39 protein-coding genes, 1 tRNA gene and 1 pseudogene are annotated in these 41336 nt (G+C 50.2%); 28 read left to right on the forward strand and 13 right to left on the reverse strand.

Going from position 1 to position 41336, the window contains the following annotated elements; translation table 11 throughout:
* Positions 1-287 (reverse strand): annotated as a pseudogene (locus tag HMPREF2952_RS03020) (IS1595 family transposase); the annotation flags it as partial.
* A gap of 254 nt (positions 288-541) precedes the next feature.
* Here HMPREF2952_RS03020 and acpP point away from each other — a divergent pair.
* The 5 genes from acpP (at position 542) to HMPREF2952_RS03045 (ending at position 5620) form a co-directional block, all read left to right on the forward strand.
* On the forward strand, positions 542-778 hold the full coding sequence (gene acpP / locus HMPREF2952_RS03025; protein WP_003679644.1) for an acyl carrier protein: 237 nt from the start codon (positions 542-544) through the stop codon (positions 776-778).
* A 162-nt stretch (positions 779-940) separates the two neighbouring features.
* Complete coding sequence (gene fabF, locus HMPREF2952_RS03030; protein ID WP_049336023.1) at positions 941-2188, forward strand: beta-ketoacyl-ACP synthase II; 1248 nt, start codon at positions 941-943, stop codon at positions 2186-2188.
* Between the two features lie 181 nt (positions 2189-2369).
* Positions 2370-3062 carry a hypothetical protein gene (locus tag HMPREF2952_RS03035; RefSeq protein WP_039861873.1) on the forward strand — a complete coding sequence of 231 codons (693 nt, stop codon included), beginning with the start codon at positions 2370-2372 and terminating at the stop codon, positions 3060-3062.
* A gap of 141 nt (positions 3063-3203) precedes the next feature.
* Positions 3204-4091, forward strand: a complete 888-nt coding sequence (locus HMPREF2952_RS03040) for a homocysteine S-methyltransferase family protein (protein WP_039861922.1) — start codon at positions 3204-3206, stop codon at positions 4089-4091.
* Between the two features lie 98 nt (positions 4092-4189).
* The gene (locus HMPREF2952_RS03045; protein WP_049336020.1) at positions 4190-5620 is read left to right on the forward strand and encodes a basic amino acid/polyamine antiporter; all 1431 of its coding nucleotides are present in this window, start codon (positions 4190-4192) and stop codon (positions 5618-5620) included.
* 66 nt (positions 5621-5686) lie between these two features.
* On the opposite strand, the gene HMPREF2952_RS03050 is transcribed toward HMPREF2952_RS03045, so the two are convergent.
* A complete protein-coding gene (locus HMPREF2952_RS03050) occupies positions 5687-6016 on the reverse strand; it encodes a rhodanese-like domain-containing protein (RefSeq protein ID WP_003679997.1) in 330 nt (109 codons plus the stop codon).
* 50 nt (positions 6017-6066) lie between these two features.
* On the reverse strand, positions 6067-6723 hold the full coding sequence (locus HMPREF2952_RS03055) for a protein-L-isoaspartate O-methyltransferase family protein (protein ID WP_039861872.1): 657 nt from the start codon (positions 6721-6723) through the stop codon (positions 6067-6069).
* A 183-nt stretch (positions 6724-6906) separates the two neighbouring features.
* Here HMPREF2952_RS03055 and tpiA point away from each other — a divergent pair, with 183 nt between their 5' ends.
* The 5 genes from tpiA to HMPREF2952_RS03080 all read left to right on the forward strand — a co-directional run bounded on the left by tpiA (position 6907) and on the right by HMPREF2952_RS03080 (position 9284).
* The gene (gene tpiA, locus HMPREF2952_RS03060) at positions 6907-7680 is read left to right on the forward strand and encodes a triose-phosphate isomerase (protein ID WP_004519014.1); all 774 of its coding nucleotides are present in this window, start codon (positions 6907-6909) and stop codon (positions 7678-7680) included.
* Positions 7681-7687: 7 nt separating this feature from the next.
* A complete protein-coding gene (gene secG / locus HMPREF2952_RS03065) occupies positions 7688-8047 on the forward strand; it encodes a preprotein translocase subunit SecG (protein WP_004519013.1) in 360 nt (119 codons plus the stop codon).
* A gap of 15 nt (positions 8048-8062) precedes the next feature.
* Positions 8063-8148: transfer RNA gene (locus tag HMPREF2952_RS03070), tRNA-Leu, on the forward strand.
* 90 nt (positions 8149-8238) lie between these two features.
* Positions 8239-8796, forward strand: coding sequence for a UbiX family flavin prenyltransferase (locus tag HMPREF2952_RS03075; RefSeq protein ID WP_004519012.1), 558 nt, complete (start codon positions 8239-8241; stop codon positions 8794-8796).
* Between the two features lie 53 nt (positions 8797-8849).
* Complete coding sequence (locus tag HMPREF2952_RS03080) at positions 8850-9284, forward strand: PNPOx family protein (protein WP_004519011.1); 435 nt, start codon at positions 8850-8852, stop codon at positions 9282-9284.
* Between the two features lie 53 nt (positions 9285-9337).
* Here the strand turns inward: HMPREF2952_RS03080 and ppk2 are convergent, their stop codons facing one another.
* Complete coding sequence (ppk2, locus tag HMPREF2952_RS03085) at positions 9338-10267, reverse strand: polyphosphate kinase 2 (RefSeq protein ID WP_004519010.1); 930 nt, start codon at positions 10265-10267, stop codon at positions 9338-9340.
* A gap of 166 nt (positions 10268-10433) precedes the next feature.
* On the opposite strand from ppk2, the gene HMPREF2952_RS03090 reads away from it, so the two are divergent.
* From HMPREF2952_RS03090 to HMPREF2952_RS03135, 11 genes are all read left to right on the forward strand, one after another.
* Entirely contained in the window at positions 10434-12218 is a 1785-nt protein-coding gene (locus tag HMPREF2952_RS03090) for a bifunctional chorismate-binding protein/class IV aminotransferase (RefSeq protein ID WP_070695263.1), read from the forward strand.
* A gap of 101 nt (positions 12219-12319) precedes the next feature.
* The gene (locus HMPREF2952_RS03095) at positions 12320-13180 is read left to right on the forward strand and encodes a ParB/RepB/Spo0J family partition protein (protein ID WP_039861871.1); all 861 of its coding nucleotides are present in this window, start codon (positions 12320-12322) and stop codon (positions 13178-13180) included.
* 280 nt (positions 13181-13460) lie between these two features.
* On the forward strand, positions 13461-13814 hold the full coding sequence (locus HMPREF2952_RS10875; RefSeq protein WP_049336018.1) for an ATP synthase subunit I: 354 nt from the start codon (positions 13461-13463) through the stop codon (positions 13812-13814).
* The gene (gene atpB, locus HMPREF2952_RS03100) at positions 13804-14670 is read left to right on the forward strand and encodes a F0F1 ATP synthase subunit A (RefSeq protein WP_003748099.1); all 867 of its coding nucleotides are present in this window, start codon (positions 13804-13806) and stop codon (positions 14668-14670) included. Before HMPREF2952_RS10875 ends, atpB begins: the two co-directional genes overlap by 11 nt.
* A gap of 64 nt (positions 14671-14734) precedes the next feature.
* Complete coding sequence (gene atpE, locus HMPREF2952_RS03105) at positions 14735-14971, forward strand: F0F1 ATP synthase subunit C (RefSeq protein ID WP_004519005.1); 237 nt, start codon at positions 14735-14737, stop codon at positions 14969-14971.
* Between the two features lie 73 nt (positions 14972-15044).
* On the forward strand, positions 15045-15515 hold the full coding sequence (locus HMPREF2952_RS03110) for a F0F1 ATP synthase subunit B (protein ID WP_003708446.1): 471 nt from the start codon (positions 15045-15047) through the stop codon (positions 15513-15515).
* Between the two features lie 4 nt (positions 15516-15519).
* Positions 15520-16053, forward strand: coding sequence for a F0F1 ATP synthase subunit delta (locus tag HMPREF2952_RS03115; protein WP_004519004.1), 534 nt, complete (start codon positions 15520-15522; stop codon positions 16051-16053).
* A 10-nt stretch (positions 16054-16063) separates the two neighbouring features.
* On the forward strand, positions 16064-17611 hold the full coding sequence (gene atpA / locus HMPREF2952_RS03120; protein WP_003676111.1) for a F0F1 ATP synthase subunit alpha: 1548 nt from the start codon (positions 16064-16066) through the stop codon (positions 17609-17611).
* Between the two features lie 24 nt (positions 17612-17635).
* Complete coding sequence (gene atpG / locus HMPREF2952_RS03125; RefSeq protein ID WP_004519003.1) at positions 17636-18511, forward strand: F0F1 ATP synthase subunit gamma; 876 nt, start codon at positions 17636-17638, stop codon at positions 18509-18511.
* Between the two features lie 38 nt (positions 18512-18549).
* Positions 18550-19947, forward strand: a complete 1398-nt coding sequence (gene atpD, locus HMPREF2952_RS03130) for a F0F1 ATP synthase subunit beta (RefSeq protein ID WP_003748111.1) — start codon at positions 18550-18552, stop codon at positions 19945-19947.
* Positions 19948-19957: 10 nt separating this feature from the next.
* Positions 19958-20383 carry a F0F1 ATP synthase subunit epsilon gene (locus HMPREF2952_RS03135; protein ID WP_004519002.1) on the forward strand — a complete coding sequence of 142 codons (426 nt, stop codon included), beginning with the start codon at positions 19958-19960 and terminating at the stop codon, positions 20381-20383.
* 372 nt (positions 20384-20755) lie between these two features.
* Here the strand turns inward: HMPREF2952_RS03135 and HMPREF2952_RS03140 are convergent, their stop codons facing one another.
* From HMPREF2952_RS03140 to HMPREF2952_RS03155, 4 genes are all read right to left on the reverse strand, one after another.
* Complete coding sequence (locus HMPREF2952_RS03140; RefSeq protein WP_070695264.1) at positions 20756-22468, reverse strand: flotillin family protein; 1713 nt, start codon at positions 22466-22468, stop codon at positions 20756-20758.
* A 210-nt stretch (positions 22469-22678) separates the two neighbouring features.
* On the reverse strand, positions 22679-23344 hold the full coding sequence (locus HMPREF2952_RS03145) for a YqiJ family protein (protein ID WP_070695265.1): 666 nt from the start codon (positions 23342-23344) through the stop codon (positions 22679-22681).
* Positions 23345-23557: 213 nt separating this feature from the next.
* A complete protein-coding gene (locus HMPREF2952_RS03150) occupies positions 23558-24226 on the reverse strand; it encodes a PspA/IM30 family protein (protein WP_070695266.1) in 669 nt (222 codons plus the stop codon).
* A 53-nt stretch (positions 24227-24279) separates the two neighbouring features.
* Entirely contained in the window at positions 24280-24780 is a 501-nt protein-coding gene (locus HMPREF2952_RS03155) for a hypothetical protein (protein ID WP_070695267.1), read from the reverse strand.
* Positions 24781-24961: 181 nt separating this feature from the next.
* Here HMPREF2952_RS03155 and polA point away from each other — a divergent pair, with 181 nt between their 5' ends.
* The 4 genes from polA to HMPREF2952_RS03170 all read left to right on the forward strand — a co-directional run bounded on the left by polA (position 24962) and on the right by HMPREF2952_RS03170 (position 32927).
* Positions 24962-27757, forward strand: a complete 2796-nt coding sequence (gene polA, locus HMPREF2952_RS03160; RefSeq protein WP_070695268.1) for a DNA polymerase I — start codon at positions 24962-24964, stop codon at positions 27755-27757.
* Between the two features lie 185 nt (positions 27758-27942).
* On the forward strand, positions 27943-28629 hold the full coding sequence (locus HMPREF2952_RS10880; protein ID WP_083314045.1) for an Abi family protein: 687 nt from the start codon (positions 27943-27945) through the stop codon (positions 28627-28629).
* Between the two features lie 268 nt (positions 28630-28897).
* Positions 28898-29392 (forward strand): GlcG/HbpS family heme-binding protein, encoded by a 495-nt coding sequence (locus tag HMPREF2952_RS03165; protein ID WP_070695269.1) that lies wholly within the window; start codon positions 28898-28900, stop codon positions 29390-29392.
* Positions 29393-29639: 247 nt separating this feature from the next.
* A complete protein-coding gene (locus HMPREF2952_RS03170; protein WP_141754804.1) occupies positions 29640-32927 on the forward strand; it encodes a DUF2339 domain-containing protein in 3288 nt (1095 codons plus the stop codon).
* 86 nt (positions 32928-33013) lie between these two features.
* Here the strand turns inward: HMPREF2952_RS03170 and HMPREF2952_RS03175 are convergent, their stop codons facing one another.
* The 4 genes from HMPREF2952_RS03175 to dndC are packed head-to-tail and all read right to left on the reverse strand — an operon-like array spanning position 33014 to position 37996.
* On the reverse strand, positions 33014-34600 hold the full coding sequence (locus HMPREF2952_RS03175; RefSeq protein ID WP_070695271.1) for an FtsK/SpoIIIE domain-containing protein: 1587 nt from the start codon (positions 34598-34600) through the stop codon (positions 33014-33016).
* Positions 34601-34615: 15 nt separating this feature from the next.
* Positions 34616-36661, reverse strand: coding sequence for a DNA sulfur modification protein DndD (gene dndD, locus HMPREF2952_RS03180; RefSeq protein WP_049258440.1), 2046 nt, complete (start codon positions 36659-36661; stop codon positions 34616-34618).
* A 2-nt stretch (positions 36662-36663) separates the two neighbouring features.
* Positions 36664-36882 (reverse strand): DNA modification system-associated small protein, encoded by a 219-nt coding sequence (locus tag HMPREF2952_RS03185; RefSeq protein ID WP_070695272.1) that lies wholly within the window; start codon positions 36880-36882, stop codon positions 36664-36666.
* Positions 36851-37996 (reverse strand): DNA phosphorothioation system sulfurtransferase DndC, encoded by a 1146-nt coding sequence (gene dndC, locus HMPREF2952_RS03190; RefSeq protein ID WP_063076790.1) that lies wholly within the window; start codon positions 37994-37996, stop codon positions 36851-36853. Before dndC ends, HMPREF2952_RS03185 begins: the two co-directional genes overlap by 32 nt.
* 67 nt (positions 37997-38063) lie before the next feature.
* Between dndC and HMPREF2952_RS03195 the strand changes: the two genes are divergently transcribed.
* The 3 genes from HMPREF2952_RS03195 to HMPREF2952_RS11470 are packed head-to-tail and all read left to right on the forward strand — an operon-like array spanning position 38064 to position 38788.
* Positions 38064-38315 (forward strand): helix-turn-helix domain-containing protein, encoded by a 252-nt coding sequence (locus tag HMPREF2952_RS03195; protein ID WP_049331660.1) that lies wholly within the window; start codon positions 38064-38066, stop codon positions 38313-38315.
* A complete protein-coding gene (locus HMPREF2952_RS11465; RefSeq protein WP_004518983.1) occupies positions 38312-38518 on the forward strand; it encodes a hypothetical protein in 207 nt (68 codons plus the stop codon). The genes HMPREF2952_RS03195 and HMPREF2952_RS11465 overlap by 4 nt, the downstream gene beginning before the upstream one ends.
* 12 nt (positions 38519-38530) lie before the next feature.
* Positions 38531-38788 carry a hypothetical protein gene (locus HMPREF2952_RS11470; RefSeq protein ID WP_004518982.1) on the forward strand — a complete coding sequence of 86 codons (258 nt, stop codon included), beginning with the start codon at positions 38531-38533 and terminating at the stop codon, positions 38786-38788.
* Between the two features lie 255 nt (positions 38789-39043).
* On the opposite strand, the gene uvrD is transcribed toward HMPREF2952_RS11470, so the two are convergent.
* Positions 39044-41251 (reverse strand): DNA helicase II, encoded by a 2208-nt coding sequence (gene uvrD / locus HMPREF2952_RS03210; protein WP_070695273.1) that lies wholly within the window; start codon positions 41249-41251, stop codon positions 39044-39046.
* Positions 41252-41336: the final 85 nt, after the last annotated feature.

Genomic DNA, 41336 nt, shown 5'->3' on the forward strand with positions numbered 1-41336 from the left:
GAATGCCGAAGACAACCACTTTTCCTGCCGCACCGCGACCACGTCTGCCTTTACGCCGTCCGCCGAAATAGCTTTCGTCCAGTTCGACAGAGCCCTCAAAAACCTCATCGGCAGCCAAGGCCAAATGATAGTTGATAACCATGCGGATTTTACGGTAGAACAGTGCTGCCGAATTGGGATGGATACCCAAAATATCGGCGGCAGAACGGGCGGTAACTTCGAGTACAAAAAAACGAAGCAGTTCTTTCTGTACTTTTTTTCTTTAATTTGCAGTGAGTTATCTTCATATTTCGAGGGTAACATATCTGCTAATCTAGTACAGCCCCTTGTTTTTAATAATGTTAATGTTAATACGTAACAAAAACAAATTCCTGCTTGTAGGTTAAAATCAGCATATGCTAATATGCGCAACAACAGGTTTTTCCAGAATAATCTGTGCTAAAATGCAGGATTAGATGGAAAACTCTATCCAAATTCGGTACAATACCGACGAATTATTTCCCTTAAACAACCTGCCGCAAGGCGAAAAGGAACGACTGACATGTCAAACATCGAACAACAAGTTAAAAAAATTGTTGCTGAACAACTGGGCGTAAACGAAGCCGAAGTGAAAAACGAATCTTCTTTCCAAGACGATTTGGGTGCTGACTCTCTGGACACCGTAGAACTGGTGATGGCTTTGGAAGAAGCTTTCGGCTGCGAAATCCCTGACGAAGACGCTGAAAAAATCACTACCGTACAATTGGCTATCGACTACATCAACGCCCACCAAGGCTAATCGGTCGCACCAAACATCCAGCCTCTGCTGCGCCATCGCAATAGAGGCTTTTACCTTATTATTAAACCCCTGAAATTTCAGACGGCATGAGTTTTGCCCGTTTTCACGAAGAAAAAGAGCAAGGCTGCCGCGAAAATCCCGACAACCAACAGCGAGATTATCATGAGTCAGAGAAGAGTAGTCATCACAGGTCTTGGCCAAGTATCACCGGTCGGCAACGACGTCGCCACCGCATGGAGCAATCTGCTCGCAGGCAAAAGCGGCATCGGACGGATTACCCGCTTTGACGCATCCGACATCAACAGCCAAATCGCCGGCGAAGTGCGCGATTTCGACATCGGCCAATACATCAGCGCGAAAGAAGCGCGCCGTATGGACGTGTTCATCCACTACGGTATTGCCGCCGCCCTGCAGGCCATTAATGATTCAGGCTTGGACGATTTGGAAACCCTCGACAAAGACCGCGTCGGTGTCAATATCGGCTCCGGTATCGGCGGCCTACCGAGCATTGAAGCGACCGGTAAAGCCGTCATCGAAGGCGGCGCGCGCAAAATCAATCCTTTCTTTATCCCAGGCTCGCTGATTAACCTGATTTCCGGCCATGTCACCATTCTCAAAGGCTACCGCGGCCCGAGTTACGGCATGGTTTCTGCCTGTACAACCGGCGCACACTCCATCGGCGACTCTGCACGATTGATTAAATACGGCGACGCAGACGTTATGATTGCCGGTGGCGCAGAAGGCGCGATCAGCACTTTGGGCGTCGGCGGTTTTGCCGCCATGAAGGCACTTTCCACCCGCAACGACGACCCTGCTACCGCTTCCCGTCCGTGGGACAAAGGCCGTGACGGTTTCGTTATTGGCGAAGGCGCTGGCGTGCTGGTGTTGGAAGAATTGGAACACGCGAAAAAACGCGGTGCGAAAATTTACGCCGAAATCGTCGGCTTCGGTATGAGCTCCGATGCTTACCACATTACCGCGCCTAACGAAGAAGGCCCTGCATTGGCCGTTACCCGCGCCCTGAAAGATGCCGGCCTGAATCCTGAAGACGTTGATTACGTCAACGCACACGGTACATCGACTCCTTTGGGCGATGCCAACGAAACCAAAGCCATTAAACGCGCTTTGGGCGATCATGCGCGCAAAGTCATCGTTAACTCCACCAAATCCATGACCGGCCACTTGCTCGGCGCGGCCGGCGGCGTGGAAGCGTTGTATAGCGTGTTGGCGGTACACGAGCAGAAATCTCCACCGACCATCAACATCTTTGAACAAGACGTTGAAGCCGGTTGCGATTTGGACTACTGCGCCAACGAAGCACGCGATGCGAAAATCGACGTTGCCATCTCCAATTCCTTCGGCTTTGGCGGTACCAACGGCACATTGGTATTCAAACGCTTTACAGGCTGATAGAAGGTTTAAGTAGATTGAAAAGGCCGTCTGAAACTGGATTTCAGACGGCCTTTTTTTATTTTGAAAACTAAATACTCTTGATAATCTGTATCATTTGTATAAAAATACTGATTCCTATCAATATCGCCCGGATTTTATCGGGTAATCAACCCAATTACATTTTTATCAGGAGTCTGCAATGAAAACCATCCGTATTCTGGCATTGGCCGCCGCGCTAGCCGCCGTGCCTGCATTTGCATCTGATTTTGGCCATGAACAGGCATTGACTATAGACGGTAAGCCTGCCCATTTGGCAGAAACTTCAGCCCGTATTTTGGCAAACGAAACCCTGACTGCGCCGCAACTGGTCGAAGATATCACTGATGGATTCGGTTCGAAAAAAATTCCAGGTTATAAATTGATGATTATGGGCCGCACTTATTCGGTGGCGGCAGAAACCAAACCGCCGAAAGAGGGCCAAACTCAGTGGCGGGACAATACGTTCATTCATCGCGGCGTAAAACTGTTTGTCGGTATTCCGGTCAAAAACGGCAAGATGGATTTGGCGTCTGCCAGATTGATTAATATCGGCGTGGTTGACGACAACGGTGGTGCCGCGCCTCATGATGAGGGTGAAAAAATCCGTCCGGTCGGTAAGCAGCTGATGTCCCCCGATACCAAAGTGGGAAATGTGAAACTCAATATTGCCAAACTGACGTTGCCAAATATGAAATTAGGCGAAACCAGTGGCGGTGGTGTGAAATTGGAAGCATCGGCAACATTGGACGGTAAGCCGATACAGACCAAAATCGACAGCACGTTCTCCCGCTTCTATTCCGCTAAACCAGCCGCTACACGGCCGTTTATGGCAGATGCACGGTTTGTGAAATAATCGTAAAGGCCGTCTGAAATCCTGCTTCAGACGGCCTTTTATATAACGAAACTGCATAAGTTTAGTTTTTCATAGATTAAAGGTAAGGAGTTAAAAAAGCGTAGAATGGCGATTTTAAAAATTCATCATTGGAGGTCGATCATGACGGTAACGATTTTAGACGGCGGAATGGGGCGTGAACTGCATCGGCGTGGCGCACCGTTTCGTCAGCCGGAATGGTCTGCTTTGGCTTTGATGGAAACACCGGAGATTGTACGCGAAACGCATTTGGACTTTCTTCGCGCAGGCGCACAGGTGATTACGACCAACAGTTATGCGCTTGTTCCGTTTCATATCGGGCAGGAGCGCTTTGATGCTCAAGCTGCCGAATGGGCAAGGCTTTCCGGCCGTTTAGCGCGTGAAGCGGTGGAACAAAGCGGGACTACTGCAAAAGTAGCCGCAAGCCTGCCGCCGTTATTCGGTTCTTACCGCCCTGACTTGTTTGACAAACAAGTCGCACCTGCTTTGGCGCGCCCTTTAATATCGGGTTTGATGCCGTTTGCTGATATTTGGTTGGCAGAAACCGTATCCAGCTTGGAAGAAGCGCGTTTCTGGCGCAGCAGTCTGCCTGATGACGGTAAGCCGTTTTGGGTATCGTTTACTTTGGAAGATACGATGCCGCATGATGTACCGGTGTTGCGTTCGGGAGAAACCGTGCACGAGGCGGCGGATTTCGCGGTAGAAATAGGTGCGGCGGCAATGTTGTTCAATTGCAGTCAGCCTGAAGTAATGGCAGAAGCTTTGAAAGTGGCACATGAAGCCCAAGGCCGTCTGAAACTGGGTGTGTACGCCAATGCATTTGAACCGGTACAAGGTCAGATGAACGAGGCCAACGACGGTTTGGATCCGATTCGCTCCGATGCCACGCCGAAAAATTATTTGGCATGGGCGAGACAATGGGCGGATTTGGGTGCTGAAATCATCGGCGGGTGCTGCGGTATCGCACCTGAACATATCCGTGCGTTGGCGCAAGGATTTAAGGCCGTCTGAAAGCAGCTGCATAATATTTTGATACGGTTAGAACAGGCTAAAAAAGCCGGTAATGCCGTCGCTTCACAAACACATAATGATAAAAATCAGGAATAAACATGTCGCAAAAATCTCAAATCGGCTTGGCCGCGCTGACGGCCTTGGTTATCAGTTCCATGATTGGTTCGGGTATTTTCAGCCTGCCGCAGAATATGGCTGCCGTTGCAGGTTCGCAGGCTTTGCTGTTGGGTTGGCTGATTACCGGTGTGGGCATTATCTTCCTCGGCCTGTCATTTTCGGCCTTGTCCAAACTTAAGCCCGAATTGGATGGCGGTATTTATACGTACGCCCGCGACGGCTTCGGCGATTTGATGGGTTTTTTCTCGGCGTGGGGCTATTGGCTTTGCACCACGGTCGGTATTGTCGGCTATTTGGTGGTTGCGTTTGAAGCAGTAGGCGGATTTGTCGATACGCCGGACAACGTGATTTTCGGCAAAGGCAACACATTTGCTGCTTTTGTTGGAGAATCAGTAATTGTGTGGCTGATTTACTGGTTGGTGGTGCGCGGTATTAAAGAAGCGGCAGGAGTGAACCTGATTGCGATGGCAGTCAAAGTATTTCCGCTGATTTTATTTATTGGTATGGCAGCCTATTTCTTTCAAACCGAAGTGTTTATGTCCGATTGGACAGGGGCGAGCCTTGCTACGCCTGAAAATCCTGATGTCAGCCTGATGACGCAGGTGAAAAACACAATGCTGATTACGCTGTGGGTGTTTACCGGTATTGAGGGTGCGGCGGTTTTGTCCAAGCATGCGCGAAGTCGTGCTGATGTCGGTCGAGCAACCATTATCGGCGTCAGCTTGACGCTGGCCATGTATGTGGCAATTACCGTCTTGGCTCAAGGCATTTTGCCTCGTGCGGATATTGCAGCAATGGCTAATCCGTCTATGGCGGGCGTGTTGGCGCACATGGTCGGCTCTTGGGGTAAAGTGTTGATTTCTTCCTGCCTGATTGTGTCTGTGCTGTCGTCTTATTTAAGCTGGACGCTGTATGCGACCGAGATTCCGCACATGGGTGCGAGAAACGGCGCATTTCCAAAATCGTTTATCCCGTTGAATAAAAACGAAGTGCCGCAGGGTTCATTGATGTTTACCACCTTGACCGTGCAGTTTTGCCTATTGCTGGTGTGGTTAAAAGGCGAGGATTATTCTGCCTTGCTGATGGTATCGACTTCCATGATTTTGATACCATATTTGTTAATTGGTGCATATCTGCTCAAATTATCGCTGACACAAAAGGCCGCGGCGAAATACCGTCTTATCGGCGCGGCAGCAACGCTTTATGCGGCTTGGATTGTCTATGCGGCAGGCACGGAATATTTGCTGCTTTCAGTCTTGCTCTATTTGCCCGGCGTATTACTGTTTTTCTATTCGCAAAAGAAACACTACGGAAATTGTCAGTTCAACCGTATGGAAAAAGCCGTATTGGTATTGCTGTTGATTTTGGCTGTGCCGGCCGTACAGCAGTTTGTCGCTAGCTTACAAGTGTAAGCAGAAAGGTTTGAAAAAGGCCGTCTGAAATCCAGTTTCAGACGGCCTTTTATTGATAAAACCGATTCAATATCGCATCATTTTGCTGTCTACCTGCATTGCCCAAGCATCAATACCGCCTTGCAGGTTGTAGAGGTTTTCAAATCCGGCGTCTTCCAAATACATTGCCGTGTGCAGGCTGCGGATGCCGTGGTGGCAATAGACAACAATGGGTAAATCATCGTCGGGCAGCTCGTTTTGGCGCAGGGGGATGAGGTTCATCGGGATATGAATGGCGGCGGGCAGGGTGCAGATGGCGCGTTCTTCATCGGTGCGGACGTCGAGCAGATGAAATGCGCGGCCTTCGTCCTGCCATTGTTTCAATTCGGTGGGCGAGAGTTGGATGATGTCGGTCATAGGGTTGGGTAAAAGCATGAGGCCGTCTGAATTTTCAGACGGCCTGTTGTTTAAAAATCGAAATCGCCAAACGGATTGGCCGATTTGTCTTCCAAGTGTGCCACGACGGTGTCAAATAATACTTTTTCGGAAAACTCATTGCCGTTACGCGTCAGCAAAAGCACGCGTTGTACCGGTTTGCGACCGACAATGACCACCATGCGGCCGCCATCTTTCAATTGCTCTTTTAAGATTTCAGGTACGCTGTCTACTGCGCCGCCCACATAAATCGCATCAAAAGGAGCGCCTTGCGATGCTTCGGTCAGGCCGTTGTTTTGCACATAATCGACGTTGGTAAAGCCCAATTCGTCCAAAACTTTTTTGGCGCGTTGCTGCTGCTCGGCGTCGATGTCGTCGGTCACGACTTTGCCGGCCAGTTTGGACAGCAGGGCGGTTGCATAGCCTGAGCCTGTACCGATTTCTAAGACAGTTTCGTCTTTTTTCAGTTTCAAGCCTTGAGCCAGGCGGGCAACGACTTTGGGTTCCAACATCTTATGGCCGTTGGTCAGCGGCAGCTCCATATCTGCATAGGCCAAACCTTGAAAAGCCTCGCCGACAAAATGTTCGCGCTCGATCTCCTCTAAAGCATCCAAAATGTCGAAGTCCAAGACATCCCACGGACGAATCTGCTGTTCAACCATATTGAAACGCGCTTTTTCAAAGTCCATATTTGTGCTCCGTTCAATTCTTAATTTTATCGAAGCATACATTATAAATCCTTGTCGGAGAGTGTGCCATCTTTCAGACGGCCCCGGAGGCCCGTTAATAATTGCCAAGCGCACATATATCCACTAAACTTTCACATTACACGACGCTACAGCAAGCAACAACCAACATACGGAGCAATAAAGATGTATCACCAAATCGGAATGTGGGACCAAAAATGGGTTATCGGCAACTGGAAAATGAACGGCCGACTCCAAAACAACAATGCACTTATGCACCGCTTCCGTGTCATGCCAACCGCAGAACGCGTGTTAATCGGCCTGGCTGCTCCGACCGTTTATCTGTTGCAACTGCACAACGCCATGCAGATTGTTTTGAACAACCGCATCTTGACCTGTGCGCAAGACGTGAGCCGTTTCCCAAATAATGGCGCGTACACTGGCGAAGTGTCCGCTGAAATGCTTGCCGACATCGGTACAGATATCGTCCTCATCGGCCACTCCGAGCGCAGCCTTTATTTTGGCGAGAAAAACGAAATCCAACGCCGCAAAATGGAAAACGTCCTCAACGTCGGCCTGATTCCATTGTTGTGCGTCGGCGAAAGTTTGGAAGAACGCGAAGCCGGTAAAGAACACGAAGTCATTGCCCACCAGCTTTCCATCCTGCAAGGTTTGAACACCAAAAACATCGCCGTTGCCTACGAGCCGGTTTGGGCGATCGGTACAGGCAAAGTCGCCACCGTCGAACAAATCGCCGACATGCACGCATTTATCTACAAAGAAATCTTGTCTTTGTGCGGAAGCGATGTTAAAATCCGCGTTCTTTACGGCGGAAGTGTGAAAGCGGATAACGCGGCCGACATCTTCGCAGTACCTCATGTAGACGGCGCATTGGTTGGTGGCGCGTCATTATCATATGACTCCTTTACCGCCATCATCAACGCAGCACAAGCCTCGTAGAAAACATATGGAAGCCTTTAAAACCCTTATCTGGATTATTAATATTATTTCCGCTCTATTCGTAATCGTGTTAGTATTGCTGCAACACGGTAAAGGCGCGGATGCCGGCGCAACATTCGGTTCCGGCAGCGGTAGCGCGCAAGGCGTATTCGGTTCTGCCGGTAATGCCAACTTCCTCAGCCGCTCGACTGCCGTTGCTGCAACATTTTTCTTTGCGACTTGCATGGCGATGGTGTATATTCACACTCACTCCAGTAAGCATGGTTTAGACTTCAGCGATGTGAAGCAGACCCAGCAAGCTCCTAAGCCTGCAACGCCTGCACAAAACAATACAACTCCTGTTGCTCCGAATCCTCAGCAGCAGTAAGACAATTTAATTTATGCCGACATGGTGGAATTGGTAGACACGCTATCTTGAGGGGGTAGTGGCCATAGGCTGTGCGAGTTCAAATCTCGCTGTCGGCACCACATTAGGAAATCTAACCGCTTTTTAGCGGTTATTTTTTCGTCTTGAGAATCTGCCTTTCATTTATCTTTAGGCCAAGACAGGGAAATACAATGAAGCGTTTGGTTGTCGGCATCAGCGGTGCCAGCGGTTTTCAGTATGGCGTGAAGGCTTTGCAGCTTTTGCGTGAGCATCAGGTAGAAACGCATTTGGTGGTTTCGCAAGGGGCGGAGATGACCCGTGCTTTGGAAACGGATTACACTAAAGAAGACGTTTATGCTTTGGCGGATGTCGTGCATTCCGTCCGTAATGTCGGGGCAAGTATTGCCAGCGGATCGTTTTTGACGGATGGAATGTTGATTGCGCCGTGTTCAATGAAAACCTTGGCTTCGGTTGCTCACGGGTTTGCCGATAATTTGCTCAGCCGTGCGGCGGATGTAACATTGAAAGAGCGGCGCAGGCTGGTGTTGATGGTGCGTGAAGCGCCGTTAAACTTGGCACACATCGACAATATGCGCCGTGTAACAGAGATGGGCGGCATTGTGTTTCCTCCCGTTCCGGCTCTGTATCAGAAGCCAGAATCCATCGAAGATATGATTACACACAGTGTCTCTCATGCTTTGGACTTGTTCGGTATTTTTCAAACCGATGCGCCGCGCTGGCAGGGCTGATGTTTCAGACGGCCTGAAAATAAATTGAATACACTGAGAAAGAGGATAAAATCATGCAAGCGATTCCTACCAATATCGTTAAATTTTTGAGCAATCATCATGTCGTCAGTATTGCCGCTGCGGCAGACGGCGAAGTTTGGGCGGCTTGTTGTTTTTATGTGTTTGATGAGGCGAATGCCCGATTGATTGTGTTGACTTCTTTGAAAACGAAACATGGCGGAATGATGAGCCGTTCTGCCAAAGTAGCCGGTACCATTGCCGGTCAGCCTGACAGTATCACAAAAATCAGCGGCATTCAGTTTGCGGCGACTGCCGCTTTGATTGAGAATGAAGCGGATTTGAAAGCGGCGCAGTCTTTATTTTACAAAGCGCATCCTGCTGCTCGAGTGATGAAAAGTGATGTCTGGGCGTTGAATTTGGATAATGTAAAATTCACTGACAATAAATTGGTATTCGCACAAAAAACGTACTGGAATCGCGAGGATTAAGAAAAGGCCGTCTGAAAGATGAAATTTCAGACGGCCTTTGGTAAGGTTACAAATTAATCGTGTCCGAGCTCGACAGTTTTGTCTTTGTAACGTGTATCAGGAACCAAAACGATTTTCTCGTCCACTTTGCCGATGGCTTTCACGTCTTTGCCCGGATAGTCCAGCTGGTGCAGGAAGTAGCGGATACAGTTCAAACGTGCACGTTTTTTGTCGTCGGAGCGGATGATGACCCAAGGCGCGTCGCCGGTATGGGTGTGGAAGAACATGGCGTTTTTGGCTTCGGTGTAGTCGTCCCAGCGGTCGAGCGACTGGATATCCACAGGGGACAGTTTCCAGTGTTTCAGTGGGTCGTCACGACGGGAGATGAAGCGGCGGAGTTGTTCTTCACGGGATACGGAGAACCAGAATTTGAACAGATGGATACCGCTGGCAACAAGCATACGTTCCAATTCAGGAGTTTGACGCATGAAGAGCAGGTATTCGTTAGGTTCGCAGAAGCCCATTACGCGTTCTACGCCTGCACGGTTGTACCATGAGCGGTCGAAGAATACCATTTCGCCTGCGGTCGGCAGGTTTTGGATGTAGCGTTGGAAATACCATTGGCCGCGTTCGGTAGTGGTTGGTTTTTCCAAAGCAACCACGCGCGCGCCACGCGGATTCAGGTGTTCCATGAAGCGTTTGATGGTACCGCCTTTACCGGCTGCGTCGCGGCCTTCAAACAGGCTGACAATACGCTGACCGGAATCTTTAACCCAGCTTTGTACTTTCAACAATTCGATTTGCAGCTTCTGTTTTTCTTTTTCGTAAACAGAGCGGCGCATACGTTGTTTGTATGGGTAGTTGGCAGGAAGCGGTGCGCTGCTGGAATCTTCGTCAGTGCCGCGTCCTTCGTGTTCCAAAACAGCCTTTTCGAATACTTGCAGCTGGTCTTGTTTCTCGCCCAGTTCAACATTCTCGAACGGTTCTAATTGGTGGTCTGCCATAAAGTCTCCTTATCGATTAAGTTTTAAATGATATGGTGTGGTATGGTTTGATTCTACCCTTTTATACTTCGTTCGACTACATAAAATTACATTCGAGTGCTTTTTTTGAATTTGTCTGCTAACTTATGTAAAAGCAGCGTATAATCAGCCTATTTGTACAGCAATCATGCCTTATTTCGCCCTGTTTGACGATGCCGTGAGCGGCCGAGCAAAACTCTATCAAAATCATGTAGAAAGCCATCGGTTTTATCATAACGAACTGGATTCGTTAACAAGTATTTTGCAAGCCGGCTGGAAAAAGGGTTTGCATGCAGTGTTGTTTGCAGACTACGAATTCGGATTGCCACTGATGGATATTTCATCCGCGCACAGTGGCAATTTGCGTTTGCACTGGTTTGCCGATTGTTCCGAAATCGATGCCGAAAGCTGGCTGGCCAATCATTTAGACGGCCTGGCGGCAGGCATCTCCACTCCCCGATTCTCCATATCCGAAGCCGATTATCTCGAGCATATCCGCCAAATCCACGAGGCCATCCGCCGTGGCGATACCTATCAAATCAATTACACCGCACGCCTGCACCTGCAAACTTACGGCAATCCGATTCAGCTTTACCGCCGTTTGCGCCAGCCTGTGCCGTATGCTGTTTTGTCTTGTCTGCCCGACGGGGCAGGGCAGGAAGCGTGGACTTTGTGTTTTTCTCCCGAACTTTTCCTCAAAATCGATTCAAACGGCCTGATTACAACCGAGCCGATGAAGGGCACTGCGCCGATTCTTCACGATGGGCAAGATGAACGCCGCGCCGTTGAATTGCAAAACGACCCGAAAAACCGCGCCGAAAATGTGATGATTGTCGATTTGTTGCGCAATGACCTCGGCAAAATCGCGCAAACAGGCAAAGTACGCGTGCCTGAACCGTTTAAAGTTTCCCGTTTCGGCAGTGTTTGGCAGATGACCAGTGCCATCGAAGCGCAGGCGCTGCCTGATGTTTCGGTTGCCGATATTCTCCGCGCAGCCTTCCCGTGCGGCATTATTACTGGTGCGCCCAAACGCATGAGTATGCACATTATTGAGTCTCTTGAGTCCGAACCGCGTGGTTTGTACACAGGCAGCATTGGCTTTTTGCATCCGTGCGATACAGGTTTGGGGTTTGAAGGTGTGTTTAATGTTGTGATCCGCACCTTATCCCTGAAGCCCGTTTCAGACGGCCTTTATCAAGGTGTTTATGGCGTGGGTTCGGGGATTGTGATTGATAGCGACCCTGAAGCCGAATATCGCGAGTGCGGTTGGAAGGCGCGTTTTCTGAATGACTTGCGGCCTGATTTCGGTATTTTTGAAACCATGCGCGTGGAATACAAACAATGCCGTTTGCTCGATTTGCACTTAGGCCGTCTGAACAGATCGGCACAAGCGCTCAACCTGTCTTGGCCTCAAAATGCAATAGAGCAAATTCAACATTATATAGATGAGTTGCCAAGTGGGTTATTTAGAGTCAAAGCAGCTTTGTTTTCAGACGGCCTTTCATTGAGCCATGGGGCTGTTTCTGAATTGGATGGGCAGCAATACGTCATCCTGAGTGAACACACATTAAACCAACGCGATTATCTACGCCGTTTCAAAACCACACGCCGTGAAATTTTTGACCAAGCATGGAAAACGGCAGAAGGGCAGGGTGCATTTGACAGTCTGTTTTTCAATTCAGACGGCCTTTTGTTAGAGGGTGGAAGAAGCAATGTGTTCGTCAAATATCAAGGACAATGGCTCACGCCGTCTTTGGATTTGGATATTTTGAACGGGGTAATGCGCCAAGCGGTATTGAAGCAGTCTCAGCTATATTTAGGTGCAGATACAATCAAGGAAGCCCACATCACGCGCGCTATATTGGAAAATGCGGAAGAAATCCGTTTGAGTAACGCTTTAAGGGGCGTGTTTGCGGTTTCGCTCCGTAAATAAATGGCAATAGTCAAATCATCGTGATTCAAATTGTCGTAAAGCGGCAATATCCGATAGAATACGTCATTTCAACAATGAGGTCGTCTGAAAGGGAAAACAATATGGCAAAAGCAAAAGGTGGATTGGGACGCGGTTTGGATTCGCTGATTTCCAATGCAGTGGACAGCAGCAGTAGCGACCGCCTGACAACGGTTGCCATCGCCGATATTCAGCCCGGCCGTTATCAGGCGCGTGTGCAAATTGATGACGAAGCTTTGCAGGAATTGGCCGATTCCATTAAAGCGCAAGGCATTATCCAGCCGGTTATCGTACGCGAACGTGGTTTGTCTCAATATGAATTGATTGCCGGAGAACGCCGTTGGCGCGCTTCCCAGTTGGCCGGTTTGACCGAAATTCCCGTCGTCATTAAAACCATCAGCGACGAAACTGCGTTGGCCATGGGTTTGATTGAAAACTTACAACGTGAAAACCTGAATCCGATTGAAGAAGCGCAAGGTTTGAAACGCCTTGCCGATGAATTCGGCCTGACTCATGAAACCATCGCAAAAGCCGTCGGTAAAAGCCGTAGTGCCATCTCCAACAGCCTGCGTCTGTTGAGCCTGCCTGAGCCGGTTCAGGAAATGCTTTACCAACGCCGTCTGGAAATGGGTCATGCCCGCGCGTTGCTGACCTTGCATGTGGTTGACCAATTGGAGTTGGCACAAAAAGCCGTCAAAAACGGTTGGTCGGTACGCGAGGTAGAGCGCCGCAGCCAGTTGGCACATCAAAAAGCCAAACCGGAAGCAACCAAAACCATTAACCCGGATATCCGCCGCATCAATGATGCATTGACCGAGCATTTGGGCGTTAATGCCGAAGTCAAAACCAGTAATCAGAAAAAAGGCAAAATCGTGCTGCATTTTGATACGCCGGAAACATTCGAATATTTGCTGAAGCAGTTAGGCATCAATCAAGCGTTCTAACGGCTTTATAAACAGAACGGGCCGTCTGAAAAAAGCTTTTCAGACGGCCTCAATTTTTGAAAAAGCGTAGAGCGTATAAATGTTTACAATACAAATCAAAATCTTCTGTAAAATCTGTGTAGCAACATGTAATTTGTGTTAAACTCCGTTCCTGCAAAGATTTGTTTTATATGTGTTAATCATTTATCTGTGAAAGGTTCACAAAGATTAACATATTGCTTGACGTTAATAAACTTCTTGATTATATTAATTTACCTTGCGTTTTGGGGTGTGAAGTACAATGAATCAGATAGTCCCATTGCAAGTGATTGTATTGTTAATAATTTCAGTTGTTTGTGCGTTATTTTCCGGATTGCCCGGCTTCCTCTCTGCTTTTGCGGGAGGATTTTCGTACATTTTGCCTACCCTAGTTGCAGTTTTACTTTTAAAGTTTTCCCGACGAAATCCTGATCTGCAAAGTTCGATGTTTATCGGCGGAGAGGTTTTAAAAGTAGTGCTGTCGCTGGTATCTATGTTGGTCGTTTTTGCGATATGGCATCGATCACTGGTATTTTACCCATTTTTATTGGCGTTTCTTGGCGTCAGTCATTTGGTTTTTTTAGTATTGTTGAGAGTGAAACACTATGGCAGGTGAAACTATGACCGCTGCCGACTACATCAAGCACCACTTGCAAAGCTTGACCAGTATGTCGGATGTTACTCAGGGTCAAGGACTGAAAAACATTGCTGATTTTTCGTTCATTAACCTTGATGCAATCTTTTTTGCCGTTCTGTTGGGCGTAATCGGCAGCTTCCTTTTGTGGCGCGGTGCCAAAAAAGCGACGGCCGGTGTTCCCGGTCGTTTCCAAGCGGCTGTTGAAATTCTGTTCGAATTCGTGGATGACATGTGTAAAAGCATTATCCATAACGAACAATCGCGTAAAGCCGTTGCCCCGTTGGGTCTGACCTTATTTGTCTGGATTCTCTTGATGAACGCCATGGATATGCTGCCGGTTGATTTGCTGCCGATGGCATGGCAAGGCATTACCGGTAATCATCATGCCCTGTTGCGCGTCGTGCCGACAGCTGACTTGAATACGACTTTGGCTCTGGCGATTGGCGTATTGCTGATCTGTATTTACTACAATGTCAAAATCAAAGGCCTTGGCGGTTGGATTCACGAGTTGTTCTGCGCACCTTTCGGTCCGTGGCTTGCTCCGGCCAACTTCCTGCTGAACTTGGTAGAGTTCTTGTCCAAAACCGTATCCCACGGTATGCGGTTGTTTGGTAATATGTATGCTGGCGAGCTGGTGTTCCTGTTGATCGCTCTGTTGGGCGGTGCATGGGCGTCAACCGGCAGTGTCGAAACTTTGGATCCGATTTTATTTGTGTTCCACCTGATTGCCGGTTTGGCTTGGGCGATTTTCCACATTTTGGTCATCACCTTGCAGGCATTTATTTTCATGGCGTTGGCGTTCGTATATATCGGACAGGCGCATGATGCACACTAATCAAGTAGTTTTTTTGTAGTTTGTTTTTTGTAGTTTAACCTTTACTATTTTAAGGAGTTTAAAAATGGGTTTGATTGCTATCGCATGTGGTTTGATCGTTGCCTTGGGCGCATTGGGTGCCTCTATCGGTATTGCAATGGTTGGTTCTAAATACTTGGAATCTTCTGCTCGCCAACCTGAGCTGATCGGTCCTCTGCAAACCAAACTGTTCTTGATCGCTGGTCTGATCGACGCGGCTTTCTTGATCGGTGTGGCTATTGCCCTGTTGTTCGCCTTCGTTAACCCGTTTAGTGGTGCGTAATCAAGACGGAGCGATCCGTTCAGATACAGGCTTGCCGTCTGTTTGATTAACCCAGATACGAAGGTTAAGTAACGTGAATATTAATGCAACCTTATTTGCGCAAATCCTAGTTTTCTTTGGCTTGGTATGGTTTACGATGAAATTCGTATGGCCTCCGATCGCCAAAGCATTGGATGAGCGTGCCGCAAAAATCGCCGAAGGCTTGGCTGCTGCCGAGCGCGGTAAGAGCGATTTTGAGCAGGCAGAGAAAAAAGTTGCAGAACTTATGGCCGAAGGGCGTAATCAGGTAACCGAAATGGTTGCCAACGCCGAAAAACGTGCTGCAAAAATTGTAGAAGAAGCCAAAGAGCAAGCTTCTCATGAAGCAGCACGCATTGCAGCCCAAGCAAAAGCTGATGTAGAGCAAGAAGTTAACCGTGCACGCGAAGTGTTGCGCGAACAGGTCGCTTCATTGGCTGTTAAAGGTGCGGAATCTATCCTGCGTAAAGAAGTCGATGCTTCCAAACATGCAGATCTGCTCAGTGCCTTAAAACAGGAGCTGTAATCTTATGGCAGAGTTCGCAACGATTGCCAGACCTTATGCGAAAGCATTGTTTAGTCTGGCTCAGGAAAAAAACCAAATCGAGTCTTGGTTGGGCGAACTGAAAGAACTCGCAGCGGTTGTTCAGGATGAGAAAGTCATTGCTTTCATCGAGCAGCCGGAAACGGGAGCTTCCGAAAAGGCAGAAACGCTCAAAGGTCTTGTCGGTATCAAAAATGTCGAATTGGCAAATTTTATTACCGTTTTGGCCGAGCAAAAGCGTTTGCTGGTATTGCCGGAAATTTATGCCCAATATCAAGATTTGACCTTGATACACAACAATACGAAATCGGCAGTAATTTACAGCGCGTATGAGCTCAGTTCTCAGCAGCTGGCCGATGTTACCGATATCCTGACAAAACGCTTCAACAGCAAATTGGATGTGGTAGCTAAAGTTGCCCCTGAATTAATCGGCGGCATCAAAGTAGAAGTGGGTGATCAGGTCTTGGATTTGTCCGTACAAGGCAAACTGAATGCTTTGTATGCGACTATGACAAATTAGGAGAGTTTTCATGCAGCTTAATCCTGCTGAAATTAGCGATTTGATTAAAGCTAAAATCGAAAATCTGTCCGTCAATGCAGAAGTGCGTACCCGTGGTACCGTTGTTTCTGTTACAGACGGCATTGTGCGCATTCATGGCTTGTCAGACGCGATGCAAGGTGAGATGCTCGAATTCCCCGGTAACACTTTCGGTCTGGCCATGAACTTGGAGCGTGACTCCGTCGGTGCCGTAGTGTTGGGTGAGTACGAACACATTAAAGAAGGCGATACAGTTACCTGTACCGGCCGTATTTTGGAAGTGCCGATCGGTCGCGAACTGGTTGGCCGTGTGGTTGATGCATTGGGTCGTCCTATCGATGGTAAAGGTCCAATCAACACAACATTGACTGCTCCAATCGAGAAAATTGCACCGGGTGTGATTGCGCGTAAATCGGTTGACCAACCAATGCAAACCGGCCTGAAAGCCATTGACTCTATGGTTCCGGTTGGTCGTGGTCAACGTGAGTTGATCATTGGTGACCGTCAAACCGGTAAAACTGCCGTGGCACTGGATGCCATCGTTAACCAAAAAGGTACAGGCGTTATCTGTATTTATGTGGCTATCGGTCAAAAAGCATCTTCTATTGCCAACGTAGTACGCAAATTGGAAGAGCATGGCGCGATGGAGCATACCATCGTGGTTGCTGCAACTGCTTCTGAAGCCGCTGCACTGCAATACATCGCTCCTTACTCCGGTTGTACCATGGGTGAATTCTTCCGTGACCGTGGTGAAGATGCGTTGATCGTATACGATGACTTGTCTAAACAAGCCGTTGCATACCGTCAAATTTCTCTGCTGTTACGCCGTCCTCCTGGCCGTGAAGCATATCCTGGCGACGTATTCTATCTGCACTCCCGTCTGTTGGAACGTGCAGCCCGTGTCAGCGAAAACGAAGTTGAAAAACTGACCAATGGCGAAGTAAAAGGCAAAACCGGTTCTCTGACTGCGTTGCCAATTATTGAAACCCAAGCCGGTGACGTATCAGCATTCGTACCAACCAACGTAATCTCGATTACAGACGGCCAAATCTTCTTGGAGACCGACTTGTTCAACGCCGGTATCCGTCCTGCAATCAATGCCGGTATTTCCGTATCGCGCGTAGGTGGTGCAGCACAAACCAAAGTCATCAAAAAACTGGGTGGCGGTATCCGTTTGGCGTTGGCACAGTACCGTGAATTGGCAGCGTTCTCGCAATTTGCTTCCGATTTGGACGAAGCAACGCGCAAACAGCTGCAACACGGTGAAGTAGTTACTGAATTGATGAAACAAAAACAATTCAGCACATTGAACACTGCCGAAATGGCATTGACTTTGTGGGCGATCAACAACGGTTCTTACGCAGATGTTCCGGTATCCAAAGCCTTGGCTTTCGAAGCAGAATTCTTGAGTTTCGTACGTACGCAACATCCTGAGGTTCTGGAAGCGATTAATGCATCAGGCGCAATGTCTGACGAAAGCGAAAAAGCATTGACCGAAGCCATGAAATCTTTCAAATCTTCTTACGCTTACCAAGCATAAGTATTGAGATGAAAGGAGTCTGAAATGGCAGTCGGAAAAGAGATTCTCACCAAAATCCGTAGTGTTCAAAATACCCAAAAGATCACTAAAGCGATGCAAATGGTGTCGACCTCTAAAATGCGGAAGACTCAAGACCGGATGCGCTTAGCGCGTCCGTACGCCGAAAAAGTGCGTACAGTGATGAGCCATCTTGCACAAACTAATGCCGATCATGGTATCAAATTGTTGGAGCCGCACCGCGAAGTGCGTCGTGCCGGTTTCATTTTGATTACCTCGGACAAAGGTTTGTGCGGTGGCTTGAACGCAAACGTACTGAAAAAGTTTTTGGCGCAAGTTCAAGAGTATCAGGAACAAGGCATCGAAGTCGAAGTCGTGTGCCTGGGTAGTAAAGGTTTGGCTGCATGCCAAAGCATCGGTTTGAATGTTATTGCCAGCGCAACCAATTTGGGTGATACCCCAAAAATGGAATTGCTGCTCGGCCCTCTGACCGAAATCTTCCAACGTTATGAGAAGCATGAATTAGACCGTATCCATATGGTTTACTCACGTTTCGTCAATACAATGCGCCAAGAGCCGCGTATGGAAGTTTTGCTGCCTATCGGTGAAAACGTTATTGACGACGGAACAGGTCATTCTTCATTTACTTGGGAATACCTCTACGAGCCGAGTCCTATCGCCGTATTGGAATATTTGGTTCGCCGCTATTTAGAGTCTGTGGTTTATCAGGCATTGAGCGACAACATGGCATCTGAACAAGCCGCGCGTATGGTAGCGATGAAAGCCGCAACCGATAACGCAGGTAATGCCATTAAAGAATTGCGCTTGGTGTACAACAAATCGCGTCAAGCCGCGATTACCACAGAATTGTCAGAAATTGTAGCAGGTGCAGCGGCAGTTTAATGCCGTCTGAAGCCTGAACAGGAAATTAGGATACGATAATGAGCCAAGGCAAAATCGTACAAGTTATTGGTGCGGTGGTTGACGTGGAATTTCCACGCGACGCTATCCCGCATGTTTACGATGCCCTGAAATTGGACGAGAACGGTCTGACTCTGGAAGTTCAACAGCTTCTGGGTGACGGCGTTGTCCGTACTATTGCAATGGGTAGTTCAGACGGCCTGAAACGCGGTATGTCTGTAAGCAATACTGGTGCGCCAATCACTGTACCGGTAGGTAAAGGTACATTGGGTCGTATTGTCGACGTATTGGGTACGCCTGTTGATGAAGCAGGTCCGATCGATACCGACAAGAGCCGTGCTATTCACCAAACTGCTCCGAAATTCGACGAGTTGTCTTCAACTACCGAATTGTTGGAAACCGGTATTAAAGTGATCGATTTGCTGTGTCCGTTTGCTAAGGGCGGTAAAGTAGGTCTGTTCGGTGGTGCCGGTGTGGGCAAAACCGTGAACATGATGGAATTGATCAACAACATCGCCAAAGCGCACAGCGGTCTGTCCGTGTTCGCAGGTGTGGGTGAACGTACCCGTGAAGGTAACGACTTCTACCACGAGATGAAAGATTCCAACGTATTGGATAAAGTAGCCATGGTGTATGGCCAAATGAACGAACCTCCAGGCAACCGTCTGCGCGTTGCTTTGACCGGTTTGACTATGGCCGAATACTTCCGTGACGAAAAAGACGAAAACGGTAAAGGTCGCGACGTATTGTTCTTCGTCGACAACATCTACCGTTACACTCTGGCCGGTACCGAAGTATCTGCACTGTTGGGCCGTATGCCTTCTGCAGTGGGTTACCAACCGACATTGGCTGAAGAAATGGGTCGTTTGCAAGAGCGTATTACCTCTACCCAAACAGGTTCCATCACTTCCATCCAAGCCGTATATGTACCTGCGGATGACTTGACTGACCCGTCTCCAGCGACAACTTTCGCCCACTTGGACGCGACCGTCGTATTGAGCCGTGACATTGCATCTTTGGGTATTTACCCGGCAGTTGACCCGCTTGACTCTACTTCGCGCCAATTGGATCCGATGGTATTGGGTCAAGAGCATTACGACGTAGCGCGCGGTGTACAGTCTACTCTGCAAAAATACAAAGAATTGCGCGACATTATTGCCATTCTGGGTATGGACGAATTGTCTGACGAAGACAAACTGACTGTGATGCGTGCCCGTAAAATTCAACGCTTCCTGTCTCAACCGTTCCACGTTGCAGAAGTGTTTACAGGTTCTCCAGGCAAATATGTCGCCCTGCGCGATACCATTGCCGGCTTTAAAGCCATCTTGAACGGCGAATACGACCATCTGCCTGAACAAGCGTTCTACATGGTAGGCGGCATCGAAGAAGCAGTTGAGAAAGCGAAAACCTTAAACTAAGGAGGTCGGCATGAGCGTCATGCAAGTTGAAGTGGTCAGTAGCGAGCAAAACATCTATTCGGGCGAAGCCAGCTTTGTGGTGGTTCCGACCGTTCAAGGTGAGCTTGGTATTTATCCACGACACGAGCCGATTATGAGTTTGGTACGCCCCGGCGCATTGCGTTTGACTGTTCCGGGTGAAGCTGAAGAAGTGCTGGTTGCCGTTTCCGGTGGCGTTTTAGAAGTACAGCCTGATAAGATTACCGTATTGGCAGACGTTGCCGTCCGCAGTACCGAAATGGATCAGGCGCGTGCTGAAGCAGCTAAAAAAGCAGCCGAGGCAGGTGTTTCTGCAGCCAAAGATGATAAATCTCTGGCCGAAGCGCACAAAGCATTGGCAGCAGCCATTGCCCAGCTGAAAACTTTGGATTACCTTCGTTCGCAAAAAAACAAGTAATGTGGGTTCATCAAGAAAAAGCACAACGAAATGTTGTGCTTTTTTATTTGCCTGAAGATAAGCAGCTTGGTATTGAAATGTCGATAGATGAGTAGATGGCAAACTTGAAATCGGAACGGTAGAACCGGTTTTTATGACTCAATTGTTGGCGGATCATTTTCAAAGCAGTTAGTCTTGTTATTTGGCTAAGAATAGCCTACTCAATCTTTTTTAACCACAAAAAGCAGGGTGGATAATTCCTAATTTATTGCAACCGCAACAGATCTGAATTGATCAGTATTGAAAATATTAGAATTTGCGGAAGCCCTTGTATAAACAAAAGGCCGTCTGAAACTTTTCAGACGGCCTTTAAACCATTATTACGGTATTCATTTATGATTGGTCGATGGTTTTATCCAGTCCTTGGGTCAGACCGTTGATGTCGCCACCATTCAGTCCCAACTCTTTCAATAGACCGTCAACCAACGGAGCTTGGCTGCGGTAGCGCAGGGCGCTGTTGACCATTTGATCGGCAAGGCTGGTTTGTGTGGTTTGGCCGTCTGAAACACCTTCCGCACTGTTTGCACCACCGGCAAAGCCACCCAGACCATTGACCTGCAAAATCTTGATGTCTTCGATTTTTTCCATTGGGCGGACGGATTCGCGGATGATGTCCGGCAGGTGTTTTAAGAGGGCAAGGCGGACTTGCATTTCAACCTGTTCAACGCTCAGGACGTTGGCAGCTTCGTTCACAGCGCGGGTACCTTCGGCGTCAACCTTGTATTGTTGCTCTTGCGCTTGCGCCAACAGAATCTTGGCATCGGCTTCACCTTTGGCTTGAAGGCGTTGTTTCTCGGCTTCGGCTTCGGCGGCGATACGCACGGCTTCAGCGCGGTCTTGTGCAGCTTGTTTTTCAGCTTCAGCGGCAACAGTGAGCGAAATCGCATCTTTTTGCGCAGCTTCTTCGGCGGCAATCAATTCAACCGCTTTGGCACGCTCGGCGCGTTCGGTTTCGCGTACGGTAATCACGCTCTCTTCTTCGCGAACGGCGGCGGCGCGGGCTTTGTCTGCTTCGGCTTTGGCTTCGGATTCGGCACGCGATTTTTCGGCAACGGCGATGGCGCGGTCTTGCTCGGCCAATTCGATGGCTTTGCGGCGTTCAACCTCTGCCTGCTCAACGGCTTGTGCTTTTCTAATGTCTTCGTTTTTAATGTCGCGTTCGGCGGCGATGCGTTTCAAATCCACTTCGCGTTCAGCGGCAATTTTGGCTTCTTCCGCTTCACGTTTTTTCTGGGCTTCTTGTTCGGCGATGCTGGCTTCTTGTTCAGCACGGCGTACCGAGATTTCACGTTCTTGTTCGAGTTTGGCGTATTCTTCTTCGCGTGAGATTTTCAGGCGTTGTTGTTCGGCTTCCAGATTTTTAGTTTTAATTGCCAAGTCGGTGTCTTGTTCGATTTCGTTACGTTTTTTGCGGCGGCCTTCGATGGTTTCGGTCAGTTTGGTCAAACCTTCCGCGTCAAAGGCGTTTTGCGGGTTGAAGAACTCAAAGCTGGTTTGGTCGAGGCCGGTCAGGGAAACGGTTTCGAGTTCGAGACCGTTTTTAAACAAGTCTTCGCTCACGACTTGTTGCACTTTCTGAACGAAATCAACACGTTTCTCATGCAGCTCTTCCATCGCCATTTCGGCAGCAACGGCGCGCAGGGCGTCAACGAATTTACCTTCGACGAGGTCTTTCAACTCATCGGGAGACATGGTTTTCATACCCAGCGTTTGTGCGGCGGTCGCAATGCTCTCGGCGCTGGGTTTAACGCGGACGTAAAATTCAGCCATCACGTCAACGCGCATACGGTCGCGGGTAATCAGCGCTTGTTGGGCAGCGCGGCGCACTTCAAGGCGCAATGTATTCATGTTGACGGGGATGATTTCGTGCAATACAGGCAGCACCATCGCGCCGCCGTTCATGATGACTTTTTCGCCACCAAAACCGGTGCGGACAAATGAAACTTCTTTGCTGGCACGGCGATACAGACGGGTCAGGATGAGGCCGAGTACAAACAGCGCGACGAGTATGACGCCGGCGATAGTGCCGATGGAGACCAAATTCATGGTTTTTCCTTTCTTCTTGTTAATATGCCTTTGGGGCGGTGGATTCAGAAGGCTTTGAGGGAGAGAGGCCGTCTGAAAGGGTTAAAAATATGGGTTGAAATAATAGGGTGGTTGTTTTTCTAATTGTTATTTCAAATTTCTAGATGGTGAGGATAGGGCGGTAAAGTATCTATTTTTACCGTATCGATAAATCAGCAGTTTCAGACGGTCTTAATCAACCAAGCTGCCGCTCGGATTCAAAATCGCTTTAAATGTATTTCCGTCCAACGACACCAGCAATACTGCATCTCCTTGTTTTAATACATCTTCAGAGTCAGGCTCTACCATCACATAATGCTGTTGGCCGTAAGCATCTTTTACGCGCACCTGCGCCGCATTGCCTACCCGAGCTTCGCCCAACACCACCATGCCGACGCGCCCGATCAAACTTTCCTGAGAAACGGCCGTGGTTTCATCTTTCGGCATAATTTTGTACAAACCGCTAGCCGTCACCCGCACTAAGGGCAGGGAAAGAAACCAAACGATGACTGCTGCCAGCGTGCCATTCAGATAACTGCCGAATACAGTGGCAAAGGCCGTCTGAAACAGATAACCCGTCAGTCCGTATACGGCAAGAAACACCACCATCAACATCAACACCGGAATACGTCCGACATACAGCCAGCTCAGGAAACGCACAAATATGCCTGCGTCTGCCACATCCAATCCGACCTCGGCGTGCGCGGTTTCGGTCAGACTGTCGGGCAACAGGTTGTCCAACCAATCGCTGATACCGCCTGCCAGCATGGAAATGACTTCCAACACACCGAGCAAAACCATCAGCGCAATGGCGATACCGAAGATTTCAGTTTCGGGGGCGTTGATTAAATTCCACATATTGCATTTCCTTATTCTTTTTAATTTTCAGACGGCATATATTTTATTTTAAAGTTAAGCAGATTGGATATGGGTTTTTTATTAATTTGTCGTAACTGACAGGATTTTTCCCAATCCGTCATCTTTTTGTTATTTAGGTGTGTATGGTTTTCTTTTTTCAGACGGCCCCGTGAAGATAAAGGCCGTCTGAAACCGCGATTTTCTCAATATAGCTTATGATTTCGCTTTCAATGCCGCCAATCTTTCGGCAATGCGGTTGTTGCGGCTTAAGTCTTCCAGTTCTTTCAGCTTGGCCAACTGCGCCGCATCGGTGCTGCTGTGTACTGAGTTTTGGCGACCCATCACACGGTCGAAAGCGTTGCCGCTTTTTTCGGCATCACGGGCGATACGGTTGAGGTCGCTGCCGTTGCCTCCTGCCGCTTTGCCTGCGCCCACGCTTTGCTGTGCGGCACGCCAATCTTGCAACTGCTGCTGCATCTCGCGTTTTTTCGCCTGCAGGGCGGCGATAAAGCCTTCGAGCTCTTTTTCTTGTGCGGCACAATCGGCAATGGTGTTTTCCAAAACAGGCAGACGCGCTTCGATGTCCATCTGCTCGGCGATACCTGCTTCGGCAATATCATCGCGACCGGCATCTACGGCGGCTTGCAGATTGGCATCGATTGCTTCGTGGCGGTTGCTTTCGTCGGCCATTTTCTTGGCGGCAAGATGTTTCTGCGCCAACACTTTGCCTAACTCAGCACGCACTTCATCTACTGCGCGCTCAATTTCGCGGATGCTTTCGTTCATTACCGCTTCAGGTGCAAGGTTTTCCGCCGCATCAATCAGGGCATGAAAACCGCCGCTTACTAGACGGCCCACTCTGCGGGATAGGGTTTCGCTCATTTGGATTTTCCTTTCACTAAAATGTGTTTGTTTCATTTGGTATGGCGGCAGTCTTAAACTTCATTTGCCTGCTGCACAATCTTCGCCAGCCTCAATGTGTTTTCAAGCTGTTGTAATACGCTGTCGTCGTATGCCGCGCCTTTGCCGGTTACGGCGAGTTGCAGGATGCTGTCGGTGAGACGGACAATGCGCCACATCAGTTCGCGCTCGTATTTTTTCAAATCGTCGAGGTCAGCTTCTTCGGGCAGGTCGGCGGCGAGTGTTGCGCCTAAGTCGGGCAATTGTTCAAACAACCTCGCCACGATATGCGAATGCACTCCAGCCTGTTTTTCCGCGTGCAAGATGTCGTGTTTTGCCGCTTGGAAAAATTGCTCCTGCGCCGTCAGTGCAGAGCCGTAATCGCGTGTCTGCGTATGCGCCAAGCGCGCCAGCTTGAGCAGTTCGCGGATTTTTTCAGATGGCGTATTCGCTCCTTCGATTTTGAGTTCGGCAATAAAATCAGCATCTTCCTGGGTGATGCGCACACTAATTGGGATACGGTTCGTTGCATTCATATTCGTTTGCTTTGGTTTGTATTCATTTGAATACAAATATACAATATGGGATTCTGAGGCGCAATACCTGAAACCGTATATTTATGTAAACATCAGGCCGTCTGAAACTTGATTTTCGGTTTTCAGACGGCCTTTTCCTTTATAATCCGTACATTATTTTCATACATACAGCAGGTTCCCCATGTCCAACAAACCCACACTCCTTCTCGTTGACGGCTCTTCCTATCTTTACCGCGCCTATCATGCTATGGGGCAGAATTTGTCCGCGCCTGACGGTGCGCCGACGGGGGCGATGTATGGCGTGTTGAACATGCTGCGCCGGTTGAGGGCGGATTATGTACACGACTATTGCGCGGTGGTGTTTGATGCGAAGGGCAAAAATTTTCGCCATGAGATGTTCCCCGACTATAAGGCGACGCGCCCGCCAATGCCGGATGATTTGCGCCCGCAGGCGGAAGCCTTGCCGGATTTGGTGCGCCTGATGGGCTGGCCGGTATTGGTGATTCCGCAGGTAGAAGCGGACGACGTTATCGGCACTTTGGCTAAGATGGCTGGCGAAGCAGGGTGGAATGTGGTGGTATCTACCGGTGATAAGGACATGGCGCAGTTGGTGAACGATCGCGTGACGCTGGTGAACACGATGAGCGGCGAAACGCTGGATATTGAAGGCGTGAAGGAAAAATTCGGCGTGCGCCCCGACCAAATCCGCGATTATCTCGCGCTGATGGGCGACAAGGTGGACAACGTGCCGGGCGTGGGAAAATGCGGCCCGAAAACGGCGGTGAAGTGGCTGGAAGCCTACGGCTCGCTGGCCGGAGTGATGGAACATGCTGCTGAAATCAAAGGCAAGGTGGGTGAAAACCTGCAAGCCGCTTTGGAACAACTGCCGCTGTCGTATGATTTGGTAACGATTAAAACCGATGTGGATTTGCACACCGAGCTTTCAGACGGCCTCGAAAGCCTGCGCCGCACTACGCCTAAATGGGCGCAGCTGGTTGTCGATTTCAAACGCTGGGGCTTCCGCACTTGGTTGAAAGAAGCGGAAAGCCGTATGCACGAAGCGCAAAACACTGATTTGTTCGGCAGTGAGCATATCGGCGAACAAGCCGCATTGGCGATGGAAACACAGCCTGAAAAACAACCCGAACTTGCCCCAGCCCCTGAGAAACTGGATTATCAAGCTGTTACCACCGAAGCGCAGTTTGCCGCTTTGTTGGACAAACTGTCGCAGGCGGACAAAATCGGCATCGATACAGAAACCACGTCATTAGACGCGATGAACGCCGCGCTGGTCGGCATCAGCATCGCGTTCCAAGCAGGCGAAGCGGTTTACATCCCAGTAGGACACAGCCTGACTGCTGCACCCGAACAACTTGATTTGCAAGACGTATTAGGCCATCTGAAACCGCATTTGGAAAACCCAGCCCTGAAAAAAATCGGGCAAAACCTCAAATACGACCAACACGTTTTCGCCAACTACGACATCGCCCTGAACGGCATTGCCGGAGATTCCATGCTCGCTTCCTACATCATCGAGAGCCATCTCGGACACGGCTTGGACGAGTTGTCCGAACGCTGGCTCGGCTTGGAAACCATTACCTACGAATCGTTGTGCGGCAAAGGCGCGAAGCAAATCAGTTTTGCCGATGTCGCCATCGGGCAGGCGACCGAATACGCCGCTCAAGATGCCGATTTCGCCCTGCGCCTCGAAGCGCACCTGCGCGCGCAGATGGATGCCAAACAGCTTGAAATGTATGAAAAAATGGAGCTGTCCGTCGCGCAAGTATTGTTTGAAATGGAACGCAACGGCGTGCAAATCGACCGCGCCGAACTCGCCCGCCAAAGCGCAGAACTCGGCGCCGAGCTGATGAAGCTCGAACAAGAAGCCTACGTCGCAGCAGGCCAGCCGTTCAACCTCAACTCGCCCAAACAGCTTCAAGAAATCCTGTTCGACAAAATGGGCATTCCCACCAAAGGCCTGAAAAAAACCGCCAAAGGCGGCATTTCCACCAACGAAGCCGTGCTCGAACAGCTCGCACCCGACTACCCCCTGCCCAAAATCATCCTGCAAAACCGCAGCTTGGCGAAACTCAAATCCACCTACACCGACAAACTGCCCGAAATGATTTCACCCAAAGACGGCCGCGTGCATACCACCTACGCCCAAGCCGTCGCCATTACCGGCCGCCTCGCCAGCAACAACCCCAACCTGCAAAACATCCCCATCCGCACCGCAGAAGGCCGCCGCGTGCGCCGCGCCTTCACCGCACCGCAAGGCAACGTCATCGTTTCCGCCGACTACTCCCAAATCGAGCTGCGCATCATGGCGCACCTCTCCGGCGACAAAACCCTCATTACCGCGTTCCAAAACGGCGAAGACGTACACCGCCGCACCGCCGCCGAAGTATTCGGCATCACTCCCGAAAACGTCTCGTCCGAACAACGCCGCTACGCCAAAACCATCAACTTCGGCCTCATTTACGGCATGGGCCAATACGGCCTCGCCAAATCATTGGGCATCGACAACATCTCCGCCAAAAACTTTATCGACCGCTACTTCGCCCGCTATCCCGGCGTCGCCGAATACATGCAGCGCACCAAAGAACAAGCCGCCGCGCAAGGCTTCGTCGAAACCCTGTTCGGCCGTCGCCTCTACCTGCCCGACATTCACAACAAAAACGCCAACGCCCGTGCCGGAGCCGAACGCGCCGCTATCAACGCCCCCATGCAAGGCACCGCCTCCGACCTCATCAAACGCGCCATGATAGACGTATCCCGCTGGCTGGCTTCAGATGAACTGAAGAGCAAGCTGATTATGCAGGTGCATGATGAATTGGTGTTGGAAGTACCCGAAGCCGAACTGGATTTAGTCAAAGAAAAACTGCCGCAGATTATGGCGAAAGTGGACGAAGGGATGTTGAACGTGCCGCTGGTGGCAGAAGTGGGCGTGGGTATGAATTGGGAAGAGGCGCATTGATTGATGTGCAGAAACTCTTTAATTATACGAAAAACCCCGTTGAAATAATCAACGGGGTTATAAGCTCGCATTCATGGGGGTATAACACTATATTTACTAGCCCATCGATCCCCTTGAACTAACGGGCCTATTGTATAATTTTAAAAAATAGATGTCAAGTTAACCAAATCCATTAGAGTAAGAGTATGATTCCATATAACGAAATTAAGAATGCATTATCAACTGAGCGTTTTGGTACTTATTTGAGCGCATGTAATAATGATGTTTCCCAAGCATGTCAACTGTATCGATGGAATACAGTTGTAAGTGGTGCTTTTATGCCATGGCTTAGTATTGTTGAAATTATTTTACGAAATCGTATTCATCTAGTCTTAAGCAGAATTCATGGCAACGGATGGCCATGGTGTATTGGTTTCGAGAGAACATTACCACAAAATATGGGAGCCAGATTATTTGATCCATTAGGAATTTTACAGAAAGCCCGTAATAAGCATCAGAGATCGAGACAAACTAGTAAAGTGATAGCTGATCTAAATTTTGCTTTTTGGCATCACTTACTTAAACAAAACTATACTGGTCCAATTTGGAATAATAATCTTTATATAGCTTTTCCTAATTTGAGTACTAACCAAAATGTTTCAGTTCTCTTAAGGAGTTTACAAAATAAAATTGAGAATATCCGTGAACTAAGAAATCGAATTGCTCATCATGAACCTATTTTTCAACGTAATTTAGTTGATGATTATGCATCAATAATTCAATTTGTTTCTAGTTGCCATTCTCAAGATTTTTTAGATTGGTTGCAAAAGGATATTAGTCATAATCGACTAGGCGGTAATTATCTTGATTTTATTTTGCAAGAGAAGCCATGACAAATCGGAGATTGGGTACTTAATATCTGACAAAATTTGCAGCTATCTCAAAAGTAGCCGTAGTCGGATACTTGTATCCGACAAAATCGCAGTACTCTCAAAAACCGTCGGATTCAAGAATCAGATCTGCCAAATCGAAACCCAAAATCCATCCAAGGCCGTCTGAAAACCTGTTTCATGGTTTTTCAGACGACCTTTATTCTTCCCGCCGACAGGCATACAATCAAAAGTGCAGTACCTTTCATTGATTCAATACAAGGAGACAGTTATGCGCGGCATAAAATCAGTTGCATTGTTGTGTACTTTGGCATTGGGTGCGCCGGCGTTTTCGGCGGGTTTGACCAAAACGCTGCCGGGTGATTTGACGACGGCTCAGGCGCAGGCGGTGGTGCAGGCTTCGATGAAAAAGGCGCGTGAAATCAAGGTGCCGATGAATATCGCGGTTATGGACGCGGGCGGTAATTTGAAGGCGTTCGCGCGTATGGACGATGCGTTTATCGGCAGTATTGATATTGCGCAGAAAAAGGCGAAAACGGCACGCTATTTCAATATGTCCACCCGCGATTTGGGCAAGGCTTCGCAGCCGGGCGGCGATCTTTACGGTATTGAGGTGACCAACGACGGTTTGGTGATTTTTCCCGGCGGTGTGCTGTTGGTGGATAAAAACGGTGTTATCGTCGGCAGTGTCGGTGTGAGCGGCGGCTCGGTCGATGAAGACGAAAGCGTCGCGAAAGCAGGTGCGGCAGTATTGTCGGGAAGTTAAGCCGTAGTTTGAAACAAGACCCAATGCGTTTCTTTTCATGATTTGCGTTGGGTTGTTGAAATAGGTAGAGGCCGTCTGAAAATGTGGGTTTAACCCCACACTATTTTCAGACGGCCTTTTTCTATTCCGATTCTCTACATTCTATTCACCGTATGCTTTTGTTTGCGGCCTTTTATCTCTTTTTTTCATGAATAATGTTGTCGGTGTTACAATCGGCATATTCTTATTGTTATCAAACAGGTGTTTCATGCAGTTTTTCGGCCTGCTTATTCCTATTATTATCGGCTATTTTGCTGATGAGATGTTCACCGGCGTCATTGTTGGGTCGTTGTTTTGGCTGGTTGCTTGGTCAATCTCGAAACAGCGTCAAGAAGAGCGTTTGGCTGAATCTGCTACGGCAGGCGACAGGATGCAGAAGCTGGAGCAGGAAATCGAGCTGCTGAAACAGCGTTTGTTGGTGTTGGAACATGAGGCTGTCCGTGATGAGGCGAAGGTAGGGCAGGGGCTTGAGGCTCGGGCTGTTGCCGATGTTCAGACGGCCTCTGAGCCGCTTCATGTTCGGGTTGAGCCTGAGGCGGAAGCTGCGCCTGTTAAGCAGAAAATTGAAGAGGCATTTGCTCCTTCTTTTTCTATACCTATTGATCCTGTACCTACCAAGGCTTCTGCTTCGTCTGAGCCTGTTGTGGAAGAAGTTGTCGAGGCGGTTGCTCCGGTTGCTGCTGAACAAGAAGAGCTGCCTAAAGAAGAGGTTGTTGTTGCTTCGATGCCGTCTGAAAACGAAGAGGCTCCATCGCGTCAATTCGTTATCCATAAAGATAAGGTGGAAGGCGGAGAATATAAGTTTTCCGACAATCCGATTGTTGCTTGGTTCTTGCGCGGTAATCCGCTGTTGAAAACCGGTATTGTGGTGCTGTTCCTCGGCTTGGCGTTTCTCTTGCGCTATGCCTCCGAGCGGGTTCATGTGCCGGTGGAGCTGCGTTATTTGACTGTAGCAGGCGCGGGTTTGGCGGCGGTGGTCGGCGGCTGGAAGCTGCAAAGCCGTAAGCGTGAATATGGCTTGGTGTTGCAGGGTTTCGGCGTGGCGGTGATATATTTAACGGCGTTGGCGGCGTTGAAACTGCATCCGCTGTTGCCTGTGTCGGTCGTGTTCGGGCTGATGGTGGCGATGGTTGTGCTGATGGCGTGGCTGGCGGTAAGGCAGAATGCGCAGATTATGGCGCAGGTTGCTTTAATCGGCGGTATGGCTGCGCCTTTGCTGACTTCAGACGGCAGCGGCAATTATTTGGTGCTGTTTTCTTATCTTGCCCTGCTCAATGCTGGTGTGGCCGCGATTGCGTGGTTTAAGGCATGGCGCCCGCTGAACCTGACGGGTTTTGTCGCTACTTTTGCCATTGCCGCGCTGTGGGGCATGCGAAGTTATACGCCGCAACATTTCGCCACTACCGAGCCTTTCCTGATTTACCACTGGCTGCTCTATACCTTTATCGCGTATCTGTTCGCACGCCGTAAGTTGACGGAAAACAGCGAAGACGGCGTTACACCGATTGCCGACAATGCGACTTTGGAAGAAATCGGCAAGAGTATTTATACACACGGCCTGCGCGTGCATGTCCTCGACCATACTTTATTGTTTGGCACGATGGCGGCGGCATTCGGCCTGCAATACCGCATGGTGGAACATTGGCCGGCTGCGGATGCGCTTTCCGCATTGGGTTTTGCCGCGGTTTACGGACTGGCCGCGCTGCTGCTGAAACGTCAGCAGGGTTTGTATATTTTGCGTCAGGCGTTTTTTGCGTTGGCGGTGTTGTTCCTTACGATTGCCGTTCCGCTTTATTTTGAACCGAGCAATACGGTCATTTTATGGAGTGCCGAATCCGCACTGGTTTATTTCTTCGGTTTGCGCCAACAGCGTCCGCATATCCGTTTGGGTGCGCTGATGGTTTATCTCTTGGCGGCACTGATTCAATTGGGCAATTATCAGGGCTTCGGCACGGATACCGTTCTGGAAGGGCAGTGGTTTACAACGGTTGTGGTGTTGCTTGGCGGAGCGGCGATTTACTTGCTGTGGTATTTCTCGCGTCGCGAAGGTTCGGCGCAATGGGAAAAATCTGTTCAGACGGCCGTGTTGTCTGCCGCCTTGCTGTACATCTCTATTTTGCCTTTGCTCTTCTTGGCCGAGCGCGGCTGCATTGTCGCTCTTTCCGCTTTGGCGGCGGCGTGGGCATTCTGTCGGCGCAAACACGAGCCGAATGTGTTTATCACATTTACCTTGGGCAATGTATTGTTCGCCCTGTTGCTGCAAGCCGGTATTATTTATGAATCCCAAGGTTTCCTGAGCCATCTGTACCTTATTGCCGCTACGCCTTTGCTGTTTGCGGCTGCCTACGCGCTGCAATATCCACGCGTGCCGGTTAACACCGAAAAGCCGGAAGGAAACGAGGTTTACTTTGCGAAGGTTGCAGGCTGGATCATCCTGCTTACTGCGTTGGCGACAGGCAGCTACGCCCTTTATATGCAATGGACAGGCGAGGAAACCCTGTTTACCCAGTTGTGGCTGTGGCCGATATTTGCCGGCCTGCTGCTGTTTGCCAAACGTCTGAAATGGGAAGAGCTTCTGCAAACCAATTTGGCATTCTTGCCATTGTTTGGCCTGCATTTCCTCTCCTACCATACCGAACATGCGGTGACAGCCGCCGCAGCCTTGCCGCTTGCCGCCGCTACCGTGTTGAACTTCATTATTCTGAACAACTATCCGCGCCATGATCTGATTTGGTTGCACAAACTCAATATCACGATACTCGGCGTACTTTGGACGCTTTGGACCGCGCTGTATGTCGGTGGTCTTCTCTCCGGCGTTTGGTCGCAGCTCTCATGGCTGGTTGTGCCTTTGGCGATGTGGATTGTTTTCCATACGCAGCGCCACCGCGAATTTTTCAGACGGCATCAAGCCATTTATCAGCATTTTGCTATGCCGTTGTGCGCCCTTGCCGCTGCCTGTTGGATGCTGTGGACCAACTTCTCCACGCCGTTCCAACCTTCACCGTTGCCGTATATTCCCGTGCTCAATCCGGTGGAACTCGCCAGCGCCGGCATGCTTTGGTTTGCCCTGAAATCCCTGCCCGAAGCCTTGCCGCCCGAGCTTCGCCGTACCACGGCAACCACAGTTTCCGCCTTGGCATTTATGCTGATCAGCGCAGGCGTGATGCGCGTATGGCATTTCTACGACGGCATTACTTGGCGTCTCGACATCATGCTCCAATCCTTCGGCCTGCAAGCCAGCCTCTCCGTCGTTTGGGCAGTAACCGCCATCATCTTGATGGTACTCGGCAACCGCCGCAAACAGCGTTCCTACTGGATGACAGGCGCGACGCTGATGGGCATCGTGGTCGTCAAACTCTTCCTGATCGAGCTTTCCAACAGCGGCGGTATCGAGCGCATTGCCTCCTTCATCATCGTCGGCTTGCTGTTGCTTCTGGTCGGCTGGTTTGCCCCCGTTCCGCCCAAAGCAGAGAATGATGGCGAACCTAAAGCCTAATCACTAATCCCCAAAGGAAAAGACCGTCTGAAACCCCATTTAAGTTTCAGACGGCCTGAGACCTTTGCAAAGGATGGTTGAACAAATTATACATTATACCCGTGCAGAAAACGTGCTGCTTCATTGTTCCATTTGACCAAATGATCGCCTTTGGCCGTCAGGTTTTCAGCACCGCGCTCGCCCAAGATAATCTCGGAAGACTGGCGTTTGCCTGTTTTCAACGCAATTTTGGTCGGCAGGTTGTCACGTAGGCGGCCGCTGAGTGTTTTCGCATCGGGGCGTTGCGTTGCCAATAACAGATACATTCCTGCGGAGCGCGCTTTTTGTGCCAGCCGTACCAAATGCCCTTCTGCGTCACTGCTGACATCGATAAGGTCGGCCAGTTCGTCAATCACGATAACAACATATTTTGGACGGGCGTGCTGTGGGACTTCTGCAATATCCTTTGCAGCGTATTCGTCCATCAGGCGGTATCGTTTATCCATCTCGTCAGCAAAAGACGACAATATTTCAGCAGCTTCTTCCGCATCGCTGACTATGCGCCCCTGCCATAAATTCGGACGGTCTTTGAAGGCGGCGAAATCCGCAGAAACTTTGCAATAACACACGACGATTTCCGTTTCATTCTGAGGAGCGAGTTCGAACAGGGAAGCCAGCATTGAGCGCACCAGTACCGATTTCCCAGCCCCCGTTTCCCCGCCTACCATCACATGCGGCGCGGTGGCAAAATCTTGAAACACGGGTTCGCCGCGTTCGTCCAAACCGATACACACTGGCAATCTGAATTGCTGTGCCGATGCGCGGTATTGCTGTAAGGCCGTCTGAAACTCACTTTGCCCGTATTGCCGCCAAGTGTCTTGCGGGCGCAGGATATTGATGTGCCATGTATTGGCTTCGCCGCGTATGCGTCCGCAGCGCATTTCGTCATCGCCGATGCCTAATTCGGAGCAAATCTGGCTGTGGTATTTTTCCAAATCCACATAGCAGTCGAACTGTACGCGCAAGCAGTCGTAGCGCACGCCGACGTATTCTAGTTGTATCGTGCCGCCCTTGCCGACTGTTTTGTCCAGTGCGGTTTTAAGTTTGATGCGGGCTGCATCGAGTGTTCCGACATTTTCTGCGGGAAATTCGCTTGAACTAGAAATCTCTCCTGCATGTTGCCGTCCGCTACTGTTTTTAACAGCCAATTCAGCCAATTCGTTCAAAAAGGCCTGCCGTTGTGCCAAATCGTCATCGGGTTTGAATTGTCTGCAACGTTCCCAAAACGCATGCAAACCAAGCGCGCCGGTATGCCACAGGTCGGCAATTAGTTTGTACAAATCATCTTTTCCCGCCAGTTTCCCTTGCCTGATGTGGAACAGGGTTTCGCTCAACAGGGCAAGCCAAAGCCGCGAATGGTCTTGAAAGCAGGTTTGGAAAGAAGGGATGTCGATGCCTTTGGTATCGGGGGCGGCAGTCAAATTTTCCGGCTGGCGAGCCCAGCCTTTGGCAAAGCAATAGCCGATACAGAGTACCGCCCACTCGTAGTTGTTGTCCAGATGCGGCAACGCACCTGCGTGGGTGAGTTTTTCGCGTATGGCTTTGGCTTCGCTGCTGGAAATAATGTGTTTGTCGCTAATCAGGGTATGGAAATAGTCGGAATCCCACTGGCGGTTGTCTGGCAGCAGATACATGTATTGTTCCTTTAATTATTCGAAATAAACATCGGCAGTTACACGTGAACATGCGCCCGCGCTGTCCAGTGATTCGGCTTCCACCAGATAGGTGCGGCCGATATGCGGGTCGAGACGGCGGTACACTTCGGGGGTGATTTCGGTGTCCTGCGACAACAAAATCACCTGCTGTTCCAGCCCACTCCAATGCTTGAACAAACCTTCTCGGTGGCCCTCATCCAAACGTGCCAAAGGGGTATCGATGACAAAGGGGGCAGGATAGTGGGTAACTTCCGCCAATGCCGACACCAGCGACATAATCAGAATTTGCATTTGTCCGGCCGACAAATCGACCTGCGCTTCCCTGCCGTCGCGGCCGTAAAGCCCCATCCTTCCGTCGGCTTCGATGCTGATTTTGTGGATGCGGTCATCGTGTGCAATGGTGCGGTTGATGCGGGTGGCGGTTTCACCGATTTCACCCGCCTTTTGCCGCATTAGAGCATCGGTCAATGCGGCAATAACTTTTTCTACCTGTCCCGCACGGCGCGACTTCACCATCAGCGGGTTGCTGTCGCTGATTTTGTCTTGCAGTTTGCTGACTTCATCCTTTTTGCGCCGGCATTCTTTTTCTTTTTCCAACACGTTGCTTTTCAGGCTGCCCGAACGTTCTTTCAGTATATCGGCCTGCTTGTTCGCCTGTTTGAGCTGTTCCACCAGTTCGTCTTTGTTGCTGCCTTTGAGCAGCTCCAATTCTTCCAAGACTTGTTTTTGTTCGCTCCGCCGCTGTTCGATATCGGCCAGCAGGCTGCCTATCCTTCCTTGTGGCATACCCTGTATGCGGCTGATTTCGTTTTGGATTTCAGCATGGGCGTTTTTCGAGAGATAGTTGTGCTCGATAGTTTCGGCGCAATTTTCAGGCAACGGGTAAAATAATTCGTTCCAGCATTCGGCTACAGCTTCCTTCATCAGCGGGTCTTCCAAAATGGCGCAAGCCGAACGCCCCAATACTTCTTTGACTTTGCCGCTGCCGACAAACGCGCTCCAAAAATCGTTTACCCGTCCCGCAATCTGCTCCCTGCCGGCTTCATGGTGCAGGCGGTTGGCTTCTCGTTCGAGTTTGATTTTTAGCGCGTTCAGGCCGTCTGAAGGCAGGAAGGCCAGCGGCATGGCTTTAACCGCCGCCTTGACCTTCGCATTGAAATCGTCCATTTCCTTCTCCAGCCGTTCCCGCTGCATCAGCAAATCCTGCGAAGTGCGGATGTCGCTGCCGCCGCCGATCTGCTGTTGCAGCCTGCTTCTTTCCGCATCCCAATGCGCCCATTCCTGTTGTACTTTTTCCCATTCTTCACGGAATACATCATATTGCACTTGGGCAGAAGTCAATGCGCTTTCGGCTTTGTCCAAATCTTCCTGCATCTTTTTGCCCGCGTTCTCGGAAATGCAGCGTTTGCGGTAATCGCCAAGGCTGTCTGCAAGCCGCGTCAGCAGGGTTACGCCCAACAGGCCTTTCAGGGCGGTATTGAGCCACATACCCGTGCCGCTGCGTTCTGCAGCCTGCACGATTTTTTCGCCGTCGAAAAAGAAAAACGGCGCATAATCGAACGGCAGGGCGTAAGTGTTGAGATATTTGTCCAATTCGGCTAAATCGACAGGCAGGTAGCGGTCGTCAACCAGCACGTCTGCCCGCGTTTCGGTGCTTTCGCGTTCAAATTGCCTTTTCTCATTGAAATGCCATTTCCGGCGGATTTTCAGGCCGCAAATCTTACCTTGCCGCCGTTGGCGGATTTCAATTTCCAGCTCGATGCGGTATCGGCCGTATTGCGGCGCTGCTTTGTGATGCAGGGCAGCCTGCAGGAAATTCGGGTAATTGACATCTTTGCTGTTCAAGCCGGCCCGCTGCAAATGGCTGACCGCATCCGCGTCATACAGGCACAGGTAAACCGCTTCCAACAAAGTGGTTTTGCCGTGCCCGTTCATCGCGCCGATTAAAACAATGTTCTGCCCGTTTTTCGGTTCGGGAAAGGAGAAGGCCGCTTCTTGGTAGGATTTGAAATTAAGCAGCCTGATTGAATGTATCCACATATTCAGCCCCAATATTTCCTGTTTTCAAAAACTTCATCGAATACTTCGGTCATGCCGCGTTTGCGGATCCGTTCCTGTTGCTCGCGCTCCCATGCCGCCAAATCGGCCAGCGCATCGGGCGATACACCATGTTCGGCAGCGATTTTCTCTATCAGGTTTCTGGCATTTTCATCACTCCACAGCAGCAAATCAGCCACCTGTTCCCGTGTTTCCGTCTTCATTTTTATTCCTTGAGTAAGTGTTAATCAGATCTTCCGTCCAAATTCGCTTGATTAGGTCGATTTCGTCCTGCGAAATCAGTTCTTCGCCGAAAGCAGCCTGCACTTTTAGCAGCTTCGCCAGCATTTCCTGCCGCGCTGCGATGGTGAACGGGCCGGGGATGTGTTTGCCGCCTTTGAACGTGAGTTTTCCGTTGCGCCGTTCGGCCTGGCGGTATTCGGGTTTGTTGCGGATGTCCACCAGCCAGTCGCGGTATTCGATTAACGGTGTGAATTCGGTTTTCCCCGCGTCCACAAAGCCCTGCAGGCTTCTGTCCTTATTGACCACCGTGCACGTCCAGCAGCCGAAGCGGCTGGAATTGGTGCCGCAACCGGGGGCTTCTTCCTGCGACAGCACAATCGGACATTCGCCGCCGGCGGCTTCGCGGTAGAGCTTGATTAAATCGCTGTGTGCGCCTCCCCAGGGCGGGTCGTTGGCAGCAAGGAATTCCCACACGTCGTCGGTACTCAAATCGACAATCGGTCGGTACACCAACGCGTTTTTCAAATCACTGTGCGGGGTCAGATTGCTGTTTTCCAAGTTTTGGTGGCTTTCGATACTTGCTTTGCGGGTGGCAGATTCGTCTTTGCGCACGCCCAGTACGATGATGGCTTTGCCGTTTTCGTTTACTTTTTGCAGGATGTAGCCGCTAGTAGGCTGGATTTTCAGGCGGTCGGTGCACCAGCGCATTGAGCGGTTAGGCGTGGGGTAGCCTTTGCCGATGAGTAGCGTCCAAAAGGTGTCCTGCAATTTCGGCACGGTGATTTCGCCGCTGACGGGCAGCCTGAAAATTTCAGCGGCACGCAGAATTTCTGCCAAAGATTGGCGCATGTGTTTCACTACCAGCGGGCTTTCCACCAGCGTGTCGTTGGAAATGAAGAACACCTGCCGCGTCCGCAGCATCGGCGGCAGCGAAAGCAGCATGTCAAACACCAAATGGGCGACAAGGGTGCTGTCCTTGCCGCCTGAAAAGGTAACAATCCAAGGGTAGTGCTGCGTTTCGCTTAAATATTCTTCAGTGATGTTTTGGCGTATAGCGTCGAACGGGTTGGCAGGGTGTATGGGTATTACGGTCATTTTTATACATATTTCTTATTTGCACCTAAAACAGGTGCATGCGTGATTGTACCTAAAATCGGAGCGCATGAGAAATATTCGTTTGTCGGTACACTCTGCCGAACACACCTATTTGCGACAACTCCTTATCCGCAGAAGATTGGATTTGGGGTTGTCGCAGCGTGCATTGGCGGAACGGATGAATGTGGTGCATTCGTTCGTAGGAAAAGTGGAAACAGGTGACAGGCGGCTGGATATCTTTGAGTTTATTGATTATTGCCGCGCATTGAATTGGCAACCGGAGGAGGTATTGCAAAGTTTGCAGGAGGAAGCGGTATGAAAGATTTGGCAGCATTATTAAAATATGCGGAACAATTCCGCAGCCTGCATACAAGTTTTACACAAGCAAACAACCGTGCCCCGCATAAATTCATCCTTCTATACAGTTTATGCCTGCTGTATGAATCAGGCAGCCTGCACACAGAAAAAATTGATTTTTCGGATACGCTTTTGGAAGAATGGCAGGCAATATTCAGACAGTAATGGCAGCGGTGGGTGGCAAACGCATACCACCAAGAAAATTTCGGCATGCCGCTCTACCACATGAGGACCGAGCCGTTTTGGTATTTTTGTGTCAAACCTGGTATGGAAGATGCATTCGAACAAAAAAACCGCATGAAGGCTTTATCCAGCCTGCGTCAAACTGTTTCGGGCGTAGAAATCGATGCACTACTCGCACGGCTGCTTCGGCAGGCCGAAACGCGGGTGGTGCTGCAGGATGTGCTGTTGGCACAATTGTTTGAAATCTTATGAGCAGGGAAACGAGTGAAATTTAAAGTGCAGGCTGCTTTTTCATCACCCCAAAAGCAGCAGCCGTAGGTCGGATTCTCGAATCCGACATTTTCCAACAGCGTTTTTTTCGGAAACGATAGACGCGTCAATGTTTTTGTTGGATACGAGTATTCAACCTACATTTCTACTTCTGGATTCCCGCCTGCGAGGGAATGACGGCGGAGGTTTCGGCAAAATTGCTCCTCCCGTTTTCAGACGGCCTCTGCCATCTCCCTTCTACATCTCTTCCAATTTCGCAAACTTGGTATCTAGCTCTTTTACGCCCTGTTTGCCGAAGTTGATGGTCAGTCGGGCGGATTCGCCTTTGTCCACGGCATCGATGATGACGCCGGTGCCGAATTTGGCGTGGCGGACGTTTTGGCCGATGCGGAAGCCTGCGTAGGTTTGCGGCTGTTTGAAGTCGTCGAGGATTTTGTCTTTGAACGTGGCGGTTTGGCGTGTGTTGCCGTAGCTGTCGTAGACGGGTTTTTTGACGGACAGGTAGTGCAATACTTCGGGCGGGATTTCTTCGACGAAGCGGGAGACGATGCCGAATTGGGTTTGTCCGTGCAGCATGCGTTGTTGCGCCATGGTGATGTAGAGGCGTTTACGGGCGCGGGTGATGGCGACGTACATGAGGCGGCGTTCTTCTTCGAGGCCGCCGCGTTCGGCGAGGCTCATTTCGCTGGGGAAACGGCCTTCTTCCATGCCGGTGAGGAAGACGGCGTTAAATTCCAAGCCTTTGGAGGCGTGGACGGTCATCAGTTGGACGGCTTTTTCGCCTGCGCCTGCTTGGTTTTCGCCGGATTCGAGGGCGGCGTTGCTGAGGAAGGCGAGGATGGGGAAGGCGGGGTCGTCTGAAATGTTTTCAGGCAGGGTTTCAAAGTTGCTGTCTTCGGGTTTGAACTCGATGGCGGCGTTGACGAGTTCGTCGAGGTTGTCGAGGCGGTCTTGGTTGTCGCCTTTTTGGGTTCGGTAGTGTTCGGTCAGGCCGCTGTCTTTGAGGATGCCGACGATGATTTCGGACAGGGGCAGTTGTCCGACTTGGTTGCGCAGGGCTTCAATGAGGCGGACGAAGGCGACGATTTTGGTGGCTTTTGCGCTGGCGTTGCAGGCTGCCTGCCAGAGGGTGATGCCTTGTTCGTTTGAGGCCGTCTGAAGGTTTTCGATGGTGCGTGCGCCGATGCCGCGCGGTGGGAAGTTAATCACGCGCAAGAGGGCGTTGTCGTCGTCGGGATTGACGGCGAGGCGCAGGTAGGCGAGGGCGTGTTTGATTTCTTGGCGTTCGTAAAAGCGCAGGCCGCCGTAGATTTTGTAGGGGATGCCGCTGCGGAACAGGCTTTGTTCGATGACGCGGGATTGGGCGTTGCTGCGGTAGAGGACGGCGATTTCGTCCAAATTCCAGCCTTCGCGTTCGAGGGCTTTGGTTTCGTCCACGATGAATTGGGCTTCTTCGAGGTCGGTAAAGGCGGAGTAGTAGCGGATTTTATCGCCTGCTTCGGCGTCGGTGCGCAGGTTTTTGCCGAGGCGTTCGTCGTTGTTTTCGATGACGGCGTTGGCGGCGGCGAGGATGTTGCCGACAGAGCGGTAGTTTTGTTCGAGTTTGACGGGCGCGTCGATGTGGAATTCTTCCATCAGCGCGGTCATGTTGCCGACGTTTGCGCCGCGGAAGCGGTAAATGCTTTGGTCGTCATCGCCGACGGCAAACACTGCTGCGTGGTTGCCGGCGATTAATTTGAGCCAGGCGTATTGCAGCTTGTTGGTGTCTTGGAACTCGTCGACCAGAATGTGGTTGAAGCGGTTTTGGTAGTGTTGGCGCAGGATTTCGTTGCTTTGCAGCATTTCGTAGCTGCGGAGCATGAGTTCGGCGAAATCGACTACGCCTTCGCGTTGGCAGATTTTGTCGTATTCGGCGTAGCACTCAATCATGCGGCGTGTGTGCGGATCGGGCGCGCTCAATACGGAAGCGCGCAAGCCGGATTCTTTTTGCGCGTTGATAAAGCCTTGCAATGAACGCGGTGCGATGATTTCTTCGGCGATGTTGAGGCTTTTGAGCAGACGTTTGATGAGGGAGAGTTGGTCGCCGCTGTCGAGGATTTGGAAGGAAGAGGGCAGGCCTGCGTCGCGGTGGTGCAGGCGCAAAAAGCGGTGGCAGAGGCCGTGGAACGTGCCGAGCCACATGGCGCGGACGTTGACTGGAATCATTGCGCCCAAACGGGTCTGCATTTCTTTGGCGGCTTTGTTGGTAAACGTTACCGCCATAATGCTGTGCACGCTGGCTTGTCCGCTTTGCAACAGCCAGGCGATACGCGTGGTCAGCACGCGCGTTTTGCCGCTGCCTGCGCCTGCCAAAACGAGGGCGGATTGCGGCGGCCAGGTTACGGCGGAGAGTTGTTCGGGGTTTAAGCCTTGCAGGAGGTTGGGGGCGGATTCGTTGGGAAACATGAAGAGGCCGTCTGAAAATAAATGGGAATGCGATATTTTAAAGGAAATACAAAAGGCCGTCTGAAAAGATGTTTCAGACGGCCTT

Source organism: Neisseria sp. HMSC068C12 (genome assembly GCF_001814095.1).
Taxonomy (GTDB): domain Bacteria; phylum Pseudomonadota; class Gammaproteobacteria; order Burkholderiales; family Neisseriaceae; genus Neisseria; species Neisseria perflava.

Bases quoted from the DNA above. Each gene is read 5' to 3' on its own strand.
- acpP (WP_003679644.1), top strand. From the start codon at position 542: ATGTCAAACATCGAACAACAAGTTAAAAAAATTGTTGCTGAACAACTG.
- fabF (WP_049336023.1), top strand. From the start codon at position 941: ATGAGTCAGAGAAGAGTAGTCATCACAGGTCTTGGCCAAGTATCACCG.
- HMPREF2952_RS03035 (WP_039861873.1), top strand. From the start codon at position 2,370: ATGAAAACCATCCGTATTCTGGCATTGGCCGCCGCGCTAGCCGCCGTG.
- HMPREF2952_RS03040 (WP_039861922.1), top strand. From the start codon at position 3,204: ATGACGGTAACGATTTTAGACGGCGGAATGGGGCGTGAACTGCATCGG.
- HMPREF2952_RS03045 (WP_049336020.1), top strand. From the start codon at position 4,190: ATGTCGCAAAAATCTCAAATCGGCTTGGCCGCGCTGACGGCCTTGGTT.
- HMPREF2952_RS03050 (WP_003679997.1), bottom strand. From the start codon at position 6,016: ATGACCGACATCATCCAACTCTCGCCCACCGAATTGAAACAATGGCAG.
- HMPREF2952_RS03055 (WP_039861872.1), bottom strand. From the start codon at position 6,723: ATGGACTTTGAAAAAGCGCGTTTCAATATGGTTGAACAGCAGATTCGT.
- tpiA (WP_004519014.1), top strand. From the start codon at position 6,907: ATGTATCACCAAATCGGAATGTGGGACCAAAAATGGGTTATCGGCAAC.
- secG (WP_004519013.1), top strand. From the start codon at position 7,688: ATGGAAGCCTTTAAAACCCTTATCTGGATTATTAATATTATTTCCGCT.
- HMPREF2952_RS03075 (WP_004519012.1), top strand. From the start codon at position 8,239: ATGAAGCGTTTGGTTGTCGGCATCAGCGGTGCCAGCGGTTTTCAGTAT.
- HMPREF2952_RS03080 (WP_004519011.1), top strand. From the start codon at position 8,850: ATGCAAGCGATTCCTACCAATATCGTTAAATTTTTGAGCAATCATCAT.
- ppk2 (WP_004519010.1), bottom strand. From the start codon at position 10,267: ATGGCAGACCACCAATTAGAACCGTTCGAGAATGTTGAACTGGGCGAG.
- HMPREF2952_RS03090 (WP_070695263.1), top strand. From the start codon at position 10,434: ATGCCTTATTTCGCCCTGTTTGACGATGCCGTGAGCGGCCGAGCAAAA.
- HMPREF2952_RS03095 (WP_039861871.1), top strand. From the start codon at position 12,320: ATGGCAAAAGCAAAAGGTGGATTGGGACGCGGTTTGGATTCGCTGATT.
- HMPREF2952_RS10875 (WP_049336018.1), top strand. From the start codon at position 13,461: ATGAATCAGATAGTCCCATTGCAAGTGATTGTATTGTTAATAATTTCA.
- atpB (WP_003748099.1), top strand. From the start codon at position 13,804: ATGGCAGGTGAAACTATGACCGCTGCCGACTACATCAAGCACCACTTG.
- atpE (WP_004519005.1), top strand. From the start codon at position 14,735: ATGGGTTTGATTGCTATCGCATGTGGTTTGATCGTTGCCTTGGGCGCA.
- HMPREF2952_RS03115 (WP_004519004.1), top strand. From the start codon at position 15,520: ATGGCAGAGTTCGCAACGATTGCCAGACCTTATGCGAAAGCATTGTTT.
- atpA (WP_003676111.1), top strand. From the start codon at position 16,064: ATGCAGCTTAATCCTGCTGAAATTAGCGATTTGATTAAAGCTAAAATC.
- atpG (WP_004519003.1), top strand. From the start codon at position 17,636: ATGGCAGTCGGAAAAGAGATTCTCACCAAAATCCGTAGTGTTCAAAAT.
- atpD (WP_003748111.1), top strand. From the start codon at position 18,550: ATGAGCCAAGGCAAAATCGTACAAGTTATTGGTGCGGTGGTTGACGTG.
- HMPREF2952_RS03135 (WP_004519002.1), top strand. From the start codon at position 19,958: ATGAGCGTCATGCAAGTTGAAGTGGTCAGTAGCGAGCAAAACATCTAT.
- HMPREF2952_RS03140 (WP_070695264.1), bottom strand. From the start codon at position 22,468: ATGAATTTGGTCTCCATCGGCACTATCGCCGGCGTCATACTCGTCGCG.
- HMPREF2952_RS03145 (WP_070695265.1), bottom strand. From the start codon at position 23,344: ATGTGGAATTTAATCAACGCCCCCGAAACTGAAATCTTCGGTATCGCC.
- HMPREF2952_RS03150 (WP_070695266.1), bottom strand. From the start codon at position 24,226: ATGAGCGAAACCCTATCCCGCAGAGTGGGCCGTCTAGTAAGCGGCGGT.
- HMPREF2952_RS03155 (WP_070695267.1), bottom strand. From the start codon at position 24,780: ATGAATGCAACGAACCGTATCCCAATTAGTGTGCGCATCACCCAGGAA.
- polA (WP_070695268.1), top strand. From the start codon at position 24,962: ATGTCCAACAAACCCACACTCCTTCTCGTTGACGGCTCTTCCTATCTT.
- HMPREF2952_RS10880 (WP_083314045.1), top strand. From the start codon at position 27,943: ATGATTCCATATAACGAAATTAAGAATGCATTATCAACTGAGCGTTTT.
- HMPREF2952_RS03165 (WP_070695269.1), top strand. From the start codon at position 28,898: ATGCGCGGCATAAAATCAGTTGCATTGTTGTGTACTTTGGCATTGGGT.
- HMPREF2952_RS03170 (WP_141754804.1), top strand. From the start codon at position 29,640: ATGCAGTTTTTCGGCCTGCTTATTCCTATTATTATCGGCTATTTTGCT.
- HMPREF2952_RS03175 (WP_070695271.1), bottom strand. From the start codon at position 34,600: ATGTATCTGCTGCCAGACAACCGCCAGTGGGATTCCGACTATTTCCAT.
- dndD (WP_049258440.1), bottom strand. From the start codon at position 36,661: ATGTGGATACATTCAATCAGGCTGCTTAATTTCAAATCCTACCAAGAA.
- HMPREF2952_RS03185 (WP_070695272.1), bottom strand. From the start codon at position 36,882: ATGAAGACGGAAACACGGGAACAGGTGGCTGATTTGCTGCTGTGGAGT.
- dndC (WP_063076790.1), bottom strand. From the start codon at position 37,996: ATGACCGTAATACCCATACACCCTGCCAACCCGTTCGACGCTATACGC.
- HMPREF2952_RS03195 (WP_049331660.1), top strand. From the start codon at position 38,064: ATGAGAAATATTCGTTTGTCGGTACACTCTGCCGAACACACCTATTTG.
- HMPREF2952_RS11465 (WP_004518983.1), top strand. From the start codon at position 38,312: ATGAAAGATTTGGCAGCATTATTAAAATATGCGGAACAATTCCGCAGC.
- uvrD (WP_070695273.1), bottom strand. From the start codon at position 41,251: ATGTTTCCCAACGAATCCGCCCCCAACCTCCTGCAAGGCTTAAACCCC.